This is a genomic window from Cellulomonas sp. RIT-PI-Y, assembly GCF_025642745.1.
In the GTDB taxonomy this organism is placed as follows: domain Bacteria; phylum Actinomycetota; class Actinomycetes; order Actinomycetales; family Cellulomonadaceae; genus Cellulomonas.
In genome coordinates this window covers 56,282-112,295 of sequence record NZ_JANZKP010000002.1, presented here as the reverse complement: position 1 = coordinate 112,295, position 56,014 = coordinate 56,282, and the positions used below count along the sequence as shown (strand labels likewise).

Here is a 56,014-nt window from a genome sequence, read left to right as displayed (position 1 = left end):
AGCAGAGCGCCCGAGGTGAGGGTCTCGTCGTCGGGGTGCGCATGCACCGCCACGACCCCCCCACGAGAGCTCTGCCCGCTCATGGGGCTACGACTTCTTGTTGCGCGCGACGATCCGGGCGCGCTCGGACTGGTCGAGCACCACCTTGCGGATCCGGACCACCTCGGGAGTGACCTCGACGCACTCGTCCTCACGCGCGAACTCCAGCGACTCCTCGAGGGTCAGGTGCCGCGGCGGCACCAGGTTCTCGAAGTTGTCGGCGGTGGCGGACCGCATGTTGGTGAGCTTCTTCTCCTTGGTGATGTTGACGTCCATGTCCTCCGCGCGGGAGTTCTCGCCGACGATCATGCCTTCGTAGACCTCTTGCGTGGGGTCGACGAAGAAGGAGCCGCGCTCCTGCAGGTTGATCATGGCGAACGGCGTCACCACACCGGCGCGGTCGGCGACCAGCGACCCGGCGACCCGGGTCTCGATCGCACCGGCCCACGGCTCGTAGCCCTCGGCGAGCGAGGAGGCGATGCCGGTGCCGCGGGTGTCGGTGAGGAAGCGGGTCCGGAAACCGATCAGGCCGCGGGCCGGGACCAGGAACTCCATCCGCACCCAGCCGGTGCCGTGGTTCGACATGGTCTCCATCCGGCCCTTGCGCTGGGCCAGGAGCTGGGTCACGGCGCCCAGGTACTCCTCGGGGACGTCGATCGTCATCCGCTCGACCGGCTCGTGCACCTTGCCGTCGATCTTCTTGGTGACCACCTGCGGCTTGCCGACGGTCAGCTCGAAGCCCTCCCGGCGCATCTGCTCGACCAGGATGGCCAGCGCCAGCTCACCACGGCCCTGCACCTCCCAGGCGTCCGGGCGCTCGGTCGGCAGCACCCGGAGCGAGACGTTGCCGATCAGCTCCTTGTCCAGGCGGTCCTTCACCTGGCGCGCGGTGACCTTGTGGCCCTTGCCGCCCTTGCCGGCCAGCGGGGAGGTGTTGATCCCGATGGTCATGGAGATCGCCGGGTCGTCCACGGTGATCAGCGGCAGCGGCTGCGGGTTGTTCGGGTCGGTCAGGGTCTCACCGATGGTGATGTCCTCGATGCCCGCGACCGCGACGATGTCGCCGGGGCCGGCCTGGTCGGTGGGGACCCGCTCCAGCGCCTTGGTCTCCAGCAGCTCGGTGATCCGCACGTTCTGCATGGTGCCGTCGGCCCGGGCCCAGGCCACGGTCTGGCCCTTGATCAGGGTGCCGTTGAAGATGCGCAGCAGCGCCAGACGACCCAGGAACGGCGAGGCGTCCAGGTTGGTGACGTGCGCCTGCAGCGGCGCGCCCTCGGTGTAGGTCGGGGCCGGGATCTTCTCCAGGATGGTGGCGAACAGCGGTTCCAGGTTCTCGCTGTCCGGCAGGCCGCCGTCGGCGGGCTGGGTCAGCGATGCGCGACCGGCCTTGGCGGCGGCGTACACCACCGGCACGTCCAGGATCGCGTCCAGGTCCAGGTCCTCGACCTCGTCGTGCAGGTCGGAGGCCAGGCCCAGCAGCAGGTCGGTGGCCTCGCCGACGACCTCGGTGATCCGGGAGTCCGGACGGTCGACCTTGTTCACGACCAGGATCACCGGCAGCTTGGCGGCCAGCGCCTTGCGCAGCACGAACCGGGTCTGGGGCAGCGGACCCTCGGAGGCGTCCACCAGGAGGACGACGCCGTCGACCATGGACAGGCCGCGCTCGACCTCGCCACCGAAGTCGGCGTGACCCGGGGTGTCGATCACGTTGATCGTGATGCCGCCGGCGTGACCCGCCGCGGCCGCCGCGGGACCGGAGTACCGGACCGCGGTGTTCTTCGCGAGGATCGTGATGCCCTTCTCGCGCTCCAGATCACCGGAGTCCATCGCCCGCTCGTCGACGTGCGAGTGCTCGCCGAACGCGCCGGACTGCCAGAGCATGGCGTCGACGAGGGTGGTCTTGCCGTGGTCGACGTGGGCGACGATCGCGACGTTACGCAGGTCGCCGCGCACGCTGGTGCCGGAAGGCACGGACATAGAAGGTTTCCGATCCGGAGAGTGGGTGTGGGGGCGCAGCGTCGTCGAGCGCCGATCGATTCTACGCGCACGCGCCCATGCGGCGCGGAGGCGTTCGTCACGCTCCGCGTCGCATGGGCGTCAGTGCTGGTGGGGACTCAGATGGAGTCGGTGTGACGCTTCGGAGAGGCGCCCTGGGTGAACTCGGAGTACGACTCGCCCGCGTCCTTGGGCGCCAGACCCAGCGCGATGGCCTCCTCGGCGGCGGCCTGCTCCAGCAGCCGGTCGCGAGTCTCGCGGCGCAGCTTCTGCTCGGCCGGGTTCGGCACCGGCACGGCCGCCAGCAGGCGCTGGGTGTACAGCTCCTTCGGCTCACGCAGGATCTCCTGGCGGGAGCCGATCTCGACCAGATCACCGTGGTTCAGCACCGCGATCCGGTTGGACAGGATCTCCACCACCGCGAGGTCGTGGCTGATGAACAGGCAGGCGAAGCCGTACTCGTTCTGCAGCTGCTGGAACAGCTCCAGCACGCGGGCCTGCACCGACACATCGAGCGCCGAGGTCGGCTCGTCGGCGATCAGCAGCTTGGGCGACAGGGCCAGCGCACGGGCGATGCCGACGCGCTGACGCTGCCCGCCGGAGAGCTCGTGCGGGTAGCGGTTCCGCATCGCACGGGGCAGGTTCACCTGGTCCAGCAGATCCTCGACCCGCTTGTTGAGCTCGGCGCCCTCGGCGATCTTGTGCAGCTTGAGCGGCTCGCCGATGGACTCGCCGATCGGCATCCGGGGGTTCAGCGAGGAACCGGGGTCCTGGAAGACGATCGACACGTCCTGGCGGACCGAACGCAGCTCCTTGGGCTTCACCCCGCCCAGCTCGACGCCGTTGACCTTGAGCGAGCCCCCGGCGACCGGCAGCAGACCGACCGCGGCACGGCCGACGGTGGTCTTGCCCGAACCGGACTCGCCCACCAGGCCGACGACCTCGCCCTTGCCGATGTTCAGGGTCAGGCCGTTGATCGCCCGGAACGCCGGCACCCGGCCACGGCCGGGGTACTCGATGATCAGGTCCTTCGCCTCGAGCGCGAACTCGGTGAAGGTCTGGGCGGCGGCCGGGGCGGCGGGCTCGCTGACGTGCACGACCCCCTCCTCCACGGCGACCGGGTGCTCCCCGTGCAGGCCCTGGGCGGCGTAGGTCTCCGACCCGAGGTGCGGCACCGCGTCCAGCAGCTGGCGGGTGTACGGGTGCTCCGGACGGTTGAAGATCGCGTCCGAGGTGCCGGCCTCGACCACGCGGCCGTTCTTCATCACCATCACGCGGTCCGACAGATCCGCGACCACGCCCATGTCGTGGGTGATCAGGACGATGCCGGAGTCGATCCGGTTCCGCAGGTCGCGCATCAGCTTGAGGATCTCGGCCTGCACGGTGACGTCCAGCGCCGTGGTCGGCTCGTCGGCGATCAGCAGCTTCGGGTCGCAGGCCAGCGCCTGGGCGATCATGGCGCGCTGACGCTGACCGCCGGACAGCTGGTGCGGGTACTTGTCGACCGAGCCCTCGGGGTCCGGGATGTCGACCAGGCTGAGCAGCTCGATCGCCCGGGCCCGGGCCTGCTTCGGGGACATCTCGAAGTGCACCCGCAGCGTCTCGGCGATCTGGAAGCCGATCGTGTACACCGGGTTCAGGGCGGTCATCGGCTCCTGGAAGATGACCGCGACCTCCTTGCCGCGCACCGAGGACAGCTGCTTGTGGTTCAGGCCGAGCAGCTCCTTGCCCGCCAGCTTGGCGGAGCCGCTGGCCCGGCCGTTCGCGGGCAGCAGGCCGATCAGGGACATCGACGACTGCGTCTTGCCGGAGCCCGACTCACCCACGATGGCGAGCACCTCGCCCGGACGGACGTCGTAGCTGACGTCGATCGCGGCGGGGAACCACTCGCCGTCCACGAAGAACTCGACCGACAGGTCGCGCACCTCGAGGATCGGGGCCTTGCCGGCCGGCTGCGCGGGGACGCCGGCAGCGGTGGTGTCAGTGGTCACGGGTGTGGTCCTTCCGTGTGGCGCGGTGTCCGCCGGTCAGGCGGGCTCCCTGCGACTCGGTGTCCGGCCGGTCTGCGACGATGGCCGCATGAGTGCGGCTGACAGCTCGGCAGATGTGATGGTGTTCCGGCCGGTGTTCGGCCGGGTCCTGGCTGTGGTGGTGATCGTGCTCTGCGCTGCGGGCGCGATCTCCGGTCTGGTGGCGGATGCCGGGGCCACGCTGCGGTTCCTGCCGCTGCTGGCCCTGCTCGGCACCGCGGTGTGGGCCGCGTACTGGCGCCCCGCGGTGGTGGTCACCCCGGCCGCCGTCGAGCTGCGGAACGTCACCCGCACCGTCGAGCTGCCGTGGCCGGCGGTCCAGCGGATCGACACCCGCTTCGCGCTGACCCTGCACACGCCCTACGGCCAGTACGCCGCGTGGGCCGCGCCCGCGCCGGGCCGCGCCCAGGTCCGACTGTCCGGCCCGGCCGACGTGCGCGACCTGCCGTCCTCGACCTACGGCGCCGGTGGCACCGTCCGGGCCGGGGACCTGGCCTCGACCGGTTCCGGCCAGGCCGCCCTGCTGGTCCGTGCCCGCTGGGAGGCGCTGCGCGACGCCGGCGTGCTGAACGATCCCCGGCTGGAGCGCGAGCGCCCCCGGGTCCGCTGGCACGTCGGCACGCTGGCCGCGATCGGTGTGCTGATCGCGGCCAGCGTGCTCGCGCTGGCGCTGTGACGTCACGGGGTCATCAGGCCTTCGCCGCGGCCCGCTGCTCGGTGCGCAGCTTGCGCTTCTCCGCCTTGGCCAGGGCCCGGGCGGTCGGCACCCGGCGCTGACGCGGGTCGAAGGCGTCGCGCAGGCCGTCACCGATGAAGTTCACGCACAGGGCGATCAGCACGATGAACAGACCGGGCCACCAGAACAGCCAGGGCCGGGTGGCGAAGGCGGTCTGGTACTCGTTGATCAGCTGGCCCAGCGAGACCTCGGGGCTGTTGATGCCGAAGCCCAGATAGGACAGCGCGGTCTCCAGCAGGATCGCGGAGGCCATCAGCAGCGTGGCGTTGACGATGATCACGCCGACCGCGTTCGGCAGCATGTGCTTGAACATGATCCGGAAGTCACTGGCCCCGGCCACCCGGGCCGCGTCCACGAACTCCCGCTCGCGCAGGGCCAGGAACTGACCACGCACCAGTCGAGCCATGTTCATCCAGGACACCAGGGACAGGGCGATGGCCAGCGACCAGGGGCTCGCGCCGCCGACCAGCACACCGAGGATCGAGCCCACCATGATCACCGGGATGGTGATGAACATGTCGGTGATCCGCATCAGCAGGCCGTCCAGCCAGCCACGGAAGTACCCGGCCAGCGCACCGATGATGACGCCGATCACGGTGGACAGCAGGCCGATCACGAACATGACGGTCAGCGACTGCTGAGTGCCGCGCATGACCATGGCGAAGCCGTCGTGGCCGATGTTGTCCTGGCCGAACGGGTGCTGCCCGAAGGTGAAGCCACCGTCCTTGAAGCCCATGGTCGGGGCGCCGCCGGCGTTCACGATCGTGTCCAGGTCGCGGTAGCCGTACTGCCACCAGCCGGGGATGGGTCCCCAGCCGATGGACGTCGTCACCAGCAGGATGATCAGGATCAGCACGACGGAGGAGATCATCGCTCCGCGGTGCCGGAGGAACCGGCGCAGGACGATGCGGCCCTGGGAGAGGCCCTCGACCTCCTTGAGCTCGATCGCGTTCTCGACGCTCTCCACCGGCGCACCGCTGCCCTGAGTGGGCTCGATCGGGGGGTTGATGCTCATGAGTTCACTCGAATCCGGGGGTCGAGGGCCGCGTAGATGAAGTCCACCGCGATGCTGGCGATGACCAGGAGCGCACCGGTCACGAGGAAGTACCCCATGATCGGGTCCGGGTCACGCTCGTTCAGCGCCTTGATGAACATCGTGCCCATACCGGGGATGGCGAACACCCGCTCGGTGATGATCGCGCCACCGAACAGCGAGGCGATGTCGAGCGGGATCACGGTCGCCAGCGGGATCAGGGCGTTGCGGAACGCGTGCCGCATGGTGACGACCCGCTCCGGCAGGCCCTTGGCCCGCGCGGTGCGGATGTAGTCCTGGTTCATCACCTCGAGCAGGCTGGCCCGGGAGTACCGGGTGTAGCTCGCGAAGGAGATCAGGATCAGCGCGATCGTCGGCAGCAGCAGGTGCGTGTAGGTGTCCAGCGACGTGACCCAGAAGTCACCGGAGAGACCGGGCGTCTGCGAGCCGATGGTCGCGATCGGCCGGTGGTTGATCTGGGACGCGTTGGTGTACGCGAGCCAGACCTGCATCACGCGGTCGATGAAGATCAGCGCGCCGACACCGATACCGGTGATGATCGCGGCCCGGGCCGTCTGCGAGACCTCCCAGCCGCCGAACAGCTTGGCGACGACCACACCGACGACGGCCACCGTGATCAGGAGCCCCAGCATCAGCAGCCAGGACGCGTGCACGAAGGCGTACTGCAGCGGGTAGTACAGCGCGCCGCCGATGGCGACCATCACCAGGCTGGCGTAGAGCACCCGGCGGTTCTGCACACCGGCGCTCAGCGCGACCACCGCGAAGGCGATGCCGACGCCGATCACCAGCACGCCGCCGATGCCCAGGCCCGGGTCGAGCAGCCAGTCGGTCTCGCTCAGGAAGAACAGCACCGCGACGGTCGCGACCGCGGAGGCCGCGAAGGAGATCCACCGGGTCCGGGTGCTGCCGCCGATGATCGACGACCAGATCACACCGGAGGCCAGTGTCACCACGACCATCACCACGGGTGGGATGCTCGGGTCCGCGAGGAAGTCGTTGAAGCCGATCGCGCCCCAGAGCTTCAGCAGCACCGCGACCCAGAAGGACGGCAGCGAGTACAGCACGAACGACAGGAACGTCACGCTGTAGTCGAAGCGGGTGTACTGGCGCAGGGCGGACACGATGCCGACCAGGACGCCGAGGCCGATCGCGATCACGGTCGACAGCGCGACCAGCTGCACGGTGTTCGGCAGGGCGTTCCCGAGCATCGAGGTGACGCTCTGGCCGGAACGGAAGGCGACGCCCATGTCCCCGGTCAGCAGTGCTCCGAGCCACTTGAAGTAGCGGATCACCGGCGGGGTGTCGAGGTCGAGCTGACGCGTCCGCGCCTCGATCAGGGCTTCCTTGTTCAACTGCGTGCTGGTGCGCAGGTCCTCGAGCGGGTCGAGGGCGTAGGCCAGCAGCAGGTACACGACGAAGGTCGCGGCCAGCAGCACGACGGCGGACGACAGCAGGCGTCGCGCCAGGAAGATGAGGGTGGGCGCGGCGTTCCGGAACCAGGAAGGACGCGCGGTGACCGATGTGTCGGGCGCGGATGGCGCGCCGGAGGCACGGGTCGTCACAGAGGTGGCCATGGGGTCGTGGACCTTACGGGAAGGGGAGTACTCGCGGTCGGCGATTCTACGCGGCTCGTGGCCGACTGCGTTCACCGGCGCTGGGACGGTCCTCCCTGGGCGGGTAGAGATGCAGATCAGGCACAGCAGAGGGGTACCGCGGCGGGTGCCGCGGTACCCCCGTGCCGTAGCGCTAGATCCGGGTCAGAACGTCACTCGGTGGCCGAGTCGGACGCGCTGATCTCCCAGTCCCAGTAGTTCCAGAAGATGGTCGGGGACAGCGTGATGGTCGAGACGCCCTCGAGGACGTCGCGGTGGGCGACCACACCCGGGAACTGGAAGATGGTCACGCCGAACGCGTCCTCGTTCAGCCTCTGCTCCACCTGCGTGGCCAGGTCGACGATCTCGTCGTTGTCCGTGCTGACGGCGATCTGCGACCACAGCTCGTCCACGTCGGCGTTGGAGTAGCCGCCGTAGTTGTTCTGCCCGCCGGTGACGTAGTTCGCCTCGGCGTTCAGCACGTTGGTCGAGGTGGACTGCCAGCCGAACAGGGAGGCGTCGTAGGAGCCGTTGCCCAGGATCGAGCCCCAGGTGTCGTCACCGTTGTCGATGACGTTGAAGCCGGCCTGCGACGCGGAGGCCGAGATCAGCTGGTACTCGTTCGCACGACGCACGTTGGACTTGCCGTAGAGGAAGCGCACGTCCACCGGGGTGGTCACGCCGGCCTCGGCGAGCAGGGCCTTCGCGCCCTCGATGTCCACGTCGGCCCACGCGTCGGAGCCGTTGTCCGCGATCACCGTGTCGTAGTCCGGGGAGCCCGGCACGTACAGCTGGGAGTCACGGGTGGTGGCGTCGTCCTGCAGCGGGGTGATCAGCTTGTCGATGATCTCCTGGCGCGGGACGGTCTTGAGGAACGCCTCGCGGACCATGCGGGCCTTCTCGGCGTCGCCGCCGTAGGTCGCCGGGTCGAACGGACCGCCGTTGTTGAAGGTCAGGTCGACGTGCTCGTAGGTGCCCTCGGGGGCGGTGGTGTACGAGACGTTGTCCAGGGTGTCCAGGGTCGACAGCACGTCCACGGAGGACTGCGGCTGGATCAGGTCGACCTCACCGTTCTGGAGCGCGGTGACCGAGGCCAGCGGGTCCTCCGAGTAACGGATGGTGATGGCGTCGACCTTGGGGTTGGGGCCCCAGTCGCCGAAGTTCTCGTTGCGGGACAGGGTCAGGGACTGGCCCTCGACGTAGTCGCTGATGATGTACGGCCCGTAGGACAGGTACAGCTGCGGGTCGTCCGGCATCGAGGTGAAGTTGAACGCGTTGGTCCACGCGTCGGCGATCTTGGCCAGAGCCGCGTTGTCCTTGTTCTCGAACGCGTCCTCGATGGCCTGCTTGCCCTCGGTCGGGTCCTCGATGCCCAGCGCGATGTTCGCCACGGCGTGGGCGGCGATCGGGGACGGCTGGTTCATGCCGTTCTCCCAGTCGGAGCGCGGCTCGTCGTAGACGAAGGTGACCGAGCGGCCGTCGTCGCCGATCTCCGGGAACTGGGAGACCGCGGTCATCGCCGGGGAGGAGGAGTCGAAGTAGACGTCGCCGTCGCCCACGACCGGGTTGCCGTCGGCGTCGGTCTCGAGCTCGTCGCCGGACACGGTGTCGAAGCCGTCGTTCTGGGCGCCCCAGAACAGGATCATGTCCGCGGCGTCCACCGGGGTGCCGTCCGACCACTCGACGCCCTCGTTGACCGTGTACTTGACGGTCAGCGGGTCCTCGCTGGTCACCTCGTAGGTGCCGAAGTCCTCGTTCTTCGCGAGGTTCAGGTCACCGTCGTAGTAGTTAAAGAACGAGGTGGTCAGGTAGATGATGTTGGCGTTCGCCGTGGCGTTGCCGTTCGCCGTCAGGTTGTTGGTGGAGCGGAACGGCTCGTTCCAACCCACGTTGACCGACGTGGTCTCGCTGATCTCGGAGCCGGTGTCGGGACCCGAGCACGCGGTGAGCACCAAGGCGCCCGCCGCGACGGCCGCCACTGCGGCTCCAATTCGCCTGATCTTCAATGTTCCTCCTGAAAAGGTGGCGCCCGGGAGTCGCGGCGCCCAGTCGTGCCGGGCGCGGCGGACGCACGGTCCCGCCATGGATGTGGACACGCTAGTGAGCCGAGGTGGGACAAATCGGACACAGCCGCCGTCACCGGGTGATCGTTACCGGATCGATACTGAGCAGTACTGTCCAGTATTCGAGACGTCACGGGGTCGAAACACACCGGAAACATGCTGACTCGGGCGATCCGTCGTCTCGTCAGACGGTCACGAGCACGAACCGCTCAGCGCCACTCCGGGCGGGTGTGTTATGGAGCCCGGCGCAGCGCGCGGTCCAGCACCGCCAGCAGCGTCGCCCCCGCCGAGGCGATCACGATCAGCCACCCGATCGCGTGCAGCCCCGCATCCGACGGGGTGTCCCCGAAGGTCAGTCCGATCACCGCCGAGGACCCGATCGCCGCCAGGTACACCGAGGTCCGGGACAGGCCCGCTGCGGTGCCGGTCTGCTCGGGTGGGGCCTGCCGGTACAGCGCGGCCTGATTGGTCACCGACGCGAGCCCCTGCGGGACGCCGAACACCCCGGCCACCAGCAGCAGGAGCCACACCGGTGCCGTCGAGGCCAGCCCCACCAGCAGCACTCCCCCGGCCAGCGCCATCATTCCGGCGACCACCAGCGGCGGACGCAGCCAGGTGTTCCGGGCCACCAGCACCGACGCGACCCCCGCCAGCACCGCGGTCGGCAGTTGCAGCAGGCCTGCGGCGTCGGCGTCGAAGCCCGCGGCGCCCTGCAGCCACTGCGAGTACCCGTAGACCACCGCGTACGCCGCCAGATACACCAGGAACATCCGCGCGTAGGTCCGGGTCAGCGCGCCGTTGCCCACCAGCATGCGCAGATCGACGAACGGCGCCGGACGGCGCAGCTCCCACGCCACGAACGCGGCCAGCACCACGACCGCAAGCACCAGCAGCCACCACAGCGGCGAGCTCAGTTCCAGCAGGAACACCAGCAGCGCCGCCAGCCCCACCGCGAACAGCACGATGCCGCCGGGGTCGATGGCGCGCAGCAACGGGCCGCTGCTCGGCGCCACCGGCCGGGTCGTGTCCGGGGGCACCCACAGCCAGGTCAGCACCAGCGCGATCAGGGCCAGCGGCACGTTGACCAGGAAGATCGACGGCCAGCCGAAGGCCGCGATCAGGACCCCGCCGAGCACCGGACCCACCGCGGACGTGGTCAGGCTCGCGATCGACAGCCCGGACAGCAGTGCGGGCGGCGTCGACCGACCGACACGCCCCGACTGGTCCCGGATCAGCGTCATGGCCGACGGGTACGCGGTGGAGGTGCCCAGTCCGATCAGCACCCGGGCGGCCAGCACCCCGGCGAAGCCCGACCACAGCTCGGGCAGCACGCCGGCGACCGCCACCAGCACCAGCCCCGCGGAGTACACCCGGCGCGGGCCGAGCACGTCCGCGAGCTTGCCCATCACCGGCTGGGCGACCGCGCTGGCCAGGTACAGCCCGGCCACCAGCCAGACCGCCCGCGAGGTGGGCACCCCCAGGTCCCGGGAGATCGGCACCAGCGCCACCGAGATCATGGTGGTGTTGATCGGGTTCAGCACCGGTCCGATCAGCACCGGCGCGACGAAGCGCGGGCCGAACGGCCGGTCGAGGGCGGGGCGGGGCACGTCCAGCGACGTTACGCCCGCCCTAGCATGTGGCCACTGCTGCACCTCCGGAGAGGACCACCATGAACGCCAAGCGTGACGACGAGGCCGAGGGCTTCACGGCCGAGGAGAAGGCCGCGATGAAGGAGCGTGCCGCGGAGGTGCGCACGAGCAAGCGGTCCGGCGCGTCGGGTGACCCGGCGAAGGAGCTCCTGGACAAGATCGCCGAGCTGCCGGACGACGACCGTGCCGTCGCGGAGAAGGTGCACGCCCTGGTGGTCGAGCACGCCCCGACCCTCACCCACCGCACCTGGTACGGCATGCCCGCCTACGCCAAGGACGGCAAAGTGCTGCTGTTCCTCCAGCCCTCCAGCAAGTTCAAGGTGCGCTACTCGACCCTGGGCTTCAACGACGTCGCGGCGCTCGACGACGGCCACGTGTGGCCCACGTCCTTCGCGATCACCACCCTGACCGCCGACGACGAGCAGCGGATCGCCGAGCTGATCGTGCGCGCGGTCGGCTGATGCCCGCCGCCCTGGTCGTGATCGACCTGCAGAACGACGTGCTGGACGGCTGCGTGCGGGTGGAAGCGGTGCTGGCCGCCACCCGCACCCTGCTGGCCGGCGCCCGCGCGGCGGGGGTGCCGGTCGTCTGGGTGCAGCACCAGGGACCGGGGCTGGAGCGTGACACCGACGGCTGGCGGATCCATCCGGCGCTCGATCCGTCGCCGGGCGAGCCGGTCGTCGCCAAGTCCTACCGCGACGCGTTCGCCGACACCACGCTGCGCGCGACGCTCGGCGACGCCGACCACCTGGTGCTGTGCGGGGCGCAGACGGACTACTGCGTGCGCACCACCGCCCAGCGGGCCGCCGCGGACGGCTACGACCTCACCTGGGTCACCGACGCGCACACGACCTACGACGTGCCGACCGCGGACGGAGTGGTGCGGGCCGAGGACGTGATCGCGCAGCACGACCACTACTTCCGCGGGCTGCGGTACCCGGGGCAGGTGGTGCGGGCGGTGACGGCCGGCGAGGTGACGTGGTGACCGTCGGCGGGGAGGTCAGTTCTCAGCAAATCGTGTCTCGACCGTCTCGCCATCGACACGGGTGAAGGACGAGACCTCGACGATCGGGCCGACGATGTGATCGTTGAAGTCGTCCAGCGACTCGGCGGGTATCCAGTACTCGAGGATGGTCTCGCCACCGGCCTGCTGCACCGGGAACTGGTCGAGGTAGTTCTTGTCCACCTCGAACCGGGTCACATAGCCGATGCCGGACGCCGGGACGTTCCAGTCCCGTGCGATCCGCACCGCGTAGTCCTCGTTCAACACCGGATAGAAGATCGGCTGGTCCGGCAGGCGGGGTGGCCACCGGCGCGATCCGGACGCCCGGACCAACTCGATCTCCTCGGGGCCGGTGGGCCGCCACAGGGTGACGGTCTCCGGTCTGGTCGTCATGTCGTCCTCCGTCCGATGCGGGTCAGGGCCTCCGCCCACCGGCAGCCGTTCCGCATCGGGTGTCGACACCTCGGCTCAAGGGGAAGCGTACGGCGCCCAGACCGCTGAACCGCAGGCCTTTTGCTCGGGCTCAGTCCGCGGTGTCAGGCATCGTTCACACGTTGAAGCGGAACTCCACCACGTCGCCGTCGACCATCACGTAGTCCTTGCCCTCGATCCGCGCCTTGCCCGCTGCACGGGCCGCCGCGACCGACCCGGCCTCGACCAGGTCCTCGAAGGAGATGACCTCGGCCTTGATGAAGCCCTTCTGGAAGTCGGTGTGGATCACACCGGCAGCCTGCGGGGCGGTCCAGCCCTGGTGGATCGTCCAGGCGCGGGACTCCTTGGGACCGGCGGTCAGGTAGGTCTGCAGGCCGAGGGTGTGGAAGCCGACCCGGGCCAGCTGGTCCAGACCCGACTCGTCCTGGCCGGTCTCGGCCAGCATCTCGCGCGCCTCGTCCTCCTCCAGCTCGACCAGCTCGGACTCGAACTTGGCGTCCAGGAAGATCGCGTCGGCGGGGGCGACCAGGGCGCGCAGCTCGTCCTGCATCGCGGTGTCGGCCAGACCGGCGTCGTCGGTGTTGAAGACGTAGATGAACGGCTTGGCCGTCATGAGCTGCAGGCCGGAAACGTCCGCCAGGTCGAGCCCGGCCGCCTTCGCGCCCTGGAACAGGGTGGTGCCGGTCTCCAGGATCGTCAGCGCGGCCTGGGCGGCGGCGAGGTCGGCGGGGTCCGCCTTCTTGCCGCGGACCTCCTTCTCCAGCCGCGGGATCGCCTTCTCCAGGGTCTGCAGATCGGCCAGGACCAGCTCGGTGGCGATGGTCTCGATGTCGTCCTTGGGGTCGACGCGGCCGTTGACGTGCACGACGTCCGGGTCGGCGAACGCGCGGGTGACCTGGCAGATCGCCTCGGCCTCGCGGATGTTGGCCAGGAACTGGTTGCCCAGCCCCTCCCCCTCGCTGGCGCCCTTGACGATGCCGGCGATGTCCACGAAGGACACGGTCGCGGGCAGGATCTTCTGGCTGCCGAAGATCTCCGCGAGGGTGTTCAGCCGCGGGTCGGGCAGCGGGACCACGCCGACGTTGGGCTCGATGGTGGCGAACGGGTAGTTCGCCGCGAGCACCTGCGCGCGGGTCAGGGCGTTGAAGAGGGTGGACTTGCCGACGTTGGGCAGGCCGACGATGCCGATGGTGAGTGCCACGGGAGGTCATCCTACGGGGACTCGTTGTCGGTGGGTGCTGGCAGGGTGCCGGACATGACGATGTCACTGGTGCTCGCTCTCGCCGGGGCCCTGGTCGCGGGGTTGTCGATCGGCTGGTTCGCGGCCGTGGGCCGTGGCGCCACCCGGTTGCGCCGGGCCGAGGTGGAGGCCGCGCGCTGGCGTGCGGTGGCCGAGACCGCGCACCCGGACGACGGCGAGCGGTTCCGGGCGCTGGCGGCCGACGCGCTCAGCCAGAGCTCGGAGCAGTTCCTCGCGCTGGCGCACCAGTCGCTGGCGGCCCGGCACCAGGAGCAGAGCGGCGAGCTCGCCCGGCGGGAGCAGTCCGTGCGGTCGATGGTCGACCCGATGACCCGCACCCTGGACGCGGTCCGAGCCGAGCTGCGCGCCGCGGAACAGGCCCGGGCGGAGGGCAGCGCGGCGATCGGCGAACAGGTCCGGCTGATGCGGATCGAGGCCGGTGAGCTGCGCGAGCAGACCACCCGGCTCGCCACGTCGCTGCGGGCGTCCCAGGTGCGGGGTCGGTGGGGCGAGGTGCAGCTGCGCCGGGTGGTCGAGGCCGCCGGGATGCTGCCGCACGTCGACTTCGTCGAGCAGGAGCAGGTGCGGACCGACGACGGGGCACTGCGACCTGACCTGGTGGTGCACCTGGCCGGCGGCAAGCGGATCGTGGTCGACGCGAAGGTCGCGTTCCTCGGCTTCCTGGAGGCGGTGGAGGCCACCGACCCGGCCGAGCGGGACCGACGGCTCGCCGCGCACGCCACCCACCTGCGCCGGCACATCGACCAGCTGGCCGCCAAGCGATACTGGGACCAGTTCGGCCCGGCGCCGGAGTTCGTCGTGATGTTCGTGCCCGCCGAGGCGTTCCTGCACGCCGCGCTGGACCAGGACCCGGGCATCGTCGAGCGGGCCTTCGACCAGGGCGTGGTGATCGCGACCCCGATGACCCTGCTCGCCCTGCTCCGCACGGTCGCCTACGCCTGGAAGCAGGACGCGCTGGCGGACAACGCCCAGGCGGTGCTCGATCTCGGCAAGGAGCTGCACGGCCGGATCGCGACCTTCGGCGGACACCTGGGCAAGGTGGGCCGGAGCCTGGACGCGGCGGCGACCTCCTACAACCAGGCGGTGGCGTCGCTGGAGTCGCGCGTGCTGGTCAGCGCGCGACGGTTCAGCGATCTGCGCGTGGTGGACCAGGGTCTGGCGACGCCGCCCACGGTCGACCGCCGGCTGTCGGTCGTGTCGGCACCGGAGACCGCGGTGGACGACCTCCCCAGCCGTCGGTGGGAGCGCGAGGCCGAGCCGCCGCAGTAGCGGCCGACCCTCAGGTGGGTCGTCTGAGTCCCGACCCCTACCACCACTCAATCCGCTCCTCTCCACCCCTAGAACCGCCGCCCTCCCTCCGCAGCAGCGCTACTCACATAGCTGCGTAGGGAGGGCGCTTCTCTTCACTGGGCGTCTGCCGCGTGGGGCCGTCGTCGTGATGCGTCCCGCCCCCCCTCCTCGGAGGACGTGGCGTCACGACATCCCCCAGTCGGAAGGGCTAGGCGGCACATGGAGATGCCCTATCTGCTCGGCGCACTGGCCGGCCTCACGGTGATCAGCCTGATCGTCGTCGCGGTCCAGGCCAGGCTCGCCAGCCGCGTCCGGAACCTCGAGCAGCACGGGGCCGGCCGGCCCCGGCGCTCCGGATCGCGAGTGGCCGCCGAACCGAGCGAGGCGCGTCCCGGAGAACCGGCGACCGCAGCTGCGGGCTCGGAGTGGCCGCCGCTGTCCCCGTCCGCCGATCCGCGCACCCTCGGGGTCCTGGCGGCCACCGACAGCACCGCCGCGATGGCCGGTCAGCTCGAGCTGCTCGCCCGCCAGCTGGAACTGCTCGACGACCTCGAGAAGCGTGAGGACCGGGAGAACCAGCTCGCCGTCTTGTTCCAGGTCGACAACCTGACGCTCCGGCTGCGCCGGGGAGCGGAGTCCGCTCTGGTGCTCGCCGGGGCCGTCCCGGAACGGCGCTCGCCGGAACACCTGACCGCCAGCTCGGCGCTCCGGGCGGCCTGCGCCCAGATCGAGGGGTACGCCCGGGTGGTGGTCGAGGCCCAGGTGGACCCGCTGATCCATGCAGACCACATCGCGGCGCTGACCCACGTGCTCGCCGAACTGCTCGACAACGCCACCCGTCACGCCCGTTCCGACGCACCGGTCACCGCCCGGGTGGAGAGCCGTCCGGACGGCGTGGGCCTGGTCATCAGCGACGCCGGTCCGGGCATGGACGCGGCCACCCTGTCGTCCGCGCAGGACGCGCTGGCCGGTCGTGCTCGGCCCGGGACGGGCAGCGGGAACGGCCTGCTGGTCGCCGGGCTGCAGGCCGGCCGACTCGGATCCACCGTCGGCCTGACGTCGGGACCGACCGGGACCGTGGTCACGGTCCCGGTCCCCGCCGCCCTGTTCGTCCAGACCCCGGCCGACCCCGCGGGCACTCCCCGGGCCGGTGCCGTCCACCCCGCCGAGGGTGGGGCCGGAGCCCCGGCCCAGCTCCTCCCGGACCCGGCCCCGGTGCGGCCTGCCCCCGCCCCGGAACTCGCCTACGTCGGCGGCGACGCGTCCACCGGCGCGAGCCAGGTCACCGGGCCGACCCCGCAGCATGCGGTCGAGGCTCCCGCGGTCCATTCCTTCGGCGCCGAGACGACCTTCGAACCGGTGCCGGCCGCGCCGCCCAGCAGTGCTCCGGCGCCGTCGTTCGACCAGCCCGGTCCGACGTTCGCGCCGGTCAGCTCCGGATTCGAGACCCTGCCGAGCGCGCCGCAGCCCGCCGCACCGGCACTCCCTCCGCTCGACGTGCTGCCCACGCCGCAGCCCGCGGCGTTCACCCCGGAGGTCTCCTTCGATCCGGCACCCCGGCACGACGCGCTGCCGACGCCCGCACCCGCTCCCGAGGACGGCTGGATCGTCCCGGCCGGGGCCGGTGCCAGCGCCACCGCGTCGGCCTCGGTCCGGGACGAGGTCCTGGCCGAACTGAGCCGCCTGTCCGGCTACGCCCCCGCGCCCCCGGCCGTGAACGGTGGCGGCGATGCCGATCTGCAGAGCCGCACGCCCTCCCCCGCACCGGAGCTGCAGCCGGTCGGCTCGGGCCCCGAGTCGCGCGACCCGGAGAACGTCCGCAGCCGGTTCTCCTCCTTCCGCTCGGGTGTCGGCCGTGGCCGACGCTCCCGCTGACCCCCGACCGATCCGAACCCGAGGAGCACCTGTGCCTGTCTCCACGCCCTCGCCGACGACGCTCAGCGACCTGCTCGACGAGACCGTGCGGCACCTCAAGGGCGTCCGCTTCGGCATCCTCGCCTCCGGGGACGGCCTGCTGATCACCGCGTCGCACGGTGTCGACCGGACTGCCGGCGATCAGCTCGCCGCCGTGGCCTCGGGGCTGTCCGGCCTGGCCCGGGGCGCCGCACAGCTGCTCGACGGCAGGTCGGTGGAACAGGCGGTCGTGGAGTACGACTCCGGCTCCCTGGTGCTGATGACGATCCGGGACGGGTCGATCTTCGCCCTCGGCACCGACTCCTCCGCGGACATCGGTGCCGTCGGCTACACGATGGCGCTGCTGGCCCGGAAGACCGACACCCTGCTCACTCCGCAGCTGGCCGCGAGTCTGCGGCACGCGCTGCCGGTCGAGGGTCCGACGCGACGGGTGGAGGCCTGAGATGCGCACCTCCCTGCCCTCCGAGGTCCGCCCCTACGTCCGGACGGGTGGCCGACTGGCCGCCCCGGACGTGGCGATGGACGCGTTGGTGGTCGCGGACACCCTCACACCCGCGTCCCGGCCCACCGGCCAGGTCGCCGAGGTCCTGGCCGTGCTCGGGGACACCTACCTCACCGTCGCCGAGCTCGCCGGTCGCCTCGGGGTGCCGCTCGGCACCGCACAGGTCCTGGCCTCGGACCTGGCCGCCGCCGGCGTGGTCCGGCTGATCGGGCCGACCTCCCCCACCGACACGTCCGCGGGCGATGCGACCGCCCAGTGGACCCTGCTCGCGAGTGTGCTCGATGGCATCCATGACCTCTGAACCGACGCGGATGCACCGGACCGCCGCCCCCGCGGTCGTGAAGATCGTGGTGGCCGGTGGATTCGGCGCCGGGAAGACCACCTTCATCGGGTCCATCTCCGACATCGACCCGATCAGCACCGAGGTGTCGATGTCTGCGCTCGCGGACGAGCTGCACACCGTCCCGGACGGCAAGGACTCCACCACGGTCACGATGGACTTCGGCCGGGTCACGCTGTCCAACGGGCTCTGGCTATACCTGTTCGGCACCCCCGGTCAGGACCGGTTCTCGTTCATGTGGGACGACATCGCCCGGGGCGCGGTCGGTGCGGTGGTGCTGGTCGACAGCGAGCGCCTGGAACGGAGCTTCGCCGCCGTCGACTACTTCGAGTCCCGCGGGCTGCCGTTCGTGGTGGCGGTGAACTGCTTCGACGGGGTCGCCCGGCACACGCTCGCCGACCTGCGGAGCGCCCTCGCGGTCGGGCCGGACGTGCCGCTGTTCTACACCGATGCCCGCGCCCGGGAGGCGACCAAGGACTCCCTGATCCAGGTCGTCGCGCACGCGATGAACCGCCTCGCTCCCCGCGTCCCCTCACCCGCCCTGCAAAGGACTGTGTCATGACCCAGCTCGCCGACATCCTGGTCGAGCGCGGCCTCGTCTCCTCCGCCGACCTGCACCGAGCCGCCACGCCGGAACACCTCAACGGACGCGGCCTGGTCCAGGTCCTGCTGGAGGACGGCCTGGTCGGGGAGTCGCAGCTCATGTCGGCGCTCGCGGAGCAGGCCGGACTGCGGTTCGTCGACCTGGACGAGTACCCGATCGACGGTGCCACCGCGTCGCTGCTGTCCGACCGGCTGTGCCGCCGCCATGCGATCCTGGCGATCGGCCGGGAGGCGGGCGCGGTGCTGGTCGCCACCGCCAACCCCGGCAATGTGCTCGCACTGGACGACGCCAAGGCCGTCCTCGGTTCCGAGGTCGTCCCGGTGCTGGCCACCGCGGCGGCCCTGGGGCGGGCGATCAACCGGCACATGCGGTCCGACTCGGAGATCGCGGGCATCGGCCAGTCGATCAGCACCGCGGCCGGGTCCGCGGACGAGGTCGACCTGTCCCTGGTGGGCGACTCCGTCACCGAGGACAGCCCGGTGGTCCGGTACGTCGACCTGTTGGTCACCCAGGCGATCTCCGACCGGGCCTCCGACATCCACATCGAGCCCACCGAGCACGACCTGCGGGTCCGCTACCGGATCGACGGCGTCCTGCACGAGATGCAACGCGCCCCGAAGCAGATCTCGGCCGGGGTGATCTCCCGGATCAAGATCCTGGCCGACGTGGACATCGCGGAGAAGCGCAAGCCGCAGGACGGCCGGATGTCGGTCACCCACGAGGGCAAGAAGATCGACCTCCGCGTGGCGACCCTGCCCACCGTGTGGGGCGAGAAGATCGTGATGCGGATCCTGGACAACTCCACCGCGTCCCTGGACCTGACCGACCTGGCCTTCCTCGACCACAACCTGGAGACCTACCGCCGGGCGTACGTGAAGCCGTACGGGATGATCCTGGTGACCGGTCCGACCGGGTCGGGCAAGTCGACGACGCTGTACGCGACGTTGAACGCGGTGTCCAAGCCGGAGATCAACGTGATCACGGTCGAGGACCCGGTGGAGTACCGGTTGCCCGGGATCAACCAGGTGCAGGTCAACCCGAAGGCGGGTCTGACCTTCGCCGGGGCGCTGCGTTCGATCCTGCGCTCGGACCCCGATGTCGTGCTGCTCGGTGAGATCCGCGACCACGAGACCGCCCAGATCGCCGTCGAGGCGGCGCTGACCGGTCACCTGGTGCTGTCCACGCTGCACACCAACGACGCACCCTCCGCCGTCACCCGACTGGTGGAGATGGGGATCGAGCCCTACCTGGTCGGGTCGGCGCTCGACTGCGTGGTGGCCCAGCGACTCGCCCGGCGACTCTGCGGACGCTGCCGGGAACCCTACGTCCCCACCCCCGAGGAACTGCGAGCCGCCGGCTTCCCCTGGTTGGAGGGGGAGCCCCTTCCCGAGCTCTACCGCCCCGGCGGGTGCGTCGCCTGCTCGAACACCGGCTACCGCGGCCGGGTCGCCCTGCACGAGGTGATGACGATGAACGAGGAGATCGAGCGACTGGCGCTGTCCCACGCCCCGGTCGGGGAGATCACCACCGCCGCGCTGCGCAACGGGATGTCCACCTTGCGCACCGACGGGTGGCAGAAGGCCGCCTCCGGTCTCACCTCGCTGGACGAGGTCCTGCGGGTGGTCGCATGAACGCCATCGACCTGGACGCGTTGCTCGGTCAGGCGGTGGCCGTGGGCGCCTCCGACGTCCACCTGGCCGCCGGTCTCCCGCCCGCCTTCCGGGTGCACGGCTCGATGGCCCCGGCGCCGGAGTGGCCGGTGCTCAGCGACGAGGTGCTGCGCGCCACGCTGCTCGCGATCCTCACCGAACGCCAGGGACAGCGGTTCGAGGACGAGCTCGAGCTGGACTTCTCGCACTCCATCCCGCAGGGCACCAGCTTCCGGGTGAACTACTACCAGCAGCGGGACGGACTGGGCGCGGCGTTCCGCGTGATCCCCTCCGACATCAAGCCGCTGCACGAGCTCGGCGTGCCCCGGGTGGTCGAACGACTCGCCGGACTCCCCCGTGGGCTGGTCCTGGTCACCGGCCCGACCGGCTCCGGCAAGTCAACCACGATGGCGTCCCTGATCGATCTGGCGAACAGCACCCGCAGCGACCACATCGTGCTGATCGAGGACCCGATCGAGTACCTGCACCGGTCCCGGCGCTGCGTGGTCACCCAGCGCGAGGTGGGCACGGACACCCACTCGTTCAACGCCGCCCTGGTGCATGCCCTGCGCCAGGACCCGGACATCATCGTGATCGGTGAGATGCGGGACGCCGAGACGATGGCGATCGCGCTGCGCGCCGCCGAGACCGGGCACCTGGTCTTCGGCACCCTGCACACCCAGGACGCCGCGTCCAGCATCAACCGCGTGGTGGACGAGTTCCCCGCCGACCAGCAGACCCAGGTCCGCACCCAGCTCGCCAACGCCCTGCAGGGCATCGTCTCCCAGACCCTGTGCCGCCGGGCGGACGGTCAGGGACGGGCCGTCGCCACCGAGGTCCTGATGGCCAACAACCCGGTGCGGGCCCTGATCCGCGACGGCCGGCTGCACCAGCTGTACTCCGTGCTGCACTCCGGGTCGGACGAGGGCATGCACACCCTGGACCAGGCACTGGCCACCCTGGTGCGCTCCGGGGAGATCACCTTCGATGAGGCCGTCTCACGCGCGCGGCAGGTCGATCAGCTCGCGCAGCTGTGCGGTCACTCCGCGCACCTGGTGCAGGGACGGACCACCGTGGCGGGGGTGCGCTGAGTCATGGCCACCACCCAGGCGCAGACCTACGAGTACACCGTCCTCGGCAAGGACGGGCAGCCGCTCACCGGCCGGATCGAGGCGCCGAACGAGCAGGCGGTCGCCGCCCGGCTCCGCGAGCTCGGCCTGTCCGCGACCGACATCACGCCGGTCTCCACCGGCGGACTGAACCGCGAGATCAGCATCGGCTCCCAACGGCCGAAGCCCAAGGACGTGGCACTGGCCCTCCGCCAGCTCGCCACCATGGTCGAGGCCGGGCTCAGCCTGCCCCGCGCCCTGTCCGTGCTCCGGATGCAGACCGAGGGCCAGCCGCTGGCCGCGATCCTCGAGCCGGTCGAGCAGGACGTGACCGACGGCCTCGAACTGTCGGTCGCCCTGGCCAAGCACCCCCGGGTGTTCACGCCGGTGACCCTGGCGATGGTCCGGGCCGGCGAGGCCGGCGGCTTCCTGGCCGAGTCGCTCACCGCGGTGTCCACGATCCTGGAACGCGACCTCGCCCTGCGGCAGGCGGTCAAGGGGGCGATGGTCTACCCCGTGGTCATCCTGGTGATGGCCGTGGTCGCCGTCACCGCGATGCTGCTGTTCATCGTGCCGGTGTTCGAGGGCATCTTCGCCGATGTCGGCGCCGAGCTCCCGTGGGCCACCCAGCTCCTGGTCAAGGCGGCCGCGTTGCTGCGGATCACCGGCATCCCGCTGATGCTCGCGATCGGCGGCGGGATCTGGTGGTGGCGCCGGCACGGGAACGACCTGTCCGTCCGGGAGAAGATCGATCCGCTCAAGCTCCGGGCGCCGATCTTCGGCCCGTTGCAGCAGAAGGTCGGCATGGCCCGGTTCGCCCGGAACCTGTCCACCATGACCCGGGTCGGCGTGCCGATCGTGCCCGCCCTGGAGACCGTGGGCGGCACCGCCGGGAACGTGGTCATCGAGCAGGCCGTCGACCGGGTCCGCGAGGCCGTCCGGACCGGGACCACGCTGGCCGCCGCGATCGAGGACGAGGACATCTTCCCGACCATGCTCCGGCAGATGGTCGCCGTCGGTGAGGACTCGGGCTCGCTCGACGTGATGCTCACCAAGGTCGCGGATTTCTACGACGCCGAGGTCGACGCCGCTGCGGGCGCACTGTCGAGCGTCATCGAGCCCCTGATGATCGTCTTCATCGGCGTCATTGTCGGGGCCATGTTGATCGCGCTGTACATGCCGATCTTCTCGATCTCGGACACGGTGCAGTAGTTCGCATCGAGTCCGTTGGCCGCTTGGAGGACGCCGGTACCTCCAGCCGTGGGGTGGCCATTTCTTTGACCGGCGATCATCACGACAACGAATGTGAAGGTATCACCATGCTTCGACGTATCAATGAGCGGATCGGGGACCGGGAGGCGGGCTTCTCGCTGATCGAGCTGCTGGTCGCGATCATCATCATCGGCATCCTGTCGGCGATCGCGATCCCGATGTTCATGAACCAGCGGCGGAAGGCCGTGGACACCGCCGCCAAGTCGGACGTGTCGACGCTCGGCAAGGAGATCGCGACGGTCTTCGTGGATGACAACCCGACGTCCGTCACCATCGGTATTCACGACAGTCACTACTGGCTGACCACTTCGAATCTCACCACGGAACAGGATCTCGGCGCGGTGTCCGATGGCGTCGTGATGGGCAACGGAACGGCCGGCTCCACCACCAGCTCGATGGCCGCGGTCTTCATTCCCACCTCCGGCGGCGGGACGGGATCGACGCTCTCCCGGGACAACTGGTGCATCTACGTCACCGCTGACGGTGGTTCGGAACAGACCTGGCAGTACTCCGCCACCGGCGGCTTGAAGCACGGAACCTGCGCCAACGTCGACGGCGACTGATCGCCGCTCGCCGTGATCGGTGGAGGGGCGGTCTCGGTCGCCCCTCCACCGCTGCACGCCCAGCCCGTTCGGGCGTCGACCCCGCACTGACGAAAGGACCCCCATGCCCAAGACCCGCGTGGTCGGCCTCGACCTGGGCACCCGCGGCGTCCGCGCCGCCGAGGTGGAACTCGGCGGCCGATCCGGCCCCAAGCTGGTGCGCTTCGGCGAGCAGCCCCTCGACCCCGGGGTGATCCGGGACGGTGAGGTGGCCCGCCCGGCCGCCGTCGTCGCCGCGCTCCGGGAGCTGTGGAAGCGCGAGCGGTTCGGCAGCCGCGAGGTGGCGCTCGGCATCGGCAATCAACGGGTGTTCGTGCGCGAGTTCAGCCAGCCCGCGCTGCCGCTGGATCAGCTGCGGGCGTCGTTGCGCTATGGACCGGTGCAGGACCTGCTGCCGGTCAAGGTCGAGGACTGCCTGCTGGACTTCCATCCGGTGGCGCTGCCGGGCGACGGGACGGTGGACGGGATGTTGGTGGCCGCTCCGGAGGAGACGGTGGAGACGAACACCTCCGCGGTGACCGCCGCGGGGCTGAAGCCGGTCCGGGTGGACCTGAACGCCTTCGCGCTGCTCCGGTCGCTGATCGAGGGGCAGCTCCTGCACGAGGTGGTCGGCATCGTCGACGTGGGGGCGGGCATCACCGACGTGGTGATCGTGGACCGGGGGCTGCTCCGGCAGTACCGGACGCTGCCCACCGCCTCCGACGACCTCACGCACGCGGTGCAGCAGGCGATGGCGGTGCCGGAGACCCAGGCGGAGCAGATCAAGCGATCCGTCGGGCTGACCGATGCGGGCGGGGCCGACTACGCCCCGGCGCGGGAGGCGGCCCGTCGTCGGGTCGAGGGTCTGGCCGAGTCGGTCCGGGCGACGTTCTCCTACTACGCCGGGGCCACCCAGCGACCGGTGGAACGCCTGCTGCTCACCGGCCGGGGCAGCCTGGTCCCCGGCCTGGCACAGCTGCTCGCCACCGGGTTGGGCGTGCGGGTGGCCTACGGGCAGGTGGGCACGGACCGGGTGAGCGACCTCCAACGCCCGGTGCTGCCGATCGCGTTCGGACTGGCTCAGGGGTTGGCGGCATGAGCGCGCGCCGCCCCGCAGCCTCCGGCCCGGCCCTGGTCATCGACCCGGCACGCCAGGGCGTGAACCTGATCCCCGCGTCGATCCATGCGGCCGAGGAGTTCGGCACGCTCCGGCGCCGGCTGGTCGCCGGACTGATCGCTCTGGTCGTCGTCCTGGTCCTGGCCTCCGGTGGGGTGATGGTCTGGGGCGGGCAGGCGCAGAGCGACCTCGACCTCGCCGAGGCCGAGACCCAGCGCCTGCAGACCGAGATCGCGGGGTACGCGGACATCACCGACATCACGTCCGCGATCACCGACACCGAGGCCGCGATCCGGTCGGGCATGGGCACCGAGGTGCGCTGGACCGACCTGATCTCGCAGATCGAGGCGGCGCTGCCCGGCGACGGCGAGGTGACCGCCTTCACCGCGCAGGGACTGTCCGCGCTGGACACCACCCCGATCAGCGCGGCCGACCCGCTCGGCCGGGACGGCATCGGGTCGATCACCTTCACCATGAAGCTGTCGACGCTGCCGGACACCGCCGCCTGGCTGGAGGCGCTGAACGGCATCCCCGGCTTCATGGACGCCACGTTCAGCAGCGCCACGCTGTCCGCCGACGACCCTGACCAGCCGGATTTCTACACCGTCTCCAGCTCGGTGCAGGTCAACGTCCTCGCCCTCTCCCGGGCCTACCTCGCGGATGAGGAGAGCACGTCATGAGCAACCGACGCACGACCTGGATCACGGGGGCGGCGCTGATCGCGCTGGTCCTGGTGGCCCTCACCTGGATGCTGGTCGTCTCGCCGCGGATCGAGCAGACGAGTGCGCTGAACGAGGAGGTCGCCGCCGCCCAGGACGCCAACGGGCTGCTGCAGATCCAGGCGACCACGCTGGCGGCCGACGTCGCCCGGCGCGGCGAGCTGGAGGCCGAGCTCGCCACGCTGCGCACCCGCGTCCCGGAGGACGCCGGGCTGCCGGAGTTCACCCGACTACTCAAGGGCCTGGCCGACGAGTCCGGTGCCGTGGTCTCGACGGTCAGCGTCGGCATCGCGACCGAGGTCACCTCGACGCCGGACCTGCCGTCCGCGCCGGACGGCACCGCGGCGCCCGCCCTCGCGGCACCGCCCGCCGGGATGTACGCGGTGCCGGTCACCCTCACCGTGCAGGGGACGCTCGACCAGGCCAAGACGTACGCCGGCGTGCTGCAGACCGGGGATCACCGGCTGTTCCTGCTAACGTCGCTGTCCTGGAGCTCCCTGGACGCCGACGGCACCACCACGGTGACGCTCACCGGTTTCACCTACGTGCTGAGCGCGGATGCGGCAGCGGCGGTTGCCGACGAGGCGGGAGCGAGCGTGAACAGCACGGAGGCGACCGGATGACCCGTGCGGAGCCCCTGCGATGAGCCCGCAGCTCGCACTGGTGGTCGGGGCCGTGGTGATCGGCCTGGCGATCGGTTCCTTCCTCAACGTGGTCGTCCACCGGGTCCCCCGCTCCGAGTCCGTCGTGCCGCGGAGCGCCTGCCCGCGGTGCGGTCGGCCGATCCGCGGCCGCGACAACATCCCCGTGCTGTCCTGGCTGCTGCTGCGGGGGCGCTGCCGTGACTGCCGGGCGCCGATCAGTCGTCGCTACCCGCTGGTCGAGGCGGGCACCGGGGTGTGCTTCGGCCTGGTCGCCTGGTGGACCGGGGCGTCGTGGCTGCTTCCCGCGCTCCTCTTCCTGGTGGCGGTGTCGATCGCGCTGGCGCTGATCGACCTGGACGTCCACCGCTTGCCCGACGTGATCGTGCTGCCGGCCGTCGGGGTCGGCCTCCTGCTGCTGGCGCTGGCCTCGTGGAGCCCCGGGGACGCGTCCGACTGGGGGGCGCTGGTCCGGGCGGTCCTCGGCGGGCTCGCCCTGTTCACGTGCTATCTGGTGCTCGCCCTGATCCACCCCGGCGGCATGGGATTCGGGGATGTGAAGCTGGCCGGGCTGCTCGGGTTGTACCTGGCCTGGTTCGGCTGGCCGACGCTCGCGGTCGGCGCCTTCGCGGCCTTCCTGGCGGGCGGAGGCTGGGCCACCGGTCTGCTGCTGACCCGCCGGGCCCGGAAGGGCTCCGGGATCCCCTTCGGTCCCTGGATGCTGCTCGGCGCCTGGGTCGGGATCGTGGCCGGCCGAGCGGTCTGGTCCGGGTACCTCGGGCTGGTGGGGCTCTAGGGTGCGGGTATGGGCCTGTTCCGTCGTCGCGATGCCGACCTCCAGCCGCAGCAGCCGTTCACCTTCGTGGTGGAGGACGTGTTCACGATCACCACGGTGGGTCACGTGCTCACCGGTCGGGTGACCAGCGGGGTCATGACCAAGGGCCAAGCCGCGGACCTGCGACTGCCCGGCGGCGCCCGGTCCGTGACGATCGCGCGGATCGAGTCCCGACGGCGCAAGCAGGAGCAGGTGGCCGCGGGCGCGGAGGCCGGGGTGGTCCTGGACGGCCTGGGCCCGGACGACATCCCGACCAAGCCCGGTGGCGAGCACCGGGTGCTCGACTCCGACGGTCTGCGCGGGGTGCAGCTCGTCGGTCACTGAGGTTGTCGGGCGCACGTGGCAGGGTGGAGCCGTGTCCTCCCCCAGCACTCCGCCCGCCCTGCCCGAACGGGCGCTCGACACGACCCCCGAGTCGCCGTGGCCGGTCCGGCTGCTGTCGGCCAAGATCGCGGACTACGTCGCGAAGATGTCCCCGCTGTGGGTCGAGGGGCAGATCGTCCAGCTGAACCGGCGGCCGGGCGCGGGGATCGCGTTCCTGACCCTGCGGGACACCGATGTCGACATGTCGCTGCCGGTGTCGATGCCCGCGGGGGTGCTGGCGGGGGCGACCACGCCGCTGACCGAGGGCGCCCACGTGGTGGTGCACGCCAAGCCGACGTTCTGGACCAAGCGCGGCACCCTGCAGCTGAGTGCGGACGCGGTGCGCGCGGTCGGGGTCGGCGAGCTGCTGGCCCGGATCGAGCATCTGAAGAAGGTGCTGGCGGCGGAGGGACTGTTCGACGCCGGGCGGAAGGTGGCCCTGCCGTTCCTGCCCCGGGTGATCGGCCTGGTCTGCGGTCGGGAGTCGAAGGCCGAGCACGACGTGGTGGTGAACGCCCGGGCGCGATGGCCGCAGGTCGAGTTCGAGATCCGCGAGGTCGCGGTGCAGGGAGCGGGCGCGGTGCCGCAGGTGTCGCAGGCGATCGCCGAGCTGGACGCCGACCCGCGGGTGGAGGTGATCGTGGTCGCCCGGGGCGGCGGCGCGGTCGAGGACCTGCTGCCGTTCAGCAACGAGGCACTGGTCCGGGCCGCCGCAGCCTGCCGGACGCCGCTGGTGTCGGCGATCGGGCACGAGACCGACAGTCCGCTGCTGGATCTGGTGGCCGACTACCGGGCGTCCACGCCCACCGATGCGGCCAAGCGGATCGTGCCGGACGTGGGCGAGGAGCGGGCCAAGGTCGGTCAGGCGCGCCACCGGATGCGCTCGGCGATCGAGCACCGGGTCCGGCGGGAGGCGGACGGCCTGGCGCAGATCCGCTCCCGTCCGGTGCTGGCGCGCCCGCAGTCGATGATCGACGACCGGGCAGCCGAGGTGCAGCGCGTGCGCGAGGCCGCGCGGCGCAGCCTGGACCACGCGCTGACCGGCGCGAGCCACCAGGTCGGCGCGCTGGCCGCCCAGGTCCGTGCGCTGTCCCCCGCCGCCACCCTGGAGCGCGGCTACGCCGTGGTGCAGACCTCGGACGGCGGCGTGGTGCGGGATGCCGCCTCGGTCTCGGCCAAGGACAGTCTGCGGATCCGGGTCGCCCAGGGTGAGCTGATGGCGACCGTGCTGGCCGTGGCGCCGGCCAAGCGCCGTCCCGAGCCGGAAGTTGGTTAGATGGAGCCCGTGAGCGAGCGCACCGACATCGCAGAGCTGTCCTACGAGCAGGCCCGGGACGAGCTGGTCGCCGTCGTCTCCCGGTTGGAGGCCGGTGGCGCCGGCCTGGAGGAGTCGCTGGCGCTCTGGGAGCGGGGCGAGGCACTGGCCGCCCGCTGCCAGGAGTGGCTGGACGGCGCCCGCAAGCGACTCGACGCGGCCCGCGAGGCCGACGGTGACGGCCAGGAACGCCCGGGGTCCGCCGACTCCTGATCGACGGCCCCCTGCTCCCGCCCGGCAACGACGCTGAACTGGAGAACCACCGTGACCGAATCCGCACTGATCATCGGCGAGGCCCTCGTCGACGCCGTCGTCCGCCCGGACGGCGACCGCAGCGAGCACCCCGGCGGCAGCCCGGCGAACGTCGCACTGGGGCTGTCCCGCCTGGGCCGGGACGCCGCGCTGCTGACCTGGCTGGCCCGGGACCCGCACGGCGACCTGGTCCGGGAGCATCTGACCGGCTCCGGGGTCCGGGTGCTGACCGGCGACGGCGGGCCGGAGCGCACCCCGGTCGCGACCGCGCACCTGGACGCGGACGGCTCGGCCACCTACGACTTCGATCTGAGCTGGGACCTGCCGGAGGCGGAGGTCGGCAGCCCGCTGGTGGTGCACACCGGGTCGATCGGCGCGGTGCTCTCCCCCGGCGGCGCGAAGGTGGCCGCACTGCTGGCGGCGCACCGTGACACCGCGACGATCACCTACGACCCGAACCTGCGCCCGGCGTTGATGGCGGCGCCCGACGTCACGCTCCCGCTGGTCGAGCACCTGATCGGGCTGGCCGACGTGGTGAAGGTCTCCGACGAGGACCTGGCCTGGCTGCACCCCGGGGTGCCGGTGGAGGAGATCGCCCGGGACTGGGCGCGACGCGGTCCGGCGCTGGTCGTGGTGACCCTCGGCGGCGAGGGCGCGCTGGCGGTGACCGCCGGGGGCGAGGAGCTGGCCGTCACCGCGCCGCGGGTGCGGGTGGCGGACACCGTCGGTGCCGGGGACTCGTTCATGTCCGGGCTGATCGACGGGCTCTGGTCCGCGGGCCTGCTCGGCGCGGACCACCGTGAGGCGCTGCGGGCCATCGGACTGGACGCGGTGCAGCAGGTGCTGATCCGCTGCGTGCGGATCGCCGCGATCACCGTCTCCCGCGAGGGGGCCAACCCGCCCACCACCGCCGAGCTGGACGCCTGACGGCGAACGGCCCGTCCACCCCCTCCGGGGTCGACGGGCCGGGTGGCGCCGGGTTCAGGACGCCTCGCGGTGCCGGCCGGTCGGCTGCCCCCCTGCGGTCTCCGTCCGATCCCCACCCTGCTTCTTCTCCGCCTCGCGCTGAGCACGCTCCAGCGCGGCGCGGCGGTCCTCCTCGGTCTCGGAGTCGATCCGGGACGCCTCGGAGTCGTCGTAGGTGAGGTTCTCGCCGGACTCCGGGTCGAAGACCAGCAGCCGGGCCGGGTCGAACCACAGCTCGGCGTCCGAGCCGTCACGGACCCGGCTCTCCGACCCGAGCGCCACCACCATCTGGGTGCGCATCCCCTCGCCGTCCAGGTCCCGGTCCAGCTCCTCCAGCTTCCCGGCGACGTCCTGGTGGGTCTCGAACGGGATGTAGGCGTAGAGCTCGGCGCCCAGCCACTCCACCACGTCCACCTCGGCGCCGAAGACGACCCCAGCGCCACGCTTGGCGTCGTCCAGGACCTTCGCGTCCTCGACGTGCTCGGGACGCAGGCCGATGATCACCAGCTCGCGGTCGCCGATCGCGGACCGCAGCCGGTCGTCGATCGGGACCTCGGCGAACGGCAGGGTCAGGGTGTCGCCGGAGACCTGGCCGGGCAGGAAGTTCATCGGCGGGGAGCCGATGAAGCCGGCCACGAACAGGTTCTTCGGCTGCTCGTACAGGGCGCGGGGGCTGGCCACCTGCTGCAGCTCGCCCTTGCGGAGCACCGCGACCCGGTCGCCCAGGGTCATCGCCTCGGTCTGGTCGTGGGTGACGTAGACCGTGGTGGTGCCGAGTCGGCGCTGCATCCGGGCGATCTCGGTCCGCATCTGGCCACGCAGCTTGGCGTCCAGGTTGGACAGCGGCTCGTCGAACAGGAACGCCTGCGCGTCCCGGACGATCGCCCGGCCCATGGCGACCCGCTGGCGCTGACCGCCGGAGAGGTTGGCCGGCTTGCGGTCCAGGTGCTCGCGCAGTTCCAGCGTGTCCGCGGCGAACTCCACCTGGTCCGTGATCTGGGCCTCGGTGAACTGGCCCTTCTGCAGCCGGAGCGGGAACGCGATGTTCTCGAACACGGTCAGGTGCGGGTACAAGGCGTAGTTCTGGAACACCATCGCCAGGTGGCGGTCGCGCGGCGCCTTGTCGTTGACGACCCGGTCGCCGATCTTCAGTTCGCCCGACGTGATGTCCTCCAGGCCGACGATCATCCGCAGCAGGGTGGACTTCCCGCAGCCGGACGGGCCGACCAGGATGACGAATTCGCCGTCCTTGATGTCGAGGCTGACGCCGTTCACCGCCGGATAGCCGTCACCGTACTTCTTGACCAGGTCGGTGAGGGTGATGGATGCCATGGTGAAGCTCCTTCGTGGGAAGCGCGCCGGGCCTCAGCCCTTGACCGCGCCCTGGGTCAGCCCGGACACGATCTGGCGCTGGAACAACAGCACCAGGATGACGACGGGGATGGTCACGACCACGGCGGCGGCGGAGATCGCGCCGGTCGGGTCCTCGAACTGGGAGGCGCCGGAGAAGAACGCCAGGGCGGCGGGGACCGGCCGGGCGGCCTCCGTGGAGGTCAGCGAGATGCCGTAGACGAAGTCGTTCCAGGCGATGAAGAACGCGATGAGTGCGGTGGTGAACACGCCGGGCGCGGCCAGCGGGACGATCGCCTTGCGAAACGCCTGCCACGTGGTGGCACCGTCGACCTGGGCGGCCTGCTCCAGCTCCCACGGGATCTGCCGGAAGAACGCGGTCAGGGTCCAGATCGAGATCGGCAGGGTCAGCGACAGGTACGGGATGACCAGACCGGCCCAGGTGTCGTAGAGCCCGATCGACCGCCACAGGTTGAACAGCGGGGTCACGATCGAGATCACCGGGAAGATCGAGACCCCGAGCGCGGTGGTCAGGATCAGCTTGCGTCCCGGGAACTCCAGCCGGGCGATCGCGTAGGCCGCCAGGGTGGACAGCACCACCGAGATGGCGGTGGCGATCAGGGAGATGCCCACCGAGTTGCGCAGCGCCGACAGGAACAGCTCCTGCGCGGAGCCGTCCGGGCCGAGGATCTGCTCGTAGTTGGTCAGCGTCCAGGTGTCCGGCAGGAAGCTGCCGGAGTTCAGCTCGCTGGGCAGTTTGAACGAGGTGGCCATGATCGAGATCACCGGGAACAGCGCGTACACCAGCACCGCGACGGTGATCGCCGCCCAGGCGACCTTCTGCTTGCCACTCAGTGCGCCGCCCATCAGCGCTCCCCTCTCGCACCCGCGAGGTCGACCTTGAAGATCTTGATCGCGATGAAGCAGATGATGATCACGCAGACGAACAACAGCACCGAGATCGCCGAGCCGAGCCCGATCTCCAGCCGTCCGATCGACGTCCGGTAGGCCAGCAACGACAGCACGGTCGTGTCGTTCGCGCCGTTGGTCATGATGAAGACGTTGTCGAAGATCCGGAACGCGTCCAGCGCCCGGAACAGCACCGCGACCATCACCGCGGCCTTCATGTTCGGCAGCACCACCCGCTTCATCCGCTGCCACCAGGTCGCGCCGTCGACCTGCGCGGCCTCCTCCAGGTCGCTCGGCACCTGGGCCAGCCCCGCGAGCAGCAGCAGCGAGATGAACGGCGTGGTCTTCCACACCTCGGAGGCGATGATCACGAACAGGCTGGTGCCGGTCTGCGCGAACCAGTTCAGGTCGGCGTCGATGCCCGGCACCCAGTCGAACCAGGAGTTGACGTAGCCGGAGTCGATGCTGAACGCGTAGAACCAGGCGAAGGCCGAGACCACGGTGATGATGCCGTAGGGCACCAGGATCGCGGTGCGCAGCAGGCCGCGCAGCCGCTTGACCGCCCGGTGCATGACCAGGGCGAGCGCGAAGCCCAGCACCATCTCGATCACCACGGTGATGACCATGATCCCGGTCGTGACGCCCAGGGACTTCCAGAACAGGGAGTCGCTGAGGATCACGCCGTAGTTGCCCAGACCGATGAACGCGCGGTCGTCGGGGGCGGTCAGGCGGTTGCGGAACAGGGACTCGTAGACCGCCTGCAGGATCGGGTACGCGGTGACGGCCAGCATCACCACGAACGCCGGCCCGGCGAGCAGCCAGCCGAGGCGGGCCTCGGCCTTCGCGCGGTCGGACCTGCGGGGCTTGGCGGGGCTGGCGGCACTCATCTCGGGGTCCCCTCGCAAGCGCGAGCGAAGCGAGTGGTTTCGTGGGGTGTGATCATCTCGGGGCTCCCTCGGAAGCGCGGGCGCGGCGATTGGTCTCGTGGGGTGTGATCACAGCAGACGCTCCCCTCGCAGCACGGCCAGGATGAAGTCGGTGGAGGTCTTCGGCGTGCTGTCCGGGTTCACCGACGCCGGCGGGTGCCAGGTCTCCTGCAGCCCCTGGGAGACCTCGTTGTAGTACGGGGTCTGCGGCCGGGGTGCGGCCTGCTCCAGCGACTGCCGGATCTCGTCCGCCATCGGGAAGGTCTCCTGCACCTCGGGGTCGTCGTAGGCGGCGGTGTTGGCGGGCGGGTTGCCGTTCGACACGAAGTACGCGGCCTGGTTCTCCGGCTGCACGATGCACTCGGCCGCCTGGTAGGCGAGGTCGGTGTGCTCGCTGAACGCGCCGACGCCCAAGTTGATCCCGCCGTAGGGCGGTGCCGCGTCCTCGCCCTCGGTGACCTGCGGGTAGATCGCCCAGCCGACGTCGTCCAGCACCGACTGGTCCAGGGTCCCGGCGTCGACCGCGGACTGCATGGCGGGCCAGACGAACGGCCAGTTGACCATGAACGACCCGGAGTCCCCCTGGAACTGGGACAGCGAGGCGTTCTCGTCCTGGGTGGGCAGTCCGGCGCCGCCGAGCCGCTCCGACCCGATCTCGCCGATGATCCGCGCGGCCTCCCGGCCGGCGTCCGAGTCCAGTCCGAGCTCGACGTCCTCGGCGTCGGCCTCCGGCGTCTGCACGATGTGCCCGCCGGCCGACTCGACCAGCGCGTTGATCCACACGGTCAGCGCCTCGGCCTTGATGCCCTGCACGCCCAGCGTCTTGTCCTGGTCCTTGGCGGCGTCGATCACCTGGTCCCAGGTGACCGGGTTCGACATGTCGAGGCCGGCGGCCTCGGCGACCGAGGTGCGGTACCAGAGCAGCTGGGTGTTGGCCCAGAACGGCACGGTGACCAGCTCGTCGTTCCAGGTCGCACCGGCCAGCGCGCCGGCCGCCACGTCCTGGCTGACCCGCTCGGCCACGTCGTCGGGCACCGGGGCCAGGAAGCCGGCGTTCGCCAGCTCGGGGATGAACGGCGGATCCAGGCTCATCAGGTCGATCGAGGAGTCGGACGCCGCCAGCCGCCGGGCCAGCTGCTCGCGCTGCGAGCTCGCCTCCCGGGGCAGGACCGACACCTCGATCCGGTAGGCCCCGTCGGCGGCCTCGGTGCACTGCTGCGCGAGCTCCGCCTGCCCCCCGTCGTCCGGGTTCGTGTACCAGGTCAACACCGGGGTGTCGTCGGACGGGGCACAGGCGGCCAGCGTCGCCGCCAGCACCACCCCCGTTGCCGCGGCGATCGCCCTCGACCGTCTCTGCACCAGTCACCTACCTCGTCGTGCGTGTGGGGTTGTCTGCTCCTAGTGCTACCCCGTGCGCTGGTGGTGTGCCACCGGAGCGCAGGATCGGTGCGGGCTGTGCGTGCGTCGCGTGGGACGATGGACCCATGTCTCAGCTCACCCCGTCCCAGGCCTGGACCGCCCTCCGCGAGGGCAACGACCGCTTCGTGCGGGGGGAGATGGCCCACCCGTCGCAGGGCATCGACCGCCGGGTCGAGGTCAGCACCTCTCAGCACCCGTTCGCGGTGCTGTTCGGCTGCTCGGACTCCCGGGTGGCATCGGAGATCATCTTCGACCAGGGGCTCGGCGACCTGTTCGTGGTCCGCACCGCCGGGCACGTGCTGGACACCACGGTGATCGGCTCGATCGAGTACGGGGTGGAGATCCTGGGCGCCCCGCTGGTCGTCGTCCTCGGTCACGAGTCCTGCGGCGCGGTCGCGGCAGCCACCCAGGCCCTCACCACCGGCGAGCAGGCCCGCGGCTTCGTGCGGGCGGTGGTGGACCGGGTGATCCCGTCCATCGTCTCGCTGGTGCACGACCCGAACGGCGGGCAGACCGACCTGACCAAGGTCTCCGCGGCCGACCTGGGCCGCGAGCACGTCCGGCACACCGTGGACATGCTGCGCGGCTACTCCCTCGCCCTGGCCGAGGCGATCGACGAGGGCCGGGTCGCGGTGGTCGGCGTCGAGTACGCGCTCTCCGACGGGGTGGCCAGGCTGACCTCGGCGATCGGCGACGTCGGTGAGGAGCCGTCGGCCTGATCGGATGGCAGGATGACCGGCCATGAGCACCCGCGCCGATGACGCCGCCGGACAGTTCCGGATCGAACACGACACGATGGGCGAGGTCCGGGTCCCGGCCGACGCCCTGTACCGCGCCCAGACCCAGCGCGCGGTGGAGAACTTCCCGATCTCCGGGTCCGGGCTGGAGCGTGGGCACATCGCCGCGCTGGCCCGGGTGAAGAAGGCCGCGGCGCTGGCCAACGCGGAGCTGGGCATCGTGGACCAGGAGGTCGCGGACGCGATCGTGGCCGCGGCGGACGAGGTCGCCGACGGCCGGCACGACGCGCACTTCCCGGTGGACGTGTACCAGACCGGGTCCGGCACCAGCTCGAACATGAACATGAACGAGGTGCTGGCCACCCTGGCCACTCGCTCCAGCGGCACCGACGTGCACCCGAACGACCAGGTCAACGCCTCGCAGTCCTCCAACGACGTGTTCCCGACCTCGGTGCACGTCGCCGCCACCGACGCCCTGGTGAACGACGTGGTGCCCGCGCTGGACCACCTCGCGTCGTCGCTGGAACGGCTGGCCGCGCAGCACGCCGACGACGTGAAGTCCGGCCGCACCCACCTGATGGACGCCACCCCGGTCACCTTCGGCCAGGTGTTCGGCGGCTACGCGGCGGCGGTCCGGCACGGGATCGAGCGGGTCGAGGCCGCCCTCCCCCGGGTCGCGGAGGTCCCGCTGGGCGGCACCGCGGTCGGCACCGGGATCAACACCCCGGCCGGGTTCCCGCAGCGGGTGATCGAGCTGCTCGGGCAGGACACCGGCCTGCCGCTGACCGAGGCCCGGGACCACTTCGAGGCCCAGGGGGCGCGGGACGGGCTGGTCGAGCTCTCCGGGGCGCTGCGCACCGTCGCGGTCAGCCTGACCAAGATCTGCAACGACCTGCGCTGGATGGGCTCCGGCCCGAACACCGGCCTGGCCGAGATCCGGATCCCCGACCTGCAGCCCGGGTCGTCGATCATGCCGGGCAAGGTGAACCCGGTGATCTGCGAGGCCGTGCTGATGGTCTGCGCCCGGGTGGTCGGCAACGACGCCACGGTCGGCTGGGCCGGGGCGAGCGGCACCTTCGAGCTGAACGTGCAGATCCCGGTCATGGGCCAGGCGCTGCTGGAGTCCGAGCGGCTGCTGGCCAACGCGGCCCGGGTGCTGGCGGACAAGACCGTCGACGGCCTGGAGGTGGACGTCGAGCGGGGTCGCGCCTATGCCGGGTCCTCGCCCTCGATCGTGACCCCGCTGAACCGCATGATCGGCTACGAGGCGGCCGCGAAGATCGCCAAGCACGCGGTGGCGCAGCAGATCACCGTGCGCGAGGCGGTGCTCGACCTGGGCTACGTGGAGCGGGGCGAGCTGACCGTCGAGCAGCTGGACCGGGCTCTGGACCTCCTCAGCATGACCCACCCCGCGCGCTAGACGACCGGCTGCCGAGAAGCCGTACGCCGTCGGACGATCCGCCCGCGGGCCGACAGGACGTGGCTTCTCGGCGACCACTCGTCCCTCAGGTGTGGCGGTCGATCCGGGTGAGGACGCGGGAGAGCAGCGCGGCGAGCTGCGCGGCCTCGTCCGGGTCGAGGTCCGCGAGCGCGTCGCGTTCGACCGCGGTGCGCACGGGGGTGAGCCGGTCCACGGTCGCGCGGCCCTCGTCGGTGAGGGAGAGCAGGACACCGCGCCGGTCACGGTCCGGGACCGCGCGGTGGATCAGGCCCGCCCGGTCCAGGGCGTCGGTCCGCTTGGTGATCGCGGCGCCGGAGGACTGCGTGACCGTCGACACCTCGGAGGCGCGCATCGGCCGGCCCGCGCGCCGCAGCGCGCTGAGCAGGTCGAGTTCGCCACGGGTCAGTCCGCTGCCGGTCAACGCCTCGTCGATGTGCGCCGTGATCAGGGACGCGATCCGGGACACCCGGCCCACCACCTCGGCGGGCGAGGTGTCGATCTCCGGCACGGTGCGGGCCCACTCGGAGCGCAGGCGGTCGACGTAGTCCACGTCCGCAGGATAGCGGCCGTTAGTTCACAGATAAACCACCCGGGTAAGATCTTCGGGTGCCACACCGACTCTCCCTGCTCCGCGACCTCGCCCACCCCGACCAGTTCCGCGCGGCCATGCGCGTGAACCGGATGTCCGGCACGCTCGGCGGCGCGGTGCGGTGCGGGCTGACGGTGACCCTGGCCTTCCTGGTCGCGGCGCTGACCGGGCACACCGACCTGGCCGGCTTCGCGGCGCTCGGGGCACTCGCCTCGCTCTACGGCCGGGACGAGGTCTACGCCTGGCGCTGGCGGCTGATGACCCTGGCCGGAGGATCGCTCGCGGCGGCGGTCCTGCTCTGCTCGGTGCTGTCCGGCCGGGGAGCTCCCACGCCGGTGCTCCTGGTCGCCATCGGGGCGATCGCGGCGCTGGCGACCGCGGCCTGCGCTCTGCTGCGCACCGGTCCACCCGGCGGCACGATCATCGTGTTCGCGGCCGGAGCGGGTCTGGTGCCGATCACCGGGGACGCCGGGACGGCGGTGGCCGAGCGGACGGTGGCCACCCTGGTCGGGGTCGCCGCGGCGCTGGCGGTCTGCAACGCGGGCGCCCTGGTCGACCGGGGCGCGAGGGGCGCCGCGCCCCGGCTCCGGAGCCTCCTGCGGCACGACCCGGCGGTGCTCGGCTCGGCGCTGCTGGTGCTGTGCGCCTCGGTGGCCGCAGGTGCCGTGGCCTCCCTCGCCGGATGGGGGCATCCCGCGTGGGCGGCGATGGGGGCGACCGCGGTCCTGCACGGACGCGACGTGCACCACATGGGCCAACGGGCGATCCAGCGCGGGCTGGGCACCCTGGGCGGCGCACTGGTCGCGGTCCCGCTGCTGGGCGCACACCTGCCGTTCTGGGCCGTGGCGGTGCTGGTCGTGGGGCTCCAGGTGGTCACCGAGGTGGTCGTGGGACGGCACTACGGCCTGGCGATGCTGACCATCACGCCGATGGCCCTGCTGATGACGTCGATCGGCGGCACCGCCGAGCCCGTGACGATGGCGGTCGACCGGGCGCTGGACACCCTGGTCGGCGCGCTGATCGGCGTCGCCGTCGCCGTGATCGCCGCCCGGCCCGGCACCCCGGCGACCGAGGCGGGCGACCCGGCGACGCTCGACGCGGAGCGACCCGGCGACCGCCGGCGCACGCGGGCCGCCGCCCACCCGGTGCACCCCGGTGGACGGCGGCCCGCGGCGCTCAGAGCTCCAGCCCCTCCAGCATCTCGGTGACCAGCGCGGCCACCGGCGAACGCTCCGAGCGGGTCAGCGTCACGTGCCCGAACAGCGGGTGGCCCTTGAGCGTCTCCACCACCGCGGCGACCCCGTCGTGCCGCCCGACCCGCAGGTTGTCGCGCTGGGCGACGTCGTGGGTCAGCACCACCCGTGAGCTCTGACCGATCCGGGACAGCACGGTGAGCAGCACGTTCCGCTCCAGCGACTGGGCCTCGTCCACGATCACGAAGGCGTCGTGCAGCGAACGCCCGCGGATGTGGGTCAGCGGCAGCACCTCGAGGATGTCCCGGTCCATGACCTCCTCGACCACCTCCCGGCTGACCAGGGCACCGAGGGTGTCGAAGACCGCCTGGGCCCACGGGTTCATCTTCTCGGCCTCGCTGCCGGGCAGATAGCCGAGCTCCTGGCCGCCCACCGCGTACAACGGCCGGAACACCATGACCTTGCGGTGCTGACGACGCTCCAGCACCGCCTCCAGCCCCGCGCACAGCGCCAGCGCCGACTTGCCGGTGCCGGCCCGGCCGCCGAGCGAGACGATGCCGACCTCGGGATCCATCAGCAGGTCGATGGCGACCCGCTGCTCGGCGGAGCGCCCGTGCAGCCCGAACACGTCCTGGTCGCCGCGCACCAGCTGGATCTGCTTGTCCGCGGTCACCCGGCCGAGCGCCGAGCCGCGCGGGCTGTGCAGCACCAGACCGGTGTGGCAGAGCAGGTCGGCGGGGGCGGGCCGGTCGTCCCGGTCGCCGCCGTCCAGGTCGAGCAGGGGCACCGACTCGTGCTCCCACAGGTCGGCCATCTGCTGCTCGGTCAGCTGCAGCTCGTCCATCCCGGTCCAGCCGGACTCGGCCGCCAGCTCGTGCCGGTACTCCTCGGCGCGCAGCCCGATCGCGGAGGCCTTGATCCGCATCGGCAGGTCCTTGGAGACCACCGTGACGTCCTTGCCCTCCTTGGCCAGATTCGCCGCCACCGCCAGGATCCGGGAGTCGTTGTCCCCGAGCCGGAAGCCGGCGGGCAGGGCGTCCGGGTCGGTGTGGTTGAGCTCCACCCAGAGCGTGCCGCCGTGGTCGCCGATCGGCAGCGGCGCGTCCAGGCTGCCGTGCTCCAGCCGCAGCTCGTCCAGCATCCGCAGCGCGGCCCGCGCGAAGAAGCCCAGTTCGGCGTGGTGTCGTTTGGCCTCGAGCTCGGTGATCACCACCAGAGGGAGGACGACGTCGTGTTCGGCGAAGCGGCGGACCGCTCGCGGGTCGGAGAGCAGGACCGATGTGTCGAGGACATGGGTCCGGGTTCCCGGAGTGCTGACCACGGCTGACTCCCTCCGGCGCCTGAACTGTCAGCGCCGAATCGGGCCTCCGTCGTCCACCCGGCGACGTGCCGGTGGACGAGCGTCGACGGGGTGAGGGCGGACGGCCCGCGAGTCGGGCCGGATCCGGCCCTCCTCCCGGAGCTGGTGCTCCATGGGCTGGCCTCCCGGGGACGGCTGGTGCCATCCGTTGCGGCGACGCTAAGCCTGCCCCGCGACGCGGCAGCGTTGCCGCGCGGGTGTGTCGCCGCTCACATCCGAGAATTCACCTGGCCGTTACTTCCCGCGACGACGGTCCCGCGCCGCGTAGTCGCGCATCGCCCGCAGGAAGTCGACCCGCCGGAAGTCCGGCCAGTACGCCTCGCAGAAGTAGAACTCGGTGTGCACGCTCTGCCACAGCATGAAGCCGCCGAGTCGCTGTTCGCCGGAGGTGCGGATCACCAGGTCCGGATCCGGCTGACCCTTCGTGTAGAGGTGATCGGCGATGTGCTCCACGTCGAAGCTGCCGGCGATCTCGTCCAGACTCGCACCGTCGGCCGCCCGTTCCCGCAGGTAGGAACGCACCGCGTCCGCGATCTCCCGTCGACCGCCGTAACCGATCGCGACGTTCACGTGCAGGCCGGTGATGTCCGCGGTGGCGGCCTCCGCGTCGCGCAGCACCTGGGCGGTGTGCTCGGGCAGCAGGTCCAGCGAGCCGACCGCCTGCAGCTTCCAGCGCCGGGTGGCCGCGAGCTCACGCACCGCGTCCTCGATGATGCCGAGCAGCGGGGTGAGCTCCTCGGGGTCCCGGCTGAGGTTGTCGGTGGACAGCATCCACAGCGTGACGACCTCGACCCCGACCTCCTCGCTCCACGCCAGCAGATCGGCGATCCGCTCCGCGCCACGACGGTGACCGGTGGCGGTGGACTCGCCGAGGCTGCGCGCCCATCGGCGGTTGCCGTCCAGGATCACGCCGATGTGCCGGGGCAGCTGCTGCCGGGGCAACGAGGCTGCGAGTCGCCGCTCGTACAACCCGTACAGCGGGTGTGGCAGGCGCACGGTGGCGGCTCCTCGGCAGGCTCGGATCGGACGGGGATCACCGTACCGGCAGCGGGGGTGCGGACCGGCGTCGAGCCCACGTCCCGCGCGAGGAGGATCTGTGCAGGCCGCCCTAACCTACGGTTGCGTAAGTTACGCTCGTCGGGTCGCCCATCCCGCCATCCCCTGGAGGTCAGACGTGAAGGTCGCCGAGACCGCCGACCAGATCGCCGCCGCGATCAAGCCCAAGCTGCGTGGCTGGATCCACGCCGGGATGTTCCCGCTGGTGACCGCCGCGTCGATCGTGCTGGTCGTGCTGGCACCGGGCGCGGCGCTGACCTGGGCCTGCGCGGTCTTCGGGCTGTCGGCCATGATGCTGTTCGGCACCAGCGCGGTCTACCACCGCGGGACCTGGTCGCCCCGGGTCGCCGGGGTGTTGCGCCGGCTCGACCACACCAACATCTTCCTGGTGATCGCCGGGACCCTGACGCCGCTGGCCGTCGCTCTGCTCCCGGCGTCCACCAGCCGCCCGTTGCTGATCGTCGTCTGGGCCGGGGCCCTGGTCGGCGTGCTGGCCCGGGTGTTCTGGCTCGGGGCGCCGCGATGGGTCTACGTGCCCAGCTACATCGCCCTCGGCTGGGTCGCCGTGTGGTTCCTGCCCTCGTTCTGGCGGGCGCCCTCCGGCGGGCCGGCGGTGGTGTGGCTGGTCGCGGTCGGCGGGCTCGCCTACACGATCGGGGCCGTGGTCTACGCCCTGAAGAAGCCCAACCCCAGCCCGCGCTGGTTCGGCTTCCACGAGATCTTCCACTCGCTCACCGTCGTCGGCATCGTCTGCCATTTCATCGCGGTGGCGATGGCGGTGCTGCGCTGAGTCAGGCGGGGACCACCCGGTAGCGGCGGTTCGCCAACGACGGGTTGCCCTCGCGGACCTCGGCCAGCAGACCCGGGTCCAGGTCGACCGTGCGCAGCTCCGGCTGGTCGCCGAGCTCCAGCCCGATCTCCCCGTCCGGGCCGACCACCAGCGACCGGCCGATGGTGCCCGGGCCGGCCTGGCCGACCGCCGCGACCACGACGGTGTTCTCGATCGCCCGGGCGATCGCCAGGGTGCGCCAGTGCAGCGCCTTCAACGGGCCCGGCGCCCACGCCGCGGGCACCACCAGCACGTCCGCACCGGCGTCCACCACGCGGCGGGCCGACTCGGGGAACCGGAGGTCGTAGCAGGTGATCACGCCGACCCGCATCCCCGCGACGTCCAGCACCAGCGGCGCGGCGTCGACCGGGCCGGGCACCAGCCGATCGGACTCCCGGTGGCCGAAGGCGTCGTAGAGGTGCACCTTGCGGTAGACCCCGGCGAGCCCACCACGGCCGTCGACCGCGACCACCGCGTTCACGGCCCGCTCGCCGTCCCCGGGCAGCATGGTGCCGGCCAGGATCGCCACCCCGGTCCGGGCGGCCTGCTCGCGGAGCAGGGTGACGAACTCCCCGTCCAGCGGCTCGGCGTGCTCCGGCCCGGTGCCGCGCGGGTCGAACCCGGCCGCGTACTCGGGCAGCACGAGCAGGTCCGCATGCGCCCGGGCCGCGGTGCCGATCGCCCGGCGCACGGTCTCGCGGTTGGCGGCGTGATCGTCGCTGACCCGCAGCTGACCCACGGTCAGGCGCACGGCGGGGCGGACCGGGGCGCCGGTCATCGGGGGTCCACGCCGTCCGCTCCGGGATCCGCGTCCGTCCGCGTCCCCTCCGGACCACCGGACCGCTCCCCGCGAGCGCCGTCAGCGGGGCCACCGGAGCTCTCCTGCCGCGCCGCCTCGGCCGCCGCCCGCTCCTCGGCCTCCAGCTGACGTCCGCGTCGTTCGACCCGGCGGAGCTTGCGGACCAGCGAGTACCCCAGCAGCATCACGGCGATCGCCACACCGAACGTCACCAGGAAGCCGATCAGCCCCGGCGAGGTCTGGTCCGCGGGCGGGATCTCCTGGACGCTCGGACTCGGGCTCGGTCCGACCTCGGCCCACACCTGGAGCCAGGCACCGTGCAGCGTCGCGGCGCTCATCCGCGCAGCCCCGCGAACAGGTCGTCCTCGGGCAGGGCCGTCGGCACCCGGGACTCGGCGAGCTCGTACTCGTCCCAGGGCCACACCTCCCGCTCGAGCTCGCGCGGGATGCCGAAGAAGAAGCCCTCCGGGTCGATCTGGGTGGCGTGCGCACGCAGGGCCGCGTCACGCTGCTCGAAGAACTCGGCGACCGGCACCAGGGTGGTGACCTCGCGCTCGGGCATCTCCCTGGCGGCCCGGGACTCGACCCACTCCCCGAACGGCGACTCCAGGCCCCGGGCGATCATCGCCTCGTGCACGGTGCGCAGCCGCTTCATCGAGAAGCCGTGGTTGTAGTAGAGCTTCGACGGGGTCCACGGCTCGCCGGCGCCCCGGTAGCGCTCCGGGTCACCCGCGGCGTGGAAGGCCTCGAAGGCCACCCGGTGGGTCATGATGTGGTCCGGGTGCGGGTAGCCGCCGGTGGGGTCGTACGTGGTGATCACGTGCGGCCGGAACGCGCGGACCGCGGCGACCAGCGGGGCCGAGGCGTCCTCCAGCGGCTGCAGGCCGAAGGAGCCCTCCGGCAGCGGCGGCAGCGGGTCGCCCTCGGGCAGCCCCGAGTCGACGAAGCCCAGCCATTGCTGGCGCACCCCGAGCGCGGCGGCCGCGGCCGCCATCTCGGCGCGGCGGATCCGCCCCATCTCCTCCGGAGTGCCGGAGAAGGGCGGGTAGTGCGGGTTGAGGATGTCCCCGCGCTCGCCACCGGTGCAGGTGACGATCAGGACGTCCACCCCCTGCGCGGCGTAGCGGGCGGTGGTCGCGGCGCCCTTGCTCGACTCGTCGTCCGGGTGGGCGTGGACCGCCATCAGGCGGAGCTGCTCGGTCACGTTCCGTGGCTTCCTTCTGGTCGCGTCGTCGGGTCCGGACCCGACAAGGGACAATGATCGCTCATCCGTCCGACACGGCCGAACCGACAGGAGTCCCCGTGAGCAGCGTCCAGCCCCCCGCCGGCCGGTACGGACCCACCGCGTCCCCGACCCGGCGTCGCGCGGCCCGGATCGGTCTGGTGGTGCTCGCGGCGGTCGGCCTGGGCATCGTGATCTGGATCGGCCTGGGCGCGGCGGGGACCGCGGTGCGCTGGAACGAGGTCGGGTATCGGATCGACGGCAGCACGGCGGTGGAGATCACCTTCGACGTGATCCAGGACCCCGGCGAGGTCGCGGTGTGCCGGGTGCAGGCGCTCAGCAACAGCCACGCGGAGGTGGGCGTGCAGCAGATCACCGTGGGCCCGTCCGCCGAGCAGACCACCCGGGTGACCGCGACCGTTCCCACCGCCGAGGAGGCCGTGACCGCCGTCGTCCACGGGTGCGAGGCGCGATGAACCGGGCCTTGTGACCGCTTCTTCGCTATGATGGCGGATTCAAGACGCCGCCTCGGTCCGACGTGACCGTCGATGCGACCGTGAGGCGGAGCACCCGTTCCCACCCGTCGCGGACACGCACGCACGTCGGGGCGAGGCGATTTTTCGAGCGCAGCCACCCCAGGGTGCGCCCGTTGCTGGAAGGAGTGGGACGTGACCGACACGACGCAGGCCACCACCTGGTTGACGCAGGAGGCCTACGACCGCCTCAAGGCGGAGCTGGAGCACCTCGAGGGTGCGGGTCGCGCCGAGGTCACCGAGCGCATCGCCGCCGCTCGTGACGAGGGCGACCTGAAGGAGAACGGCGGCTACCACGCCGCACGCGAGGAGCAGGCCAAGCAGGAGGCGCGGATCCGCGAGCTCCAGGCCAAGCTGCGCAACGTGCAGATCGGCACCCCGCCGGACGACGGCGTGGTCGAGCCGGGGATGGTCGTCGTCGCCGAGGTCGCGGGCGACGAGATGACCTTCCTGCTCGGCTCCCGGGAGATCGCCGGCACCGCCGACATCGACGTGTTCTCCCCGACCTCGCCGCTGGGCGAGTCGATCAACGGCCACCAGGTCGGCGACTCGACGTCCTACACCGCGCCGAACGGCAAGGACATCCCGGTGAAGATCCTCAGCGCGAAGCCGTTCGTGGGCTGACGACGCCGCACCCGGAAGGCCCGCTCCCCTCCTGGGGGGCGGGCCTTCTCAGTGCTCGGACAACCGGTACCCGTCGTCGCGCAGCCGCGCCAGGACGCCCGCGCAGTGCTCGGGTCCCTTGGTCTCGACCTGGAGTTCGACCTCGACCTCGTCGACGTCCAGGTCGACGCCGGTGCGGGTGTGGTTCACGTGCATGACGTTGGTGCCGAGCCGGGCGAGCTCGCGCAGCAGCCCGGCCAGGGCGCCCGGGGTGTCGTGCAGCCGGACCCGCAGCTGCAGGTAGCGGCCGGAGGAGGCCAGGCCGTGCCGGACCACCCGGAGCAGGACCAACGGGTCGATGTTCCCGCCGGAGAGCAGCACCACCACGGGCCCGGTGAACGCCCCCGGTCCCCCGGCCATCACCGCGGCCACCCCGGCGGCGCCCGCCGGCTCCACCAGCAGCTTGGCCCGCTCGGTGGTGAGCAGCAGGGCGCGGGACAGGTCCTCCTCCGACACGGTCCGGACCTCGGTGTCGTGCCGGTGCAGCAGGTCGAAGGGCACCCGGCCGGGGGTGCCGACCGCGATCCCGTCCGCCATCGTGTGCAGCTCGGGGGCCGTGGTCGGCTTGCCCGCGGCGAGCGAGGCCGGGTAGGCGGCGGCCCGGGCGGCCTGCACCCCGATCACCCGGACGTCCGGCCGGAGCTCGGCCAGCGCGCCCTGCATCCCGGCGGCCAGCCCGCCGCCGCCGACCGGCACCAGCACCGTCGCGGCCTGCGGCACCTGCTCGACGATCTCCAGCGCCAGGGTGCCCTGCCCGACCACGACGTCGTGGTGGTCGAACGGGTGGATCAGCACGGCGCCGGTGCGCTCGGACTCCGCGCGGGCGGCGGCCAGCGCCTCGTCCACGGTCACACCGTGCAACCGGACCTCGGCGCCGTACTCCCGGGTGGCGGCGATCTTGGGCAGCGCGGCGTCGATCGGCATGTAGACCACCGCGTCGATCCCGAGCTTGGCGGCCGCCAGGGCGACACCCTGAGCGTGGTTGCCCGCGCTCGCCGCGACCACGCCGCGGGCCTTCTCCTCGTCGGTCAGCCGGGCCATCCGCACGTAGGCGCCGCGGACCTTGAACGAGCCGGAGCGCTGCAGGTTCTCGCACTTGAGGTAGACGTCGGTCCCGGCGATCTGACTCAGGGCACGGGAGAACTCGACCGGCGTGCGCGTGACCACACCGTCGAGCAGCTCCGCTGCCGCCCGCACGTCATCGAGGAAGGTCACGCGGCGGCTCTCGGGGTCCGCTGCGCGACGTGGTCCTCCGTGCCGAGCTGGGGGAACTTGTCGTGCCCGTGCAGGTAGAGCACCACGGTGTTCAGCACCGCGGCGATCGGCACCGCGAACAGCGCGCCGACGATCCCGGCCGCCATCGATCCCGCGGTCACGACCAGCAGCACCGCCACCGGGTGCAGGGACACCGCATGCCCCATCAGGAACGGCTGCAGGATGTGCCCCTCCAGCTGCTGCACCAGCAGGACGACGCCGAGCATGATCAGCGCGATCACGGGTCCGTGCGCGACCAGCGCCACCAGCACGGCGACCGCACCGGTGACGATCGCGCCGACGATCGGGATGAACGAGCCGACGAACACCAGCGTCGCCAGCGGAAGCGCCAGCGGCACCTGCAGGATGGCCGCGCCGATGCCGATGCCGACCGCGTCGACGAAGGCCACCAGGATCTGGGTGCGGGTGTACGCGCTGAGCGTGACCAGGCCACGACGGCCCGCCTGGTGCACCCGCTCGCGCACGCTGCGCGGCAGCAGGCCGACCACCCAGGACCAGACCGTACGGCCCTCGCGCAGGAAGAAGAAGGTGCAGAACAGGGAGATCAGCGCCCCGGCTGCGACGTGACCGACCGTGGTGGTCACCGACAGCGCACCGGACAACAGGCTCGAGGCGTTGTTCTGCAGCTGCTCGCGACCCTGGTCCACCAGATCGCCGACCTGGGCCGACGTGACCTGCAACGGACTGGTGGCCAGCCAGTCGAGCAGCTTGTCCACGCCCTCGGACGCCTGGTCGCTCAGATCGCCGAACCCGGCGGCGATCGACCGCCCGGCCAGCACCACCAGCGCGGCCACCACCGCGAGCAACCCGATCACCGAGCTGATCGCCGCGAGCGTCCGGCCGAAGTGCAGGCGGCGCCGCAGGAAGGCCGCCACCGGGTTGAGCAGCACGGTGAGCAGCAGTGCCACGGCCACCGAGACCACGATCACCTTGAAGTAGCCGATCAGCCACAGCGCTGCCGCAGCGGCCCCGGCGATCAGCAGAAACCGCCAGGACCAGGCGGCGGCGGCCCGGACCGCCGGGGTCACCGACTGCTCGGCCGACCAGCCCTGGGGCGTGTGGCCGGTGGCGAGGTCGCCCTCGTGCAGTGCCGGCCTGCGGCGGGACCTCACTGGTCCAGCGCCCGGATCAGGTCCGCGATCAGGTCGGACTCGTCCTCGATGCCGACACTCAGGCGGACCAGGTCGTCCGGCACCTCCAGCGCGGTGCCCGCCACCGAACCGTGGGTCATCCGGGCCGGGAGCTCGATCAGCGACTCCACCCCGCCCAGCGACTCGGCCAGGGTGAACACCCGGGTCCGGGCGCAGATCGCGGCGGCGCGCTCGGCACTGCCGGCCCGGAAGGACACCATCCCGCCGAACCCGGACATCTGCCGCGCGGCGACGTCGTGCTGGGGGTGCGACTCCAGACCGGGGTAGATCACCGCCGGGACGTCGTCCCGCTCGACCAGGAACCGGGCGACCGCGGCGGCGTTCGCGCAGTGCCGGTCCATCCGGACGCCCAGGGTCTTCAGCCCTCGCAGGGTGAGCCAGCCGTCGAACGGCCCGGCCACGGCGCCCGAGGCGTTCTGGTGGAAGGTGAGCGCGTCCGCGAGCGCCGTCGACCCGGTCGGCCCGGTGAGCCCGACCGGCAACTGTGCCCCGTCCGCGGTGATCACCGCGCCGCCGACCACGTCGGAGTGCCCGCCGATGTACTTGGTGGTGGAGTGCACCACCACGTCCGCGCCCAGTGCCAGCGGCTGCTGCAGGTACGGCGTGGCGAAGGTGTTGTCGACCACCAGCAGGGCGCCCGCGCCGCGGGCCAGTCCGCTGAGCACCTCGATGTCGGCGATGCCGAGCAGCGGGTTGGTCGGGGTCTCGGCCCAGATCAGCTTGGTGCGGCCGGGCTGGATCGCCGCGGCCACCGCCTCGGCGTCGGAGAGGTCGGCCGGGGTGTGCTCGATCCCCCACGGACCGAAGACCCGCGCGATCAGCCGGTAGGTGCCGCCGTAGGCGTCGTCCGGGATCACGACGTGGTCCCTGGGGCGCAGCACCGCGCGCAGCAGGGTGTCCTCAGCGGCCAGGCCGGAGGCGAAGGCGAAGGCGGCGTCCCCGCCCTCCGCGGCGGCCAGCGCCTCCTGGAGCGCGGTGCGGGTCGGGTTCGCCGAGCGGGAGTACTCGTAGCCGTTGCGGAGACCGCCGACACCGTCCTGGGCGTAGGTCGACACCTGGTAGATCGGCGGGACCACCGCCCCGGTGGTCGGATCCGGCGCCTGACCGGCGTGGATCGCCCGGGTGGAGAAACCTGCCTCGGACCAGTCCTGCTCGTGGTTCGTCACCCGCACAGGCTAGGCGTTCCGCGCGGGGAATGACACGGGGACGTCACCGGTTGAGGAACGCGGACCCGCAAGGAGGGGAGCCCCTGATGAACTGGCTGTTCGGTTCCGCACTCAAGACCACCATGGTCACCCCGGAGCGCGCCCTGCGGGGCCGCGACGCGTACGGCTACCACGTCCCGACCACCCACACCGTGCTCGGCACCCCGATCCAGGGCCCATGGCCCGAGGGCACCCGGACCCTCGTCGTCGGCCTGGGCTGCTTCTGGGGCGCGGAGCGGGTGTTCTGGCAGCTGCCCGGTGTCGTCAGCACGGCGGTCGGCTACCAGGGCGGCTTCACGCCCTACCCCACCTACGAGGAGGTGTGCACCGGCCTGACCGGGCACGCCGAGGTGGTGCTGGTCGCCTACGACCCGACGGTGATCTCCGACGCCGACCTGCTGCGCGCCTTCTGGGAGGGCCACGACCCGACGCAGGGCTTCCGGCAGGGCAATGACGCCGGGACCCAGTACCGGTCGACCGTCTACACCACCACCCCCGAGCAGGCCGCTGCCGCGGAGGAGACCCGCGCGGCATTCCAGGACCGGCTGACCCGGTCCGGCTTCGGGGAGATCACCACCGAGATCCGCACCGCCGAAGAGGCGGGCCCGTTCTTCTACGCCGAGGACTACCACCAGCAGTACCTGGACAAGAACCCGAACGGGTACTGCGGTCTGGGCGGCACCGGGGTGTCCTGCCCTCGACCGGTGGACGGGGTCGCGTCGGCCTGAGGTCACCGGCCGGCCGAACGTCCCGGCGACGAGGCCATGCGCCGGACTACGGTCCGGCACATGGCCGATCAGCACCGCGACGCCCTGCGGGGGCTCGCCGATCAGGAGGTCCCGGCCTATCTCCGTGCGCACTCCGGGCTGCCCGGTCCGCGCAGCGATCTGGCGCTCCTGGGTGCCCTGGTCGAGCACGCCGGCCCCGCGCTGACGCTGCGCCTGGTGCACGACCCGGACGAGTACCTGCGCAGCTGTGGCACCGCGGCCCTCGGCCGGCTGCTGGCCGCCGACCCGGGCGCCGTCGACCTGCTGCACGAGCGGGCGCGTGACGGCCTCTGGCGGGTGCGGGAGGCCGCGGCGATGGCGCTGCAACGTCTCGGCGACGACCACCCCGCGCGGTTGCGCGCCACGGCCCTGCTGTGGGCGACGGACCCCGATCCTCTGGTGATCCGGGCCGCCGTCGCCGGGATCTGCGAGCCCCGGCTGCTCCGGGACCCCGCGACCGCTCTGGCCGCGCTGGACGTCTGCGGGCTGGCCACCGACCGGCTGCGCGCCCTCGCGCCCGGTCCGCGCCGGCAGCCGGACGTCCGGACGCTGCGCCAGGGGCTGGGCTACTGCTGGAGCGTGGCTGTGGCGGGGGCGCCGGAGCCGGGAGTGCCGCGATTCCTGGCCCTGGCGGCGGTGGACGACCCGGACGTGCGGTGGATCGTCCGGGAGAACCGGAAGAAGGCGCGGCTGCGCCGGGTGCTGCCGGACTGAGCCGGGCCGGCCCCGCCCGCGTCCGTGCCGATCGGGGTCCTCACCCGCAGGACGACGACGGGGCGCCGGGACCCGTGGTCCCGACGCCCCGTGCCGTGTGCTCAGGCGTTCGCGAACGCCGCCAGACCCAGCTGGACGGCGCGGTCGAACAGCTGCTCGCGCTCGGCGGCGGAGAGCTCCTCGGCGCGGAACATCAGGTCGGAGATCGAGCAGATGGCCAGGGCCTTCTTGCCCTCGCGGTCGGCGACGCCGTACAGACCGGCGGCCTCCATCTCCACCCCGAGGGTGCCGTGCGCGACCAGGCCGGCGCGCAGCTCCGGCTCGTTGTTGTAGAACGAGTCGGAGCTGAAGATCGCACCGGCGTAGACCGCACCGGTGCCCTCCGCCGTCGTGGCCGCGGCGTAGGCGGCCGACGCCAGGCCGAAGTCCGGGGCGGCCGAGTAGTTCGCCCCGGGCACCAGCCGACGCAGCACGTCGGAGTCGGTGTGCGCGGCGGTGCCGATCACCACGTCGCCCACGTTGAGGAACGGCGCCATGCCGCCGGCGGTGCCGATCCGGATGATCCGCTCCACCCCGAAGAACCGGTACAGCTCGGTGGCGTAGATCGTGATGGAGGGGATGCCCATGCCGGAGCCCATCACCGAGACCGGACGGCCCCGGTAGGTGCCGGTGTAGCCGAGCATGCCGCGGACCTCGGTGACCAGGCGGGCGTCCTCCAGGACGGTCTCCGCGATCCGCTTGGCGCGGCGCGGGTCGCCCGGCATCAGGACGTCGGGGGCGAAGTCGCCGTTCTCGGCGGCGATGTGCGGGGTAGCCATCTGCGCGAGCGTCCGATCAGTGGGTGGAGACGATGTCGACCACGAACACCAGGGTGTCGCCGCCCCGGATGCCGGCCTGCGGGACGCCACGGTCGCCGTAGCCCAGGTGCGGCGGGATCGACAGCAGCAGGCGGGAGCCGATCGGCTGGCCGACCAGGCCCTCGTCCCAGCCGCCGATGACCGCGCCGACGCCGATCGGGAAGCTGATCGAGGAGCCGCGGTCGTAGGAGTTGTCGAAGACGTTCCCGTTCCAGCTCTGGCCGAGGTAGTGCACCTCGATCTCGTCCCCGGCCTCGACCAGGGAGCCGGTGCCGGGCTCGAGCACCAGGACCTCCAGCTCGGCGGGGGCGTCGCCCGCGGGGAAGGTCAGGGTCGGCTTCTCGCCGAAGGAACCGGTGGCCTGGGGCAGCGTGGCGGACATGGGGGTGCTCCTCGGGATCGGATGCGCGCGGTCTCCCCCATCCTGCCTGGTTCGTGCACCCACGAGCGAACGCATGGTCCCGCGGGGGCGGGACGGGTTACCGTCGCCGCAGCCGACGAGGGCGAACGAGAGGGCGAGCGATGACGCTGACCACCTGGGCCGGGAACCTGACCTACCACCACGATCGACTGCACCGGCCGTCCACCGTCGACGAGCTCCAGGAGCTGGTGGCGCGGAGCCGGCGGATCCGCGCGCTCGGCACCCGGCACAGCTTCAACCACCTCGCGGACACCGAGCACGACCTGGTGCAGCTGCACGGGCTCCCGGCCGAGGTCGTCATCGACCCCGACGCCCGCACCGCGACGGTCTCCGCCGGGGCGCGCTACGGGACGGTGGCCGAGGAGCTGCACCGACAGGGCTGGGCGCTGCACAACCTGGCGTCGCTGCCGCACATCAGCGTCGGCGGCGCGGTGTCCACCGGCACCCACGGGTCGGGCTCGGCCAACCTGTCGTCGGCGGTGGCCGGCCTGGACCTGGTCGCGGCCGACGGCGGGCTGCGGTCCCTGCGGCGCGGCGACGACGAGCTGGCGGGCTCGGTGGTCGGGCTCGGGGCGCTGGGCGTGGTGGCCAGGGTGGTGCTGGACATCGAGCCGACCTACGACGTCGCGCAGGAGGTGCACCTCGACCTGCCCTGGGAGGCGGTGCTGTCCGACCTGGACGCGGTGACCGGGTCGGCGGACTCGGTCAGCCTGTTCACCGACTGGACCGGACCGGCGGTGCAGCAGGTCTGGCGCAAGACCCGGCTGCCGCGTGGCGGCACCTACCGGCCGCGCGCCGACCTCTTCGGTGCCCGACCCGCGCCCGGACCGGTGCACCCGCTACCCGGCATCGACCCGGTGAACTGCACCGAGCAGCTCGGCGTCCCGGGCCCCTGGCACGACCGGCTGCCGCACTTCCGGCTGGCCTTCACCCCGTCCAACGGCGACGAGCTGCAGTCCGAGTACCTGGTGCCCCGGGAGCACGCCGTGGCGGCGATCGAGGAGATGCGGTCGCTCGGGTCGCTGGTCGCCCCGTTGCTCCAGGTCTCCGAGGTGCGCACCGTCTCCGCCGACGACTTGTGGCTGAGCAGCGCGTACGGCGGCGACCGGGTCGGTCTGCACCTGACCTGGCAGTCCCGGCAGCCCGAGGTGGAGTCGGTGCTGCCCGCGATCGAGGCCGCGCTGTACCCGCTGGGCGCGCGCCCGCACTGGGGGAAGCTGTTCCACGCCGTCGACGGGGCGGCGAGCTGGGAGCGCTGGCGTGACTTCCAGGACCTGGTCCAGCGGTCGGACCCGGACCGGAAGTTCGGGAACCGGTTCCTTGAGGAGGCCGGGGTGTACCACCGAGCGGCTCGGTGACACCGCGCGACCACCGACGACCGGGAGCCGGCCGCGGGCGAGCGCTGCCGTCCGGCGCCTGACGGGTGCGCTCAGCGGGTGAGGAACGCCAGCAGGTCGTGCCGGGTGAGCACGCCGACCGGCTGACCGCCCTCGACCACCATCAGCGCGTCGTCGTCCTGCAGCGCCTTCTGCGCGGACTCCACCGTCTCGCCCGCACCGATCAGCGGCAGCGGCGCGGCCATGTGCCGGTCCACCCGGTCGGAGAGCTGGGCGTTACCGGCGAACACCGCGTCCAGCAGCTCGCGCTCGGAGACCGCACCGGCCACCTCGCCGATCTTGACCGGCGGTTCGGCGCCGACGACCGGCATCTGCGAGACGCCGAACTCGTGCAGGATCTCGATCGCGTCCCGGACGGTCTCGGTCGGGTGGGTGTGCACCAGCGAGGGCAGCGACCCGTCCTTGGTCCGCAGCACGTCGCCGACCGTCGACCCCTCGCCGCCGGGCAGGAAGCCGTAGGACCGCATCCAGGAGTCGTTGAAGATCTTGGCCAGGTAGCCACGGCCCCCGTCGGGCAGCAGCACCACGATCACCGCCCGGGCGGCGGCCTCGGGATCCTCGTCCTCCAGCCGGCGTGCCAGACGGAGCGCGCCCTCCACGGCCATCCCGCAGGAGCCGCCGACCAGCAGCGCCTCCTCACGGGCCAGCCGCCGGGTCATGGTGAACGAGTCGGTGTCCGAGACCGCGATGATCTCGTCCGGGACGGTCGGGTCGTAGGTGGTCGGCCAGAAGTCCTCACCGACCCCCTCGACCAGGTACGGACGCCCGTCGCCACCGGAGTACACCGAGCCGAGCGGGTCGATGCCGACCACCCGGACCGGGCCGGTCTCGCGCTCGGCGGACACGTCGTGCAGGTAGCGGCCGGTGCCGGTGATCGTGCCGCCGGTGCCGACCCCCGCGACGAAGTGCGTCACGGTGCCGTCGGTGTCGGCCCAGATCTCCGGGCCGGTGCTGGCGTAGTGACTGGCCGGGCCGTTCTGGTTCGCGTACTGGTTCGGCTTCCAGGCACCCTCGATCTCGGTGACCAGGCGGTCCGAGACCGAGTAGTAGGAGTCGGGGTGGTCCGGCGCGACCGCGGTCGGGGTGATGACCACCTCGGCGCCGTAGGCCCGCAGCACGTCGATCTTGTCCTTGCCGACCTTGTCCGGGCAGACGAACACGCAGCGGTAGCCCTTGCGCTGGGCCAGCAGCGCCAGACCCACGCCGGTGTTGCCGCTGGTCGGCTCGACGATGGTGCCCCCGGGGCGCAGCTCGCCGGACTCCTCGGCCGCCTCGATCATCCGCTCGGCGATCCGGTCCTTCGCGGAACCGCCCGGGTTGAAGTACTCGACCTTGGCCAGGATCGTCGCCGACAGGCCCGCGGTCACGGTGTTCAGCTTGACCAGCGGGGTGCTGCCGACCAGGTCGGAGATGTGCTCGGCGTACTTCACCGCGGGAGCTCCTGTCGCAGAGGGGGACAAGGGTGGTGGCGGGCATACCACGACCCCGGCGCCCAGCGTAGGCCGGGGCCGGGGTCGTGGGTGCCCGGGTCAGTCGCGGCCTTGCAGGATCGCGAGGATCCGCAGGATCTCCAGGTACAGCCAGACCAGGGTAACGATCAGGCCGAACGCGGCCGACCAGGCGAACTTCGCCGGGGCGCCGCCCTCGACGCCGCGCTTGATCGAGTCGAAGTCCATGATCAGCGTCGCCGCGGCCAGGCCGACCGCGACCAGGCCGACCAGCACCCCGATCCAGCCGCCGCGCAGCGGGCCGAAGTCGCCCGGCATGAAGAAGGACAGCACCAGGTTCAGCACGCTGAACGCCAGGTATCCCACCAGGGCGATCATCAGCCAGCGGGTGAACTTGGGCGTCACCCGGACCTTGCCGGACTTGAACAGGAACAGCGCCGCGCCGAAGGTGGCCATCGTGCCGACGACCGCCTGCAGCACGATCGGCTGCGCGTTCTGCTGGTCGATGTAGTAGTTCTGGAAGAAGTAGCTGATCCCGCCCAGGAACACGCCCTCGGCCACCGTGTACGCGATGATCAGCGCCGGGCTGGGGCTCTTCTTGAACGAGTTGACCAGACCGAGCACCAGACCGACCACCGCACCGATGAACATCAGCGCGGGCATCTGCGGGGTGAGGTACCAGGATCCCGCGGCCACGACCACCAGCAGGGCCAGCAGCCCGCCGGTCTTCACGATCACGTCGTCGTAGGTCATCCGCCCGGTGTCCCGGGTGGTGGCCGCCGGGGCGCCGTACATCTGGTCGAGCTGGGCCGCGTCCACCGTCGACGCCGTCGCGGACCGCTGGGGCTGACCGGTGTAGTAGCCCTCCAGGTAGCCGGGCTGCTGGGGCTGGCCCGCACGGGCCTGGCCGCCGCGCTTGCCCTGGGCGCGAGGGTCGCCGAAGACGGCGCTGTTGCTGAACACCGGGTTGCTCATGAGTCCTCCGGGTCGGTTCGGGTGTCGGACCGGCTGATGGGTCTTCAGCCTAGAACGCGCACGGGCATCGCACAGTTCCCGCGCGCGCCTGACCTGCGCACGTCATCCTTGAGAGGTAGTCCCTCCGTCGTCGGGCGTAGCCGTCGGAGGTCGCAAGATCCGCCGTCCGACCGTTCCGGCGCCCCCGCCCCCGGGCCTAGTTTCGTTCTGTCGCCATCACCGACCTGTGCGAGGACATCATGATCGAGGCCCACGGCCTGACGAAGAGATACGGCGCGAAGACCGCCGTCAACGGCATCAGCTTCACCGTCCAGCCGGGCAAGGTGACCGGATTCCTCGGCCCGAACGGTGCCGGGAAGTCGACCACCATGCGGATGATCATGGGACTGGACAGCCCCAGCGCGGGCACCGTCACCGTGAACGGCAAGCCCTACGCCCAGCTGCGCTCCCCCCTGACCGAGGTCGGCGCACTGCTCGAGGCGAAGGCGGTCCACCAGGGTCGTTCCGCCACCAACCACCTGCGGGCGCTGGGCGCCACGCACGGCATCGGCAAGAAGCGCGTGGCCGAGGTGATCGAGATGACCGGCCTCGGGCAGGTCGCCGGCAAGCGGGTCGGCGGGTTCTCGCTCGGGATGGGCCAGCGGCTCGGCATCGCGGCCGCCATGCTCGGCGACCCGCGCACCCTGATCCTGGACGAGCCGGTCAACGGCCTCGACCCGGAGGGCGTGCTCTGGGTCCGCAACCTGGTCAAGCACCTGGCCGGTGAGGGGCGGACGGTGTTCCTGTCCTCCCACCTGATGAGCGAGATGGCCCTGACCGCCGACCACATCCTGGTGATCGGCCGCGGCTCGATCATCGCGGACGCGCCGGTGGCCGACATCGTCGCCGGCGCCTCCGGGCAGTCGGTCCGGGTGCGCAGCCCGCAGGCCACCCGGCTGGTCGAGCTGCTCGCCGGACCGGAGGTCACCGTGACCTCGCTGGAGGCCGGACTGATCGAGGTGACCGGCACCAGCGCGCAGGCGGTCGGTGAGCTGGCCGCGCAGAACGCCCTCGTGCTGCACGAGCTGACCCCGGTGCAGGCGTCGCTGGAGTCCGCCTACATGTCGCTGACCGCCGACGCGGTCGAGTACCACTCCACCACCGGCGAGCAGCCGCAGAACCGTGAGGAGACCCGGCGATGAGCGCCACGACCGCACCCGCCCCGACCCGGTCCCGGGTCGGACAGCCGACGGTGACCTTCCCGAAGCTGGTCCGCTCGGAGTGGATCAAGCTGTGGACGCTGCGCTCGACCTGGTGGGTCGTCGCGATCACCGTGGTCGCCCAGGCCGGTTTCACCTGGATGGGCACCTACTTCACGCTGCAGAACATCGACCCGGCCGAGATCGGGCTGTCGCCCGACCAGGTGGGGCCGAACTTCCTGCAGGCCGGGATCATGATCGGCCAGCTGGTCATCTC

57 protein-coding genes (2 of these 57 cut by a window edge) are annotated in these 56,014 nt (G+C 71.6%); 31 read left to right on the top strand and 26 right to left on the bottom strand.

All coding sequences use genetic code 11. The features are described from left to right. The 3 genes from OGL89_RS01580 to OGL89_RS01570 all read right to left on the bottom strand — a co-directional run. Window positions 1-47: the 5' end (the start) of a PIG-L family deacetylase gene (locus OGL89_RS01580; protein ID WP_263118085.1), read on the bottom strand. It extends 874 nt beyond the left edge of the window; the window shows 47 of its 921 coding nt (coding positions 1-47); its start codon is at window positions 45-47; its stop codon lies beyond the left edge, outside the window. 40 nt (window positions 48-87) lie between these two features. Further along, window positions 88-2,016, bottom strand: a complete 1,929-nt coding sequence (gene typA / locus OGL89_RS01575; protein ID WP_263118084.1) for a translational GTPase TypA — start codon at window positions 2,014-2,016, stop codon at window positions 88-90. 137 nt (window positions 2,017-2,153) lie between these two features. Then, window positions 2,154-4,025 (bottom strand): ABC transporter ATP-binding protein, encoded by a 1,872-nt coding sequence (locus OGL89_RS01570; protein ID WP_263118083.1) that lies wholly within the window; start codon window positions 4,023-4,025, stop codon window positions 2,154-2,156. A gap of 88 nt (window positions 4,026-4,113) precedes the next feature. Here OGL89_RS01570 and OGL89_RS01565 point away from each other — a divergent pair, with 88 nt between their 5' ends. Then, window positions 4,114-4,740, top strand: coding sequence for a PH domain-containing protein (locus OGL89_RS01565; protein WP_263118082.1), 627 nt, complete (start codon window positions 4,114-4,116; stop codon window positions 4,738-4,740). A gap of 13 nt (window positions 4,741-4,753) precedes the next feature. Here OGL89_RS01565 and OGL89_RS01560 read toward each other — a convergent pair whose 3' ends face one another. From OGL89_RS01560 to OGL89_RS01545, 4 genes are all read right to left on the bottom strand, one after another. Beyond that, entirely contained in the window at window positions 4,754-5,815 is a 1,062-nt protein-coding gene (locus OGL89_RS01560; RefSeq protein ID WP_263118081.1) for an ABC transporter permease, read from the bottom strand. Continuing rightward, window positions 5,812-7,428 (bottom strand): ABC transporter permease, encoded by a 1,617-nt coding sequence (locus OGL89_RS01555; protein WP_263118080.1) that lies wholly within the window; start codon window positions 7,426-7,428, stop codon window positions 5,812-5,814. Before OGL89_RS01555 ends, OGL89_RS01560 begins: the two co-directional genes overlap by 4 nt. A gap of 191 nt (window positions 7,429-7,619) precedes the next feature. Then, the gene (locus OGL89_RS01550) at window positions 7,620-9,425 is read right to left on the bottom strand and encodes an ABC transporter family substrate-binding protein (protein WP_263118079.1); all 1,806 of its coding nucleotides are present in this window, start codon (window positions 9,423-9,425) and stop codon (window positions 7,620-7,622) included. A gap of 317 nt (window positions 9,426-9,742) precedes the next feature. After that, entirely contained in the window at window positions 9,743-11,116 is a 1,374-nt protein-coding gene (locus tag OGL89_RS01545; RefSeq protein WP_263118078.1) for an MFS transporter, read from the bottom strand. A 62-nt stretch (window positions 11,117-11,178) separates the two neighbouring features. Between OGL89_RS01545 and OGL89_RS01540 the strand changes: the two genes are divergently transcribed. Continuing rightward, on the top strand, window positions 11,179-11,619 hold the full coding sequence (locus tag OGL89_RS01540; RefSeq protein WP_263118077.1) for a hypothetical protein: 441 nt from the start codon (window positions 11,179-11,181) through the stop codon (window positions 11,617-11,619). Beyond that, complete coding sequence (locus OGL89_RS01535) at window positions 11,619-12,143, top strand: cysteine hydrolase family protein (protein ID WP_263118076.1); 525 nt, start codon at window positions 11,619-11,621, stop codon at window positions 12,141-12,143. The genes OGL89_RS01540 and OGL89_RS01535 overlap by 1 nt, the downstream gene beginning before the upstream one ends. A 15-nt stretch (window positions 12,144-12,158) precedes the next feature. On the opposite strand, the gene OGL89_RS01530 is transcribed toward OGL89_RS01535, so the two are convergent. Together OGL89_RS01530 and ychF are read right to left on the bottom strand one after the other, a co-directional pair. Beyond that, window positions 12,159-12,554: an ADP-ribosylation/crystallin J1 gene (locus OGL89_RS01530; RefSeq protein ID WP_263118075.1), complete on the bottom strand. Its 396-nt coding sequence runs from the start codon at window positions 12,552-12,554 to the stop codon at window positions 12,159-12,161. Between the two features lie 154 nt (window positions 12,555-12,708). Continuing rightward, the gene (gene ychF, locus OGL89_RS01525; RefSeq protein WP_263118074.1) at window positions 12,709-13,794 is read right to left on the bottom strand and encodes a redox-regulated ATPase YchF; all 1,086 of its coding nucleotides are present in this window, start codon (window positions 13,792-13,794) and stop codon (window positions 12,709-12,711) included. A gap of 54 nt (window positions 13,795-13,848) precedes the next feature. Here ychF and OGL89_RS01520 point away from each other — a divergent pair, with 54 nt between their 5' ends. The 17 genes from OGL89_RS01520 (at window position 13,849) to OGL89_RS01440 (ending at window position 29,284) form a co-directional block, all read left to right on the top strand. After that, entirely contained in the window at window positions 13,849-15,123 is a 1,275-nt protein-coding gene (locus tag OGL89_RS01520; protein WP_263118073.1) for a DNA recombination protein RmuC, read from the top strand. A gap of 240 nt (window positions 15,124-15,363) precedes the next feature. Next, complete coding sequence (locus tag OGL89_RS01515; protein WP_263118072.1) at window positions 15,364-17,019, top strand: ATP-binding protein; 1,656 nt, start codon at window positions 15,364-15,366, stop codon at window positions 17,017-17,019. A gap of 31 nt (window positions 17,020-17,050) precedes the next feature. Continuing rightward, a complete protein-coding gene (locus tag OGL89_RS01510; RefSeq protein ID WP_263118071.1) occupies window positions 17,051-17,500 on the top strand; it encodes a roadblock/LC7 domain-containing protein in 450 nt (149 codons plus the stop codon). Between the two features lies 1 nt (window position 17,501). Next, a complete protein-coding gene (locus tag OGL89_RS01505; RefSeq protein WP_263118070.1) occupies window positions 17,502-17,861 on the top strand; it encodes a DUF742 domain-containing protein in 360 nt (119 codons plus the stop codon). Next, window positions 17,842-18,462, top strand: coding sequence for an ATP/GTP-binding protein (locus OGL89_RS01500; RefSeq protein WP_346770651.1), 621 nt, complete (start codon window positions 17,842-17,844; stop codon window positions 18,460-18,462). The genes OGL89_RS01505 and OGL89_RS01500 overlap by 20 nt, the downstream gene beginning before the upstream one ends. Beyond that, window positions 18,459-20,135: an ATPase, T2SS/T4P/T4SS family gene (locus OGL89_RS01495; protein ID WP_263118068.1), complete on the top strand. Its 1,677-nt coding sequence runs from the start codon at window positions 18,459-18,461 to the stop codon at window positions 20,133-20,135. The genes OGL89_RS01500 and OGL89_RS01495 overlap by 4 nt, the downstream gene beginning before the upstream one ends. Continuing rightward, window positions 20,132-21,244 carry a type IV pilus twitching motility protein PilT gene (locus OGL89_RS01490; protein ID WP_263118067.1) on the top strand — a complete coding sequence of 371 codons (1,113 nt, stop codon included), beginning with the start codon at window positions 20,132-20,134 and terminating at the stop codon, window positions 21,242-21,244. Before OGL89_RS01495 ends, OGL89_RS01490 begins: the two co-directional genes overlap by 4 nt. A gap of 3 nt (window positions 21,245-21,247) precedes the next feature. After that, window positions 21,248-22,474, top strand: coding sequence for a type II secretion system F family protein (locus OGL89_RS01485; protein ID WP_263118066.1), 1,227 nt, complete (start codon window positions 21,248-21,250; stop codon window positions 22,472-22,474). A 53-nt stretch (window positions 22,475-22,527) separates the two neighbouring features. Beyond that, window positions 22,528-23,097, top strand: a complete 570-nt coding sequence (locus OGL89_RS01480) for a prepilin-type N-terminal cleavage/methylation domain-containing protein (RefSeq protein WP_263118065.1) — start codon at window positions 22,528-22,530, stop codon at window positions 23,095-23,097. A gap of 103 nt (window positions 23,098-23,200) precedes the next feature. Beyond that, window positions 23,201-24,214 (top strand): pilus assembly protein PilM, encoded by a 1,014-nt coding sequence (pilM, locus tag OGL89_RS01475; RefSeq protein WP_263118064.1) that lies wholly within the window; start codon window positions 23,201-23,203, stop codon window positions 24,212-24,214. Further along, complete coding sequence (locus OGL89_RS01470; protein WP_263118063.1) at window positions 24,211-24,912, top strand: hypothetical protein; 702 nt, start codon at window positions 24,211-24,213, stop codon at window positions 24,910-24,912. Before pilM ends, OGL89_RS01470 begins: the two co-directional genes overlap by 4 nt. Beyond that, window positions 24,909-25,574: a hypothetical protein gene (locus tag OGL89_RS01465; RefSeq protein WP_263118062.1), complete on the top strand. Its 666-nt coding sequence runs from the start codon at window positions 24,909-24,911 to the stop codon at window positions 25,572-25,574. Before OGL89_RS01470 ends, OGL89_RS01465 begins: the two co-directional genes overlap by 4 nt. Window positions 25,575-25,593: 19 nt before the next feature. Continuing rightward, a complete protein-coding gene (locus tag OGL89_RS01460) occupies window positions 25,594-26,388 on the top strand; it encodes an A24 family peptidase (protein ID WP_263118061.1) in 795 nt (264 codons plus the stop codon). Between the two features lie 9 nt (window positions 26,389-26,397). Continuing rightward, window positions 26,398-26,751 (top strand): EF-Tu/IF-2/RF-3 family GTPase, encoded by a 354-nt coding sequence (locus tag OGL89_RS01455; RefSeq protein ID WP_263118060.1) that lies wholly within the window; start codon window positions 26,398-26,400, stop codon window positions 26,749-26,751. Window positions 26,752-26,782: 31 nt separating this feature from the next. Next, the gene (gene xseA / locus OGL89_RS01450) at window positions 26,783-28,066 is read left to right on the top strand and encodes an exodeoxyribonuclease VII large subunit (protein WP_263118059.1); all 1,284 of its coding nucleotides are present in this window, start codon (window positions 26,783-26,785) and stop codon (window positions 28,064-28,066) included. Window positions 28,067-28,075: 9 nt separating this feature from the next. Then, window positions 28,076-28,318, top strand: a complete 243-nt coding sequence (locus tag OGL89_RS01445) for an exodeoxyribonuclease VII small subunit (RefSeq protein ID WP_263118058.1) — start codon at window positions 28,076-28,078, stop codon at window positions 28,316-28,318. Window positions 28,319-28,369: 51 nt separating this feature from the next. After that, on the top strand, window positions 28,370-29,284 hold the full coding sequence (locus tag OGL89_RS01440) for a carbohydrate kinase (protein ID WP_263118057.1): 915 nt from the start codon (window positions 28,370-28,372) through the stop codon (window positions 29,282-29,284). Window positions 29,285-29,338: 54 nt separating this feature from the next. Here the strand turns inward: OGL89_RS01440 and ugpC are convergent, their stop codons facing one another. The 4 genes from ugpC to OGL89_RS01420 all read right to left on the bottom strand — a co-directional run bounded on the left by ugpC (window position 29,339) and on the right by OGL89_RS01420 (window position 33,867). Further along, entirely contained in the window at window positions 29,339-30,655 is a 1,317-nt protein-coding gene (ugpC, locus tag OGL89_RS01435; protein WP_263118056.1) for a sn-glycerol-3-phosphate ABC transporter ATP-binding protein UgpC, read from the bottom strand. Window positions 30,656-30,688: 33 nt separating this feature from the next. Next, entirely contained in the window at window positions 30,689-31,540 is an 852-nt protein-coding gene (locus OGL89_RS01430; protein WP_263118055.1) for a carbohydrate ABC transporter permease, read from the bottom strand. Continuing rightward, window positions 31,540-32,469, bottom strand: a complete 930-nt coding sequence (locus OGL89_RS01425) for a sugar ABC transporter permease (RefSeq protein ID WP_263118054.1) — start codon at window positions 32,467-32,469, stop codon at window positions 31,540-31,542. Before OGL89_RS01425 ends, OGL89_RS01430 begins: the two co-directional genes overlap by 1 nt. Window positions 32,470-32,577: 108 nt before the next feature. Then, a complete protein-coding gene (locus OGL89_RS01420; RefSeq protein WP_263118053.1) occupies window positions 32,578-33,867 on the bottom strand; it encodes an extracellular solute-binding protein in 1,290 nt (429 codons plus the stop codon). A gap of 125 nt (window positions 33,868-33,992) precedes the next feature. On the opposite strand from OGL89_RS01420, the gene OGL89_RS01415 reads away from it, so the two are divergent. Together OGL89_RS01415 and OGL89_RS01410 are read left to right on the top strand one after the other, a co-directional pair. Beyond that, on the top strand, window positions 33,993-34,646 hold the full coding sequence (locus OGL89_RS01415) for a carbonic anhydrase (protein WP_263118052.1): 654 nt from the start codon (window positions 33,993-33,995) through the stop codon (window positions 34,644-34,646). Window positions 34,647-34,668: 22 nt separating this feature from the next. Continuing rightward, entirely contained in the window at window positions 34,669-36,084 is a 1,416-nt protein-coding gene (locus OGL89_RS01410) for a class II fumarate hydratase (protein WP_263118051.1), read from the top strand. A gap of 85 nt (window positions 36,085-36,169) precedes the next feature. On the opposite strand, the gene OGL89_RS01405 is transcribed toward OGL89_RS01410, so the two are convergent. Then, window positions 36,170-36,655 (bottom strand): MarR family transcriptional regulator, encoded by a 486-nt coding sequence (locus tag OGL89_RS01405; protein ID WP_263118050.1) that lies wholly within the window; start codon window positions 36,653-36,655, stop codon window positions 36,170-36,172. A 56-nt stretch (window positions 36,656-36,711) separates the two neighbouring features. Between OGL89_RS01405 and OGL89_RS01400 the strand changes: the two genes are divergently transcribed. Beyond that, window positions 36,712-37,902, top strand: coding sequence for an FUSC family protein (locus OGL89_RS01400; protein ID WP_263118049.1), 1,191 nt, complete (start codon window positions 36,712-36,714; stop codon window positions 37,900-37,902). On the opposite strand, the gene OGL89_RS01395 is transcribed toward OGL89_RS01400, so the two are convergent. Beyond that, on the bottom strand, window positions 37,871-39,208 hold the full coding sequence (locus OGL89_RS01395) for a PhoH family protein (protein ID WP_263118048.1): 1,338 nt from the start codon (window positions 39,206-39,208) through the stop codon (window positions 37,871-37,873). The two genes, OGL89_RS01400 and OGL89_RS01395, sit on opposite strands and share 32 nt — an antisense overlap. A gap of 273 nt (window positions 39,209-39,481) precedes the next feature. Beyond that, a complete protein-coding gene (locus tag OGL89_RS01390) occupies window positions 39,482-40,243 on the bottom strand; it encodes an isoprenyl transferase (RefSeq protein ID WP_263118047.1) in 762 nt (253 codons plus the stop codon). Between the two features lie 178 nt (window positions 40,244-40,421). Here OGL89_RS01390 and OGL89_RS01385 point away from each other — a divergent pair, with 178 nt between their 5' ends. Beyond that, window positions 40,422-41,093, top strand: a complete 672-nt coding sequence (locus tag OGL89_RS01385) for a hemolysin III family protein (RefSeq protein WP_346770650.1) — start codon at window positions 40,422-40,424, stop codon at window positions 41,091-41,093. 1 nt (window position 41,094) lies between these two features. Here the strand turns inward: OGL89_RS01385 and OGL89_RS01380 are convergent, their stop codons facing one another. Genes OGL89_RS01380 through mca form a run of 3 tightly spaced genes read right to left on the bottom strand, consistent with a single transcriptional unit; the run spans window position 41,095 to window position 43,114 of the window. Next, the gene (locus tag OGL89_RS01380; protein WP_263118046.1) at window positions 41,095-41,910 is read right to left on the bottom strand and encodes a carbon-nitrogen hydrolase family protein; all 816 of its coding nucleotides are present in this window, start codon (window positions 41,908-41,910) and stop codon (window positions 41,095-41,097) included. Then, window positions 41,907-42,269 (bottom strand): hypothetical protein, encoded by a 363-nt coding sequence (locus OGL89_RS01375; RefSeq protein WP_263118045.1) that lies wholly within the window; start codon window positions 42,267-42,269, stop codon window positions 41,907-41,909. The genes OGL89_RS01380 and OGL89_RS01375 overlap by 4 nt, the downstream gene beginning before the upstream one ends. Beyond that, window positions 42,266-43,114 carry a mycothiol conjugate amidase Mca gene (mca, locus tag OGL89_RS01370; protein ID WP_263118116.1) on the bottom strand — a complete coding sequence of 283 codons (849 nt, stop codon included), beginning with the start codon at window positions 43,112-43,114 and terminating at the stop codon, window positions 42,266-42,268. The genes OGL89_RS01375 and mca overlap by 4 nt, the downstream gene beginning before the upstream one ends. Window positions 43,115-43,233: 119 nt before the next feature. Between mca and OGL89_RS01365 the strand changes: the two genes are divergently transcribed. Together OGL89_RS01365 and greA are read left to right on the top strand one after the other, a co-directional pair. Next, window positions 43,234-43,629, top strand: a complete 396-nt coding sequence (locus OGL89_RS01365) for a DUF4307 domain-containing protein (RefSeq protein WP_263118044.1) — start codon at window positions 43,234-43,236, stop codon at window positions 43,627-43,629. 192 nt (window positions 43,630-43,821) lie between these two features. Next, window positions 43,822-44,310 carry a transcription elongation factor GreA gene (gene greA, locus OGL89_RS01360; RefSeq protein WP_263118043.1) on the top strand — a complete coding sequence of 163 codons (489 nt, stop codon included), beginning with the start codon at window positions 43,822-43,824 and terminating at the stop codon, window positions 44,308-44,310. 48 nt (window positions 44,311-44,358) lie between these two features. Here the strand turns inward: greA and ilvA are convergent, their stop codons facing one another. The 3 genes from ilvA to OGL89_RS01345 form a co-directional block, all read right to left on the bottom strand. Further along, window positions 44,359-45,564 carry a threonine ammonia-lyase gene (ilvA, locus tag OGL89_RS01355; RefSeq protein ID WP_263118042.1) on the bottom strand — a complete coding sequence of 402 codons (1,206 nt, stop codon included), beginning with the start codon at window positions 45,562-45,564 and terminating at the stop codon, window positions 44,359-44,361. Continuing rightward, window positions 45,561-46,652, bottom strand: a complete 1,092-nt coding sequence (locus OGL89_RS01350) for an AI-2E family transporter (RefSeq protein ID WP_263118115.1) — start codon at window positions 46,650-46,652, stop codon at window positions 45,561-45,563. Before OGL89_RS01350 ends, ilvA begins: the two co-directional genes overlap by 4 nt. A gap of 80 nt (window positions 46,653-46,732) precedes the next feature. Continuing rightward, a complete protein-coding gene (locus OGL89_RS01345; protein WP_263118041.1) occupies window positions 46,733-47,941 on the bottom strand; it encodes a cystathionine gamma-synthase in 1,209 nt (402 codons plus the stop codon). A gap of 86 nt (window positions 47,942-48,027) precedes the next feature. On the opposite strand from OGL89_RS01345, the gene msrA reads away from it, so the two are divergent. Next, window positions 48,028-48,708, top strand: coding sequence for a peptide-methionine (S)-S-oxide reductase MsrA (msrA, locus tag OGL89_RS01340; protein ID WP_263118040.1), 681 nt, complete (start codon window positions 48,028-48,030; stop codon window positions 48,706-48,708). Window positions 48,709-48,768: 60 nt separating this feature from the next. After that, window positions 48,769-49,461, top strand: a complete 693-nt coding sequence (locus OGL89_RS01335) for a HEAT repeat domain-containing protein (RefSeq protein WP_263118039.1) — start codon at window positions 48,769-48,771, stop codon at window positions 49,459-49,461. A 101-nt stretch (window positions 49,462-49,562) separates the two neighbouring features. Here OGL89_RS01335 and deoD read toward each other — a convergent pair whose 3' ends face one another. Then, on the bottom strand, window positions 49,563-50,279 hold the full coding sequence (gene deoD, locus OGL89_RS01330) for a purine-nucleoside phosphorylase (protein ID WP_263118038.1): 717 nt from the start codon (window positions 50,277-50,279) through the stop codon (window positions 49,563-49,565). Window positions 50,280-50,295: 16 nt separating this feature from the next. Then, window positions 50,296-50,700 (bottom strand): FKBP-type peptidyl-prolyl cis-trans isomerase, encoded by a 405-nt coding sequence (locus OGL89_RS01325; protein ID WP_263118037.1) that lies wholly within the window; start codon window positions 50,698-50,700, stop codon window positions 50,296-50,298. A gap of 140 nt (window positions 50,701-50,840) precedes the next feature. Between OGL89_RS01325 and OGL89_RS01320 the strand changes: the two genes are divergently transcribed. Then, a complete protein-coding gene (locus OGL89_RS01320) occupies window positions 50,841-52,097 on the top strand; it encodes an FAD-binding protein (protein ID WP_263118036.1) in 1,257 nt (418 codons plus the stop codon). A gap of 71 nt (window positions 52,098-52,168) precedes the next feature. Here OGL89_RS01320 and OGL89_RS01315 read toward each other — a convergent pair whose 3' ends face one another. Then, the gene (locus OGL89_RS01315) at window positions 52,169-53,566 is read right to left on the bottom strand and encodes a cystathionine beta-synthase (protein WP_263118035.1); all 1,398 of its coding nucleotides are present in this window, start codon (window positions 53,564-53,566) and stop codon (window positions 52,169-52,171) included. Between the two features lie 99 nt (window positions 53,567-53,665). Continuing rightward, window positions 53,666-54,559: a Bax inhibitor-1/YccA family protein gene (locus OGL89_RS01310; RefSeq protein WP_263118034.1), complete on the bottom strand. Its 894-nt coding sequence runs from the start codon at window positions 54,557-54,559 to the stop codon at window positions 53,666-53,668. A gap of 239 nt (window positions 54,560-54,798) precedes the next feature. Between OGL89_RS01310 and OGL89_RS01305 the strand changes: the two genes are divergently transcribed. Together OGL89_RS01305 and OGL89_RS01300 are read left to right on the top strand one after the other, a co-directional pair. After that, the gene (locus tag OGL89_RS01305; RefSeq protein ID WP_263118033.1) at window positions 54,799-55,740 is read left to right on the top strand and encodes an ATP-binding cassette domain-containing protein; all 942 of its coding nucleotides are present in this window, start codon (window positions 54,799-54,801) and stop codon (window positions 55,738-55,740) included. Beyond that, window positions 55,737-56,014: the 5' portion of an ABC transporter permease gene (locus OGL89_RS01300; RefSeq protein WP_263118032.1), read on the top strand. Its footprint extends 580 nt past the window's final position; the window shows 278 of its 858 coding nt (coding positions 1-278); the start codon lies at window positions 55,737-55,739; its stop codon lies off the right edge, out of view. The genes OGL89_RS01305 and OGL89_RS01300 overlap by 4 nt, the downstream gene beginning before the upstream one ends.

Excerpts from the sequence above, each read along its gene's own strand:
- typA (WP_263118084.1), bottom strand. The coding sequence starts at position 2,016 with ATGTCCGTGCCTTCCGGCACCAGCGTGCGCGGCGACCTGCGTAACGTC.
- OGL89_RS01565 (WP_263118082.1), top strand. The coding sequence starts at position 4,114 with ATGAGTGCGGCTGACAGCTCGGCAGATGTGATGGTGTTCCGGCCGGTG.
- OGL89_RS01560 (WP_263118081.1), bottom strand. The coding sequence starts at position 5,815 with ATGAGCATCAACCCCCCGATCGAGCCCACTCAGGGCAGCGGTGCGCCG.
- OGL89_RS01555 (WP_263118080.1), bottom strand. The coding sequence starts at position 7,428 with ATGGCCACCTCTGTGACGACCCGTGCCTCCGGCGCGCCATCCGCGCCC.
- OGL89_RS01540 (WP_263118077.1), top strand. The coding sequence starts at position 11,179 with ATGAACGCCAAGCGTGACGACGAGGCCGAGGGCTTCACGGCCGAGGAG.
- OGL89_RS01535 (WP_263118076.1), top strand. The coding sequence starts at position 11,619 with ATGCCCGCCGCCCTGGTCGTGATCGACCTGCAGAACGACGTGCTGGAC.
- OGL89_RS01530 (WP_263118075.1), bottom strand. The coding sequence starts at position 12,554 with ATGACGACCAGACCGGAGACCGTCACCCTGTGGCGGCCCACCGGCCCC.
- OGL89_RS01520 (WP_263118073.1), top strand. The coding sequence starts at position 13,849 with ATGACGATGTCACTGGTGCTCGCTCTCGCCGGGGCCCTGGTCGCGGGG.
- OGL89_RS01515 (WP_263118072.1), top strand. The coding sequence starts at position 15,364 with ATGGAGATGCCCTATCTGCTCGGCGCACTGGCCGGCCTCACGGTGATC.
- OGL89_RS01505 (WP_263118070.1), top strand. The coding sequence starts at position 17,502 with ATGCGCACCTCCCTGCCCTCCGAGGTCCGCCCCTACGTCCGGACGGGT.
- OGL89_RS01500 (WP_346770651.1), top strand. The coding sequence starts at position 17,842 with ATGGCATCCATGACCTCTGAACCGACGCGGATGCACCGGACCGCCGCC.
- OGL89_RS01495 (WP_263118068.1), top strand. The coding sequence starts at position 18,459 with ATGACCCAGCTCGCCGACATCCTGGTCGAGCGCGGCCTCGTCTCCTCC.
- OGL89_RS01490 (WP_263118067.1), top strand. The coding sequence starts at position 20,132 with ATGAACGCCATCGACCTGGACGCGTTGCTCGGTCAGGCGGTGGCCGTG.
- OGL89_RS01485 (WP_263118066.1), top strand. The coding sequence starts at position 21,248 with ATGGCCACCACCCAGGCGCAGACCTACGAGTACACCGTCCTCGGCAAG.
- pilM (WP_263118064.1), top strand. The coding sequence starts at position 23,201 with ATGCCCAAGACCCGCGTGGTCGGCCTCGACCTGGGCACCCGCGGCGTC.
- OGL89_RS01470 (WP_263118063.1), top strand. The coding sequence starts at position 24,211 with ATGAGCGCGCGCCGCCCCGCAGCCTCCGGCCCGGCCCTGGTCATCGAC.
- OGL89_RS01465 (WP_263118062.1), top strand. The coding sequence starts at position 24,909 with ATGAGCAACCGACGCACGACCTGGATCACGGGGGCGGCGCTGATCGCG.
- OGL89_RS01460 (WP_263118061.1), top strand. The coding sequence starts at position 25,594 with ATGAGCCCGCAGCTCGCACTGGTGGTCGGGGCCGTGGTGATCGGCCTG.
- OGL89_RS01455 (WP_263118060.1), top strand. The coding sequence starts at position 26,398 with ATGGGCCTGTTCCGTCGTCGCGATGCCGACCTCCAGCCGCAGCAGCCG.
- ugpC (WP_263118056.1), bottom strand. The coding sequence starts at position 30,655 with ATGGCATCCATCACCCTCACCGACCTGGTCAAGAAGTACGGTGACGGC.
- OGL89_RS01430 (WP_263118055.1), bottom strand. The coding sequence starts at position 31,540 with ATGGGCGGCGCACTGAGTGGCAAGCAGAAGGTCGCCTGGGCGGCGATC.
- OGL89_RS01425 (WP_263118054.1), bottom strand. The coding sequence starts at position 32,469 with ATGAGTGCCGCCAGCCCCGCCAAGCCCCGCAGGTCCGACCGCGCGAAG.
- OGL89_RS01415 (WP_263118052.1), top strand. The coding sequence starts at position 33,993 with ATGTCTCAGCTCACCCCGTCCCAGGCCTGGACCGCCCTCCGCGAGGGC.
- OGL89_RS01410 (WP_263118051.1), top strand. The coding sequence starts at position 34,669 with ATGAGCACCCGCGCCGATGACGCCGCCGGACAGTTCCGGATCGAACAC.
- OGL89_RS01380 (WP_263118046.1), bottom strand. The coding sequence starts at position 41,910 with ATGACCGGCGCCCCGGTCCGCCCCGCCGTGCGCCTGACCGTGGGTCAG.
- OGL89_RS01375 (WP_263118045.1), bottom strand. The coding sequence starts at position 42,269 with ATGAGCGCCGCGACGCTGCACGGTGCCTGGCTCCAGGTGTGGGCCGAG.
- mca (WP_263118116.1), bottom strand. The coding sequence starts at position 43,114 with ATGGCGGTCCACGCCCACCCGGACGACGAGTCGAGCAAGGGCGCCGCG.
- msrA (WP_263118040.1), top strand. The coding sequence starts at position 48,028 with ATGAACTGGCTGTTCGGTTCCGCACTCAAGACCACCATGGTCACCCCG.
- OGL89_RS01335 (WP_263118039.1), top strand. The coding sequence starts at position 48,769 with ATGGCCGATCAGCACCGCGACGCCCTGCGGGGGCTCGCCGATCAGGAG.
- deoD (WP_263118038.1), bottom strand. The coding sequence starts at position 50,279 with ATGGCTACCCCGCACATCGCCGCCGAGAACGGCGACTTCGCCCCCGAC.
- OGL89_RS01325 (WP_263118037.1), bottom strand. The coding sequence starts at position 50,700 with ATGTCCGCCACGCTGCCCCAGGCCACCGGTTCCTTCGGCGAGAAGCCG.
- OGL89_RS01320 (WP_263118036.1), top strand. The coding sequence starts at position 50,841 with ATGACGCTGACCACCTGGGCCGGGAACCTGACCTACCACCACGATCGA.
- OGL89_RS01310 (WP_263118034.1), bottom strand. The coding sequence starts at position 54,559 with ATGAGCAACCCGGTGTTCAGCAACAGCGCCGTCTTCGGCGACCCTCGC.
- OGL89_RS01305 (WP_263118033.1), top strand. The coding sequence starts at position 54,799 with ATGATCGAGGCCCACGGCCTGACGAAGAGATACGGCGCGAAGACCGCC.